Source organism: Actinomadura flavalba DSM 45200 (assembly GCF_000374305.1).
GTDB classification, from domain to species: domain Bacteria; phylum Actinomycetota; class Actinomycetes; order Streptosporangiales; family Streptosporangiaceae; genus Spirillospora; species Spirillospora flavalba.
In genome coordinates this window covers 228,034-285,704 of the sequence record NZ_KB894095.1, presented here as the reverse complement: position 1 = coordinate 285,704, position 57,671 = coordinate 228,034, and the positions used below count along the sequence as shown (strand labels likewise).

General features: G+C 73.0%; 50 protein-coding genes and 1 pseudogene (1 of these 51 running past the window's edge). 39 read left to right on the top strand and 12 right to left on the bottom strand.

What is annotated here, in order from left to right; all coding sequences use genetic code 11:
- Positions 1-221, bottom strand: partial view of a DUF6542 domain-containing protein gene (locus C229_RS0114480; RefSeq protein WP_240487261.1) — the 5' end (the start) only. It extends 328 nt beyond the left edge of the window; the window shows 221 of its 549 coding nt (coding positions 1-221); it begins with the start codon at positions 219-221; its stop codon lies off the left edge, out of view.
- Positions 218-1,537 (bottom strand): DNA recombination protein RmuC, encoded by a 1,320-nt coding sequence (locus tag C229_RS30605; protein ID WP_018655796.1) that lies wholly within the window; start codon positions 1,535-1,537, stop codon positions 218-220. The genes C229_RS0114480 and C229_RS30605 overlap by 4 nt, the downstream gene beginning before the upstream one ends.
- A 109-nt stretch (positions 1,538-1,646) precedes the next feature.
- On the opposite strand from C229_RS30605, the gene C229_RS0114470 reads away from it, so the two are divergent.
- The 6 genes and pseudogenes from C229_RS0114470 (at position 1,647) to C229_RS34980 (ending at position 6,602) form a co-directional block, all read left to right on the top strand.
- The gene (locus C229_RS0114470; RefSeq protein ID WP_018655795.1) at positions 1,647-2,660 is read left to right on the top strand and encodes an alpha/beta hydrolase fold domain-containing protein; all 1,014 of its coding nucleotides are present in this window, start codon (positions 1,647-1,649) and stop codon (positions 2,658-2,660) included.
- A gap of 46 nt (positions 2,661-2,706) precedes the next feature.
- Positions 2,707-3,798, top strand: a complete 1,092-nt coding sequence (gene ychF / locus C229_RS0114465) for a redox-regulated ATPase YchF (protein WP_018655794.1) — start codon at positions 2,707-2,709, stop codon at positions 3,796-3,798.
- 230 nt (positions 3,799-4,028) lie between these two features.
- Positions 4,029-5,153, top strand: coding sequence for a helix-turn-helix domain-containing protein (locus tag C229_RS0114460; RefSeq protein ID WP_018655793.1), 1,125 nt, complete (start codon positions 4,029-4,031; stop codon positions 5,151-5,153).
- A gap of 157 nt (positions 5,154-5,310) precedes the next feature.
- Positions 5,311-5,499, top strand: a complete 189-nt coding sequence (locus C229_RS0114455; protein ID WP_033424356.1) for a hypothetical protein — start codon at positions 5,311-5,313, stop codon at positions 5,497-5,499.
- 57 nt (positions 5,500-5,556) lie between these two features.
- Positions 5,557-6,411, top strand: a pseudogene (gene hemC, locus C229_RS35380) (hydroxymethylbilane synthase).
- Positions 6,372-6,602, top strand: a complete 231-nt coding sequence (locus tag C229_RS34980; protein ID WP_205624484.1) for a hypothetical protein — start codon at positions 6,372-6,374, stop codon at positions 6,600-6,602. The pseudogene hemC and the gene C229_RS34980 overlap by 40 nt, the downstream one beginning before the upstream one ends.
- A 79-nt stretch (positions 6,603-6,681) precedes the next feature.
- Here C229_RS34980 and C229_RS0114445 read toward each other — a convergent pair whose 3' ends face one another.
- Complete coding sequence (locus C229_RS0114445; RefSeq protein ID WP_018655789.1) at positions 6,682-7,503, bottom strand: alpha/beta fold hydrolase; 822 nt, start codon at positions 7,501-7,503, stop codon at positions 6,682-6,684.
- Between the two features lie 532 nt (positions 7,504-8,035).
- Here C229_RS0114445 and C229_RS0114440 point away from each other — a divergent pair.
- The 8 genes from C229_RS0114440 to C229_RS0114400 all read left to right on the top strand — a co-directional run bounded on the left by C229_RS0114440 (position 8,036) and on the right by C229_RS0114400 (position 21,949).
- On the top strand, positions 8,036-9,079 hold the full coding sequence (locus C229_RS0114440; protein WP_155884837.1) for a conjugal transfer protein: 1,044 nt from the start codon (positions 8,036-8,038) through the stop codon (positions 9,077-9,079).
- A 60-nt stretch (positions 9,080-9,139) separates the two neighbouring features.
- Complete coding sequence (locus C229_RS0114435; RefSeq protein ID WP_018655787.1) at positions 9,140-9,424, top strand: hypothetical protein; 285 nt, start codon at positions 9,140-9,142, stop codon at positions 9,422-9,424.
- 72 nt (positions 9,425-9,496) lie between these two features.
- The gene (locus tag C229_RS33625) at positions 9,497-14,617 is read left to right on the top strand and encodes a TcpE family conjugal transfer membrane protein (RefSeq protein WP_081639878.1); all 5,121 of its coding nucleotides are present in this window, start codon (positions 9,497-9,499) and stop codon (positions 14,615-14,617) included.
- Between the two features lie 130 nt (positions 14,618-14,747).
- Positions 14,748-17,249, top strand: coding sequence for an ATP-binding protein (locus C229_RS0114420; RefSeq protein ID WP_018655784.1), 2,502 nt, complete (start codon positions 14,748-14,750; stop codon positions 17,247-17,249).
- The gene (locus C229_RS35780) at positions 17,246-19,720 is read left to right on the top strand and encodes a type IV secretion system protein (RefSeq protein WP_081639877.1); all 2,475 of its coding nucleotides are present in this window, start codon (positions 17,246-17,248) and stop codon (positions 19,718-19,720) included. The genes C229_RS0114420 and C229_RS35780 overlap by 4 nt, the downstream gene beginning before the upstream one ends.
- Entirely contained in the window at positions 19,720-20,355 is a 636-nt protein-coding gene (locus C229_RS0114410) for a hypothetical protein (protein ID WP_018655783.1), read from the top strand. Before C229_RS35780 ends, C229_RS0114410 begins: the two co-directional genes overlap by 1 nt.
- Positions 20,352-21,398, top strand: a complete 1,047-nt coding sequence (locus C229_RS0114405) for a C40 family peptidase (RefSeq protein WP_018655782.1) — start codon at positions 20,352-20,354, stop codon at positions 21,396-21,398. Before C229_RS0114410 ends, C229_RS0114405 begins: the two co-directional genes overlap by 4 nt.
- Positions 21,399-21,565: 167 nt before the next feature.
- On the top strand, positions 21,566-21,949 hold the full coding sequence (locus tag C229_RS0114400) for a (deoxy)nucleoside triphosphate pyrophosphohydrolase (RefSeq protein ID WP_018655781.1): 384 nt from the start codon (positions 21,566-21,568) through the stop codon (positions 21,947-21,949).
- A gap of 53 nt (positions 21,950-22,002) precedes the next feature.
- On the opposite strand, the gene C229_RS0114395 is transcribed toward C229_RS0114400, so the two are convergent.
- Together C229_RS0114395 and C229_RS0114390 are read right to left on the bottom strand one after the other, a co-directional pair.
- Complete coding sequence (locus tag C229_RS0114395) at positions 22,003-22,425, bottom strand: hypothetical protein (protein WP_018655780.1); 423 nt, start codon at positions 22,423-22,425, stop codon at positions 22,003-22,005.
- 115 nt (positions 22,426-22,540) lie between these two features.
- A complete protein-coding gene (locus tag C229_RS0114390; RefSeq protein WP_018655779.1) occupies positions 22,541-23,536 on the bottom strand; it encodes a C40 family peptidase in 996 nt (331 codons plus the stop codon).
- 180 nt (positions 23,537-23,716) lie between these two features.
- On the opposite strand from C229_RS0114390, the gene typA reads away from it, so the two are divergent.
- On the top strand, positions 23,717-25,570 hold the full coding sequence (gene typA, locus C229_RS0114385) for a translational GTPase TypA (RefSeq protein ID WP_018655778.1): 1,854 nt from the start codon (positions 23,717-23,719) through the stop codon (positions 25,568-25,570).
- Between the two features lie 54 nt (positions 25,571-25,624).
- On the opposite strand, the gene C229_RS32895 is transcribed toward typA, so the two are convergent.
- Genes C229_RS32895 through C229_RS0114355 form a run of 6 tightly spaced genes read right to left on the bottom strand, consistent with a single transcriptional unit; the run spans position 25,625 to position 33,643 of the window.
- Positions 25,625-26,908: an FHA domain-containing protein gene (locus C229_RS32895; protein WP_018655777.1), complete on the bottom strand. Its 1,284-nt coding sequence runs from the start codon at positions 26,906-26,908 to the stop codon at positions 25,625-25,627.
- On the bottom strand, positions 26,896-27,603 hold the full coding sequence (locus tag C229_RS0114375) for a 4Fe-4S single cluster domain-containing protein (RefSeq protein ID WP_018655776.1): 708 nt from the start codon (positions 27,601-27,603) through the stop codon (positions 26,896-26,898). The genes C229_RS32895 and C229_RS0114375 overlap by 13 nt, the downstream gene beginning before the upstream one ends.
- Positions 27,600-29,489: an AAA family ATPase gene (locus C229_RS0114370; RefSeq protein ID WP_018655775.1), complete on the bottom strand. Its 1,890-nt coding sequence runs from the start codon at positions 29,487-29,489 to the stop codon at positions 27,600-27,602. Before C229_RS0114370 ends, C229_RS0114375 begins: the two co-directional genes overlap by 4 nt.
- A gap of 30 nt (positions 29,490-29,519) precedes the next feature.
- Positions 29,520-30,638 carry a hypothetical protein gene (locus tag C229_RS0114365; protein WP_018655774.1) on the bottom strand — a complete coding sequence of 373 codons (1,119 nt, stop codon included), beginning with the start codon at positions 30,636-30,638 and terminating at the stop codon, positions 29,520-29,522.
- Entirely contained in the window at positions 30,635-33,235 is a 2,601-nt protein-coding gene (locus C229_RS35365; RefSeq protein ID WP_018655773.1) for a protein kinase domain-containing protein, read from the bottom strand. The genes C229_RS0114365 and C229_RS35365 overlap by 4 nt, the downstream gene beginning before the upstream one ends.
- A gap of 54 nt (positions 33,236-33,289) precedes the next feature.
- Positions 33,290-33,643, bottom strand: coding sequence for a DUF4282 domain-containing protein (locus tag C229_RS0114355; RefSeq protein ID WP_018655772.1), 354 nt, complete (start codon positions 33,641-33,643; stop codon positions 33,290-33,292).
- A gap of 729 nt (positions 33,644-34,372) precedes the next feature.
- Between C229_RS0114355 and C229_RS32890 the strand changes: the two genes are divergently transcribed.
- The 22 genes from C229_RS32890 to C229_RS0114245 all read left to right on the top strand — a co-directional run bounded on the left by C229_RS32890 (position 34,373) and on the right by C229_RS0114245 (position 55,189).
- Positions 34,373-35,449 carry a hypothetical protein gene (locus C229_RS32890; protein WP_018655771.1) on the top strand — a complete coding sequence of 359 codons (1,077 nt, stop codon included), beginning with the start codon at positions 34,373-34,375 and terminating at the stop codon, positions 35,447-35,449.
- 31 nt (positions 35,450-35,480) lie between these two features.
- On the top strand, positions 35,481-36,188 hold the full coding sequence (gene cpaB / locus C229_RS30575) for a Flp pilus assembly protein CpaB (RefSeq protein WP_018655770.1): 708 nt from the start codon (positions 35,481-35,483) through the stop codon (positions 36,186-36,188).
- A gap of 4 nt (positions 36,189-36,192) precedes the next feature.
- The gene (locus tag C229_RS0114340) at positions 36,193-37,731 is read left to right on the top strand and encodes a CpaE/TadZ family protein (protein WP_018655769.1); all 1,539 of its coding nucleotides are present in this window, start codon (positions 36,193-36,195) and stop codon (positions 37,729-37,731) included.
- Positions 37,728-38,099 (top strand): TadE/TadG family type IV pilus assembly protein, encoded by a 372-nt coding sequence (locus tag C229_RS30570; protein ID WP_018655768.1) that lies wholly within the window; start codon positions 37,728-37,730, stop codon positions 38,097-38,099. Before C229_RS0114340 ends, C229_RS30570 begins: the two co-directional genes overlap by 4 nt.
- Positions 38,100-38,107: 8 nt before the next feature.
- Positions 38,108-39,424, top strand: a complete 1,317-nt coding sequence (locus C229_RS0114330; protein ID WP_018655767.1) for a TadA family conjugal transfer-associated ATPase — start codon at positions 38,108-38,110, stop codon at positions 39,422-39,424.
- On the top strand, positions 39,421-40,350 hold the full coding sequence (locus C229_RS0114325; RefSeq protein WP_018655766.1) for a type II secretion system F family protein: 930 nt from the start codon (positions 39,421-39,423) through the stop codon (positions 40,348-40,350). Before C229_RS0114330 ends, C229_RS0114325 begins: the two co-directional genes overlap by 4 nt.
- A gap of 9 nt (positions 40,351-40,359) precedes the next feature.
- Positions 40,360-41,247, top strand: a complete 888-nt coding sequence (locus tag C229_RS0114320) for a type II secretion system F family protein (RefSeq protein ID WP_018655765.1) — start codon at positions 40,360-40,362, stop codon at positions 41,245-41,247.
- A complete protein-coding gene (locus C229_RS30565) occupies positions 41,231-42,439 on the top strand; it encodes a sensor histidine kinase (protein WP_018655764.1) in 1,209 nt (402 codons plus the stop codon). The genes C229_RS0114320 and C229_RS30565 overlap by 17 nt, the downstream gene beginning before the upstream one ends.
- Positions 42,439-43,128, top strand: a complete 690-nt coding sequence (locus C229_RS0114310) for a response regulator (protein WP_018655763.1) — start codon at positions 42,439-42,441, stop codon at positions 43,126-43,128. The genes C229_RS30565 and C229_RS0114310 overlap by 1 nt, the downstream gene beginning before the upstream one ends.
- A gap of 156 nt (positions 43,129-43,284) precedes the next feature.
- Complete coding sequence (locus tag C229_RS0114305) at positions 43,285-43,500, top strand: Flp family type IVb pilin (protein WP_018655762.1); 216 nt, start codon at positions 43,285-43,287, stop codon at positions 43,498-43,500.
- 111 nt (positions 43,501-43,611) lie between these two features.
- Positions 43,612-45,117, top strand: a complete 1,506-nt coding sequence (locus C229_RS34975; RefSeq protein ID WP_018655761.1) for an OmpA family protein — start codon at positions 43,612-43,614, stop codon at positions 45,115-45,117.
- A gap of 53 nt (positions 45,118-45,170) precedes the next feature.
- Positions 45,171-45,590: a hypothetical protein gene (locus tag C229_RS30555; RefSeq protein WP_155884835.1), complete on the top strand. Its 420-nt coding sequence runs from the start codon at positions 45,171-45,173 to the stop codon at positions 45,588-45,590.
- A 62-nt stretch (positions 45,591-45,652) separates the two neighbouring features.
- On the top strand, positions 45,653-46,876 hold the full coding sequence (locus C229_RS32885; protein ID WP_155884834.1) for a C40 family peptidase: 1,224 nt from the start codon (positions 45,653-45,655) through the stop codon (positions 46,874-46,876).
- A 4-nt stretch (positions 46,877-46,880) separates the two neighbouring features.
- Complete coding sequence (locus C229_RS30545; protein WP_018655758.1) at positions 46,881-47,501, top strand: prepilin peptidase; 621 nt, start codon at positions 46,881-46,883, stop codon at positions 47,499-47,501.
- A 121-nt stretch (positions 47,502-47,622) separates the two neighbouring features.
- Positions 47,623-49,062, top strand: a complete 1,440-nt coding sequence (locus C229_RS0114280) for a hypothetical protein (protein WP_018655757.1) — start codon at positions 47,623-47,625, stop codon at positions 49,060-49,062.
- A gap of 24 nt (positions 49,063-49,086) precedes the next feature.
- Positions 49,087-49,485, top strand: a complete 399-nt coding sequence (locus C229_RS0114275; protein WP_018655756.1) for a DUF3592 domain-containing protein — start codon at positions 49,087-49,089, stop codon at positions 49,483-49,485.
- A 77-nt stretch (positions 49,486-49,562) separates the two neighbouring features.
- On the top strand, positions 49,563-50,078 hold the full coding sequence (locus C229_RS0114270) for a hypothetical protein (protein WP_155884833.1): 516 nt from the start codon (positions 49,563-49,565) through the stop codon (positions 50,076-50,078).
- A 23-nt stretch (positions 50,079-50,101) separates the two neighbouring features.
- Positions 50,102-50,509 (top strand): hypothetical protein, encoded by a 408-nt coding sequence (locus C229_RS0114265; protein ID WP_033424354.1) that lies wholly within the window; start codon positions 50,102-50,104, stop codon positions 50,507-50,509.
- A gap of 227 nt (positions 50,510-50,736) precedes the next feature.
- A complete protein-coding gene (locus tag C229_RS0114260) occupies positions 50,737-51,567 on the top strand; it encodes a hypothetical protein (protein WP_018655753.1) in 831 nt (276 codons plus the stop codon).
- A gap of 11 nt (positions 51,568-51,578) precedes the next feature.
- Positions 51,579-53,552, top strand: coding sequence for a fumarate reductase/succinate dehydrogenase flavoprotein subunit (locus C229_RS0114255; protein WP_018655752.1), 1,974 nt, complete (start codon positions 51,579-51,581; stop codon positions 53,550-53,552).
- Entirely contained in the window at positions 53,549-54,319 is a 771-nt protein-coding gene (locus C229_RS0114250; protein WP_018655751.1) for a succinate dehydrogenase/fumarate reductase iron-sulfur subunit, read from the top strand. The genes C229_RS0114255 and C229_RS0114250 overlap by 4 nt, the downstream gene beginning before the upstream one ends.
- Positions 54,320-54,508: 189 nt before the next feature.
- The gene (locus tag C229_RS0114245) at positions 54,509-55,189 is read left to right on the top strand and encodes a Crp/Fnr family transcriptional regulator (protein WP_018655750.1); all 681 of its coding nucleotides are present in this window, start codon (positions 54,509-54,511) and stop codon (positions 55,187-55,189) included.
- Between the two features lie 40 nt (positions 55,190-55,229).
- Here the strand turns inward: C229_RS0114245 and C229_RS0114240 are convergent, their stop codons facing one another.
- Positions 55,230-56,000 (bottom strand): hypothetical protein, encoded by a 771-nt coding sequence (locus C229_RS0114240; protein WP_018655749.1) that lies wholly within the window; start codon positions 55,998-56,000, stop codon positions 55,230-55,232.
- Positions 56,001-56,215: 215 nt separating this feature from the next.
- On the opposite strand from C229_RS0114240, the gene C229_RS0114235 reads away from it, so the two are divergent.
- Both C229_RS0114235 and C229_RS0114230 read left to right on the top strand, forming a co-directional pair.
- Positions 56,216-57,244, top strand: a complete 1,029-nt coding sequence (locus tag C229_RS0114235) for a LysR family transcriptional regulator (protein ID WP_026313792.1) — start codon at positions 56,216-56,218, stop codon at positions 57,242-57,244.
- A gap of 10 nt (positions 57,245-57,254) precedes the next feature.
- The gene (locus C229_RS0114230; protein WP_018655747.1) at positions 57,255-57,626 is read left to right on the top strand and encodes a VOC family protein; all 372 of its coding nucleotides are present in this window, start codon (positions 57,255-57,257) and stop codon (positions 57,624-57,626) included.
- The last annotated feature ends 45 nt before the right edge of the window (positions 57,627-57,671 follow it).

Sequence of the window (57,671 nt, the reverse complement as noted above, 5' to 3'; positions counted from 1 at the left end):
GCGACGCAGCCGAGCACGAACCCGGCGGCCGCAAGCGGCGTGAAACCCGTCCAGCCCGTCAGCAGCGCGCCGGCCAGCGTCGCGCCGAACAGCAGCACGATCCCGCCCCGGCCGGTCAGCGCCGGCCCGGCCTGCCGCCGCCGGGCGGCACCGCCCCGCTGCCCTGCCACGCGTCCTCCCGGAGGCGGCGCCGCCGCGCGGTCCACCGTCGGTGTGCTCATGAGTCCTCCCGCCGATCACGATGATCAGTGCCGGCGCGTGCGCCGAAACCTACCCGTTCGGCCGCCGGTTCGGGGCGCGGCCGGGCGGGCAGACGCGTCGCGTCGCCGGTGAGCTCCGCCGCCGTGAGCGGACGCGGGGCGTCCTCCACCGGCGCGGGCCCGTCGAGGGGGGCGTCGGTCACGCCGAGGTCGTTGAGGCGGCGGGCGCTGACCAGCACCCGCGACTCCAGCGAACCGACCGTTCGGTTGTAGGACGCGATCGCGCCGGTGAGGGCGCGGCCCAGCTCGTCGACGTGGCCGCCCATCGTGCCCAGCCGCTCGTACAGCTCGCGGCCGAGGTCGAACACGGCGCGGGCGTTGTGCGACAGCGCCTCCTGCTGCCACGCGTACGACGCCGTCCGCAGCATCGTGATGAGCGTCGTCGGCGTCGCGATGTGGACGCGGCGGCGCATCGCATGCTCCAGCAGGTCCGGGTCGCGGTCGAGGGCGGGGGCCAGGAACGCCTCGCCGGGGATGAACAGCACGACGAACTCGGGCGTGGCGGCGAACGCCTGCCAGTACGACTTGGCGGCCAGCCGGTCGACGTGGTCGCGCAGGTGGCGGGCGTGCGCGGCGAGCCGGTCGCGTTCGGCGGCGGCGTCGTCGGACGCGGCGGCGTCCAGGTAGGCGGCCAGCGAGACCTTGGAGTCGACGATGATGTTCTTGCCGCCGCTCAGCCGCACGACCATGTCGGGCCGGACCGTGCCGTCGAGCGTGACGGCGGTGGCCTGCTCGTCGAAGTCGCAGTGGTGCGTCATGCCCGCCAGCTCCACGACGCGGCGCAGTTGCAGCTCGCCCCAGCGGCCGCGCGCCTCGGGCCGCTGCAACGCCCGCACCAGCGTGCGGGTCTCGCCGCGCAACTGCTCGGAGCTCTGCCGGACGAAGTCGACCTGCTTGGCCAGCATGGCGTGCGACTCGCGGCGTCCGGTCTCGACCTCGCGCAACTGCTCCTCGACCTTGGCCAGCGTCTCGCGCAGCGGCGTCACCAGGTGCTCGACGGCCTGGCGCCGCCGCTCCAGCTCGCCCGCCGCCTCGACCCCGGCCGCCTTCAGCCTGGTGTCGGCCAGTTCCAGGAACCGCTGGTTGCTGGCGTCGAGCGCCTTGGCGGACAGGTTCTCGAAGTGCTCGGCCATGCGGGTCTCGGCGTAGGCGAGCTTCTCCTCCGCCGCGCGGGCGCGTGCGATCAGCGCGCCCTGGCGGCCCTGCGCGACCGCGTAGCCGACGACGGCGCCGAGCGCGACCCCGACGAGCAGCGCGGCGAACAGCGCGAGATCCATCCCATCATCGTGACAGCGGGCCGGGAGAGTACCGCTCCGACGCGCCGAGGAGGATAATGAGACTAATCGTCTAATTGTTCGCTTCTGGACCGTTTGCAAGGAGTTCGCCGTGGCCCTACGCGCGCCCGCCGCCCCCCTCCGGCCCGTCGCCACGACGCCCGTCCAGCGCCGGATCGTCCGCGCCCTCGCGCACGAGCCCGGACAGCCGCCGAGCACGCGCGCCCGCGTCGCCGGGCGCGTCATCCGGGTGCTGCTGCGGTCCGCGTGGGAGTTCGGTCCCGACAGCGACGCCGGGCTCGTCCGCATCCAGCGGGCCACCGACCTCGCCGGACGGTTCCAGCTCGTCCCGCGCGGCACCGACATCACCCCGCAGGAGCTCGCGCACGGGCACAGCGAGTGGGTGCGCGCGGGCGCCGTGGACGAGTCCAAGGCGCTGCTCTACCTGCACGGCGGCGGCTACTTCTTCGGCAGCCCCCGGCTGTACCGGCCGTTCGCGTGGCGGCTGTCGGCGGCGACGGCGCGTCCCGTCCTCATGGTCGACTACCGGCTCGCGCCCCGGCACACGCCCGCCGACGCCCTCGACGACGCGCTCGCCGCCTACGACCTCCTGATCGCGCGCGGCCACGACCCGTCGCAGATCGTCGTCGGCGGCGACTCGGCGGGCGGGCACCTCGCGCTCGCCCTGCTGCTGGCGCTCAAGGAGCGCGGCGCGGCACTGCCCGCCGCCGCGCTGCTCCTGTCGCCCTGGGTCGACCTGCTCTGCGAGGCCGAGTCGCACACCGCCAACGCCCGCACCGACTTCCTCATCCCGGCCGGGAAGCTCGCCCGGCTCGGCCGCGCCTACTGCGAGGCCGAGGGCCAGGTCGAGGACAGCGCGCTGCTGCGTCCCCGCAGCGCCGACCTGTCCGGGCTGCCGCCGTCGCTGTTCGTCGCGACCGGCGGCGAGATCCTGCGCGACGACGCCCGCTCCACCGCCGAGCGCGCGCGGGCGGCCGGGGTGGACGCCGAGTACCAGGAGTGGCCCGGCCAGGTGCACGTCTTCCCCGTCTTCGCTGACTACATCCCCGAGGGCAAGGCGCTCTTCCGGCACCTGGCCGACTTCCTGCGCCGCGCCGGCGCCTGAGCGCGACGTACGCCGGGGGTCGCGGCGGCTCGTAAACTTGGCTGCCGTGAGCCTCTCCATCGGAATCGTCGGACTGCCCAACGTCGGCAAGTCCACGCTGTTCAACGCGCTGACCAAGAACGACGCGCTGGCCGCGAACTACCCGTTCGCGACCATCGAGCCCAACGTCGGCGTGGTCGGCGTGCCCGACCCCCGGCTGGACGGCCTGGCGAAGATCTTCGGCTCGCAGAAGATCATTCCGGCGACGATGGAGTTCGTGGACATCGCGGGCATCGTCAAGGGCGCGTCGGAGGGGCAGGGGCTCGGCAACAAGTTCCTCGCCAACATCCGCGAGACCAGCGCGATCTGCCAGGTCATCCGCGCCTTCGAGGACTCCGACGTCACCCACGTCGACGGTGACGTCTCGCCCTCGCGCGACATCGAGACGATCAACACCGAGCTGATCCTCGCCGACCTCCAGACGATCGAGAAGGCCCTGCCGCGCCTGGAGAAGGAGGCGCGCACCAAGAAGGACAAGGACCAGCTCGCCGTCGTCGAGGCCGTCACGAATGCCCAGAAGGTGCTCGACTCGGGCACCACGCTGTTCGCGGGCGCCGCGTCCGCCGGCATCGACCTGGCGCTGCTGCGCGAACTGCACCTGCTGACGGCCAAGCCGTTCCTGTACGTCTTCAACCTCGACGAGGACGAGCTGTCGGACGAGTCCCTGCGCGCCCGCCTGCGCGACCTCGTCGCCCCCGCCGAGGCGATCTTCCTCGACGCCAAGATCGAGGCCGAGCTGATCGAACTCCCCGACGACGAGGCCCTGGAACTCCTCCAGGGCCTAGGCCAGGACGAATCGGGCCTCTCCCAGCTCGTCCGCGTGGGCTTCGACACCCTCGGCCTCCAGACGTACCTGACCGCAGGCCCCAAGGAATCCCGCGCCTGGACCATCCGCAAGGGCGCCACCGCCCCCGAGGCGGCAGGCGTCATCCACACCGACTTCCAACGCGGCTTCATCAAGGCCGAGATCGTCTCCTACGACGACCTGCTGGAAGCAGGCTCCATGCCCACCGCCCGCACAGCGGGCAAGGTCCGCATGGAGGGCAAGGACTACGTCATGCGAGACGGAGACGTAGTCGAATTCCGCTTCAACGTCTGACCCCACCAGGCCAAGCACTTATCGGCTCACGTCTGCAGGCGCAAACAAGCTGGTCAGTCGCCTAACGGCCCGGATGCTTTTCGGAGTGTTCCGGGCCGTTTCGGGCTGTTCCGGGCCCCCGTGGTGACCTGGTGCGGACTCCCGAACGGTCGATCGGGCACAGGTCGTCAGGGATCCGGCTACTGCCGTGGCCACCCCGATGGCCACTACCCAGGGGCCAGAATGAGGGCATGGCACTCGGACCGCTGATCCGTGATCTCCGTACGTCTCTGGGGTACTCACAAAGTCGGTTGGCCGACGTACTGTGCGAGTCGTCCAGCCGGGCGACCGTGACGCGTGAGGACGTGTCCCGGCGGGAGAGCGGGAAGCGTACGCCGGGGCCGTTCTGGCTTCGCCACCTGGCATCGGCCCTCGAAGTGCCGTTGGAAGTTCTAGAGGGCGCCAAGTTGCAGAGACGCCAGTTCCTGACGAACGCCGCCGCTACGGCGATAGCTCCCATCGTTGCTTCTGACCTGCTCCGTTCAGGTTTCTCCGCCGCCCTCGCGACGGATGCTCCTTCCCTTGAGTACTGGAAGGACAAGCTGGTCATCTATGGGAGGGACTACATGTCCCTGGGTGCCGCCGAGATCCAAAAGCGCCTGTCTCATGACCTCCTCGTGCTTCAGCAGCAGTTGGAGACGCCGGGCGCGTGGGGAATAGCGGCCAAACTCATGACTCTGTACGGGAAGACGTTTCCGGGCTCTGACGGGGCCAAAGCCGCCAACTGGTACCGCCTGGCGGCACAGGCCGCCGATCGTTCACGCGACCTTGATGCCCGTGTGTGGGTCCGAGGCAGGGCCGCTATCGCCCTGGGTTATGAGGGGGCCTCTCTGGGGCTGGCCGACGCCTTCGCGGACCAGGCGATGGACATCGACGACAGGCCGTCCTTGGGACGGCTGAACGCCGTCATGGGCAAGGCCCACGCGGCAGCCATCCGGGGGAACGACGAACAGGCTTGGCGGCTGGCGCGGGAGGGTCGAAGGATCTTCGACTCCGTGGGCTCCGAGGATCAGACATCGGATTATGCCGTTCCCTTCTGGAGAATGAACGTCTTCTTGTCTCTTCTCGCTGCTCGCCTCGGCAATGAGAATGAGGCCATGCGGGCACAGGACGCCGCGCTCGGGGAGCTGCCCGAAAGTCTGCCGCGATTCAAGACGCACCTTGAGATGCATCGTGGTCTGATGCTGGCGCGATCGGGCGATGAAACCGGCGGGGTGGCTTATGCCCGATCTGCGCTGGATCGCCTTCCGCCAGAGAAGCACTCACTGACCCTCCGTCTTCTGATGGAGGAGGTCCGATCGGGAAATGGCCACTAGCAAGGCCACTGTGTCCGGATGATCCCGCTCCTACCGTCGTCGCTATGAATTTCGACGGACCGAGCCGCGCGAGGGGGTTCGCGGCCGGGGCCTTGTTCGGTCTGGCGGTAGGGCCGGACCTGGTCGCGTGGGGTCGGCGCTTCCTTCGGAGGTTGTGGTGAGCGTCCACGCGCCGCCGACGTCGGCCGACCTGGCGCGAGCGCTGGAGATGGCCAGGGCCGCCTGCCACGAGGCGATGGGCCGGGCCGGGATGCTGCGCGGCAAGGTCGACGAGGTCCATACCTACGCCGAGACGTTGCTTTCTTCTCTGGATCAGGAGGACGACGCCGACGGCGTCGGTTCCTGAGTCGTGATCTCCTCCGGGCGGGTGGCCGGTCAGCCACTGAAGTTCCCGCGTGGTCCGATGATCGACCGGATCGCGCCCGCCCGGAGGGCTGTAACGACCCCGGACCGTTCTGGGGCACGGGGAAGCCGAGGCGGTCCGGGTACCACGCATGACCACACGAAGGGCGTTGAGGTGAACGACGGTCAGTCGTTGAACGGCTCGGCTAAGGTCTCGGCCGTGGCGGAACTCGTGCCGAGTCTGAATGCGGAGATCGAAACCGGCTTCTCCTGGTCGGGCGGGGGCGGCGTTCTCCGTTTGGGTACCCGCACGTCACCGCTGGCGATCGTGCAGGCCCGGTATGTGGCCTCGCGTCTGGAGGAGCTGGCGGACCTGCGGGTCGAGGTCGTGGGTATCCAGACTTCGGGGGACCTGCACAAGGGTGACCTGTCGGAGTAGGGCGGCAAGGGTGCGTTCATGCGGGAGATCGACCGCGCGTTGCTCACCGGCCGTGTGGACGTGGCCGTCCACTGCCTCAAGGACGTTCCCGGTGGCGTGCCCCGGCCGAAGGGGCTGGCGTTCGCCGCGTACCTGGATCGTGAGGACACCGCCGACGTCATGCTGTTCCCGATGGCCTCGCCCGTCCAGGCGATGGCCGATCTGCCGCCCGGCGCACGGGTGGGCACCTCGGCGGTGCGGCGGCGGGCGCAGCTCCAGCAGATCCGGCCCGATCTGCGCGTGACCTACTTGCGCGGCAACGTCAACTCCCGGCTCGGGCGGCTGGACGCCGGGGAGGAGTTCGACGCGATCGTCCTGGCCCGCGTCAGTCTCACCCGCCTGGGTCTGGACCGGCCCGGCGAAGCGCTCGACATCAGTGCGTCACCGCCGAACGCACGATGCTTCACGCCCTGCGTGGCCACTGCAACAGTCCTATAGCCGGGCACGCCCGCTTCGAACGCGACGGGCAGCTCAGCCTGCGCGGCATGGTCTTCACCCGCGACGGCTCCCAGTTCGCCCACTCCCACGAATGGTCCGCGCCCGGCAAGGGCGCCGACCTCGGCGCCTACGTCGCCGGAGACCTCCTCCGCAAAGGCGCCCGCGACCTCATCGACGGCATCCCCCACTAAGCCGGTGCCGCGATTCCGATGGTCTCTGGCCAGACGAGCCGGGAACGAGCAGAACAGTCGAGTGGCCGGTGGGTACGGCCTAGGCCGTGTGGAAGTCCGCGGTCAGCAGAGCCAGTAGCTGGGCCGGTGCGTCTTCCTGGAGGAGGTGGCCGGCGTCTTCGATCCAGTGCAGTTCGGCGTGTGGGATGCGCTCGTGCAGCCATTCGGCGTACTCGGGCGGGAGGATGCGGTCCTCGCGGCCCCAGGCGATTCGCACTGGAAGCGTCAGATCGCTCAGCAGGTGCTCGTACGCGGCAGTGTCCGTCTGCCTGATCTGGCGGTATTGGCGGTAGAAGGCGGCCTGCCCCGCGCTGCCCCGCCAAGGTGCGAGGTGGGCGTCGAGGACGCCCGGCCGGAAGCCGGTGTACGTGGCGTGTCGTAAGTGGGCGGCGACCAGCGCTTCGTGCGCGTAGCCGGGGAGGCTCTCGAAGACCTCCGTGTGCTCCAGGAAGAGCCGGAAGAGTCCGCGCTCCCACGCGCCCCCGCTCACCGCGTCGAACAGGGTCAGGTCCCGGTAGGTCCTCTTCTCCAGCAGCAGGGTCCGCAGCGCGACCGCCCCGCCGATGTCGTGGGCGACGACGCTGGGACGCGACAGGCCCCAGTGATCGAGGAGCCGGGCGAAGTTTCGCGCGTGCGCCGCCAGGGTGAGGTCCTGGCCCTCGCGCCGGTCCGACCGGCCGAAGCCGAGGTGGTCGAACACGTAGACCTGACGGGTGCGGGCCAGCGCCGGGGCGATGTCCCGCCAGAGGAAGGAGGAATACGGTGTGCCGTGCACCAGCACGACCGGGTCACCGCCGCCGAGGGTCCTCCACCGCACCGCTCCCTCGGATGTCTCGAACTCCTCGTCGAGTGTCCAGTCCATCACCGGTCTCCTCCCGCCCCGTGACACATGACCTGTGCTGGGAACATGCCCGCCACCTCGTCGGATATAGGCCGCCGCCGCGTCGGTGTGACGAGCGCACCGCGCTGCCTTCGTCCCGAGACGTACGAACATGATCTTGGGCGGGCCTGTCGAACTCCCGACCACTGCCGTTTATGTCGCTTTATGTCCGGGTGGCGCATTTCACGGAGGTGATCTCCGGTGCGGACCGTCAGGCTGTGGGTAACCGCCCTGGTGCTCCGGGGTGCTCGTGTGGGGCGTGGTCGGGCGCGTTGTTCGGCGGTGGGGGTAGGGGATCGTCACCGTTTGGAAATCTGCGCTGGTCAGGGTGGTGTTGAATACGTTATCCACAACCGCGCGGCGGGGCTGTGCTTTGGTCCGATGCGCTGGAACAATTGGCGCTCGTGGTTAGTCTGGCCCGAGATGGGTCGGACGAACCGTTCCAACCCGCAGACAGGCAGACACAGGTACCCAAGACGCGCGGAGCCGGAGGCGAGGCGCGAGCGGAGGCAGGATGGCTCGCAGGTCGGCCGTGCGCAGCGGCCGGGAGACCGCCGACGTCGAGGAGGCGCAGGCGCCAGGCCGCGACGCGGCCTTCGACGCCGACCCCTGGGAGCCGCCGCGCGCCGGACGCAAGGGACGCCGGCCGGGCGACGACGACGGTGGTGGCGGCGGCGTCCAGGGCGGGCGCTACCGCGGCTCCGGTGGACGCTGGTGGGTCTGGGTCGGGCGCGCCATCCTCTGGGCGCTCATCATCGTCATCCTCGTCAACGGCATCCGTGCTCCTTTCGAGCGCTTCACCGCGTCCGAGGAGCCCGGCGGCACCGGCGGCGCCCCCGCGTCCGGGCGTCCCGGCGGGTACCCCGTCAGCGCGGCGGGCGCCTTCGCGCTCCAGTTCGCCGACGTCTACTTCAACTACGACCAGGCGTCCGCGCCCGCCCGCGAGGCGCGGCTGCGCGCCTTCCTGCCCGAGGGCGCCGACGCGCAGTTCGGATGGAACGGCGTCGGCAAGCTCGCCGTGCAGTCCGTCCAGGTCGCCGGAGTCGAGCCGCACGGCGGCGGCAACGCCACCGTCATGCTGCTGGCCCGCAGCGACGACCGCTGGCTCCGGCTCGCCGTCCCGGTCTTCGAGCGCGGCGGGTCCTTCGTCGTCGCCGGGCGGCCCGCGCTGCTGCCGCCGCCCGCCAAGGCGGCCCTGCCGCAGCGCGGCGTCGCCGACCGCGACGGCGCCCTCGAAGGCGAGCTGACCCCCGTCCTCGGCACGTTCTTCAAGGCGTACGGCGAAGGCGACGCGGCCTCGCTCGCGCGCTTCTCGGCGGGCTCGCCGATCACCGGGCTCAACCGCACCGTGAACCTCGTCCAGGTCCGCAGCGTCATCGCGCCGCGCGGCTCGGACGACGCCCGGGTCGTCACCTCGACCGTGGCCTGGCAGATTCCCTCGGCCGGGTCCGGGACGGGCGGCGAACTGGAGCAGGAGTACCGGCTCTCGCTCACCAAGAAGGGCGGAACCTGGTACGTCAAGGACATCCGGGGCATCACCGAGCCGAGCACACCATGATCCCACCCACCCGGGGACGCGTCCCCCACACCCCCGGCGACCCAGAAAGGTAGGCAGTCGATGCTGCATCACATCATGGCGTCGATTCCCCATGAGGTTCTGGCGACGCCGAACGACGACCTGCGCACCGACCAGCTCGCGGACTGGCTCCGCTCGATCTTCGGCCCGCTCTTCCTCGTCATCGTCTCGATCGTCGCGATCTTCTTCCTCTTCACCCGAGAGATCACCCGCTTCGTCCAGTTCATCCTGCTGGCGATCGGCATCGGCGTGGTCTTCTACGTGCCGAACATCATCGAGACCACGGCCCGCGCCATCGCCAAGGCCCTGGGGGTAGATCTGAGCTGACCTGGTTCGACGGTCCCGGGGCGGGGCCGGCAAGGGCGACACCGCGCGGCGCGCGGTAAAGGGGAGCACGGCGTGGACCTGCCCACGTACACGAACATCTGGCGCATCGAGAAGCGGCTCTACAAGCTCTACGACCTGCGGCTTCCGATGCCGTTGCCGCTCGTGCAGATCGGCGTCTTCGTCGGCGTGTTCGTGCCGTGGATCGTGCTGCTGACCCTCGTCGGCATCCCGTTCAAGTCGCCCTGGCACGTGCTGTACATCGTGCCGCCCGGCGTGCTGACGTGGCTCGCGACCCGGCCCGTCATCGAGGGCAAGCGGCTCACCGAACTGCTGCTGTCGCACGGGCGCTACCTGTCCGAGCCCCGCACCTGGTGCCGCCTCACCCCGATCCGCGAGCCGCGCGAGGTCGTCGTCGTGGCCCTCGTCTGGCGCCGTCCCGAGGCGCCCGCGCGCTCGACGGCCCCCGAACGCGCGGCCGTCAAGGAACGCCGCCGCGCGCGCCGCCGCACCCGCGCCCTCACCCCGGAGACCGCCCCCGCAACGCTCGCCGCCCTTGAGCCGACGCCTTCCGTCGCATCGGCGCCCCGTCCCCTGGCGGATGTCGCGGCCGACCGCGCTCTGGCCGGTGACCTCGGCTTCGAGGCCGGTTCGGGCGGCCGTGACGTGGTGACCGGCGCGGGATCGGCGTCGTCCGCCAGAGGGGTGGACTCCGGGAACGGGCCGTCTTTCGCTGATGAGCCGGAGGCACGGACGTTCGCGCACGGCGGGCGTTCGGTTGACGTCAGGGCGTCTGGTCCGGGGCTCGCTGACGGCACGGCCGGAACCGGTTCGCGGACGTTCGCCGCCGGTTCGGCGGACGCGAGTCGGCGTGGCGCGGCCGAGGTGCGGGTCGGTGACGGCGCGTCCGAAGCCGGTTCGCGGACGTTCGCCGCCGGGGCGTCGGGCGAAGGTCGGCGTGCGGTGTTCGAGCAGGCGTCGGGGGCGGTCGGCCCGGGCGAGCCCGCGCGCGTGGGGGAAGCGCCCGGCAAGGGCGAGGCCGCCTTTACTGAAGGGACGGGCGCCGGAGCGGGCGAGCCGTCCGGCGCGAGGTCGCGCCGGGGCGGACGCGTTCCGGCGGCCCGGCCGTGGCGCCGCGCGTCCCGCGACATCTCCCACGAGGACGACGCTCCCATCGAGGTCGAGCGCCCGCCGGCCACCCCCGCCCTGGAGGTGGCCCCGGTCCGCGAGCGCGCCGTCGAGGGTGCCGCGCCGTCCACCCCGCCGCGCCCCGGCTCCGGCAAGCGCGCCTTCGCCTCGGGCGTGCGCCGCCCTGGCGGGCACCCGGAGTTCTGGAAGGCCGTCCCGGCGCCTCACGAGACGCCTGCGGCGGAACGGCCCGCCGACCCGCAGGCGCACGGCCCGTCCCACCCGGACCAGCTCCGAGCCGCCGCGACGTCGAGCCCCGACGAGCACGCGGCATCACCCGGCCATGCGGAGAAGACGGCGGAGACCGAGTCCGTCGGCCGTGGTGCTGGCGCTTCGGACGGGCCGCAGAAGACGCCGGAAGAGGGGCCCGTCTCCGAGAGCACCGCCGCCGCGGAGTCCGTCGGCCACGCGCCTGGCGCTCCGGACCAGGCGGCCGAGTCCGCGGCGTCCGTCCGCGCGAGCGCCATGTCCTCGGCGCCCGGCGACCGCGAGCCCAGTACGGCGGATCGCGAGGCGGAGGCGCCCAGCGGCACGCTCGAGCGGCCGAAGGCCACCCGGGAGGGCGGCGAGGACGCGACCACCGCGCCGACGTCGGCCGCAGGCCGGGGTAAGACGGCGTCCGCTGAGACGGCGGGCGCCGACCGGCGCGAGGAGGGCGCTACCGCGCCGAGGCAGCGTGACGAGCCGGACGGCCCGGAGGCGCCGGATGCTGGGGCGGCTGAGCGCGCTGTGGCACGCCCGGCGCCCGCCAAGGCACCGGAGACGCAGGACGCCGGAGCGCCCGGTGCGGGTGCGCCTGCGGCAGGCGACGAGCCGGAGGCTCGGGCCGCCGGGTCGAGTGGTGCCGCTGAGCCGGAGGGTTCCGAGGCGCGAGAGCCCACGGGGTCTGAAGCCGAGAGCGGCGCAGGCGCGCCGCAGGGTGTGACGTCTTCCGGCGCCGAGAGCGGCACCGGCGGGCCCTCGGCGGACGCGCCGCGTGAGGGGAACGAGGAGGCGGACGGACGGGGTCGTGCGCCGTGGGTGCGTCCCGCGCCCGCCACCCGGCCGGACGTTCCGGTGCAGCGGGCGGGCGTCGAGGACGGCGGGCCCGCCTTCAACGGAGAGCCCGGGGACGTGATCGTCGCGGGCCGCCGGGTGCCCGGCTCGGGCCGTCGGCTGCCGCCCGCGACGCGGCCGGACATTCCGCGCGTCGTACGCCCTCCGCAGCCGACCCGACCGGACATCCCGCAGATCCCAGGCGCTTTCGGAGCCGGTGGCGCACACCCCATGCCCGCCCAGAAGGGCCCGTACCCCGCGACCCCACCCCCCGGCCCCCCTCCGGCGCGCACCGGCCACGACGCGGCCAGGCCCCCGCGCCGAAACGAGGACCAAGACGCCGGTATCTCGGCCACGAGCCGGGAGCCACAGGGCGCCACGCCGGTCGGCGAACAGGCAGGCCGGCAGGACGGCGCACACGATCAGCGCCACGGCGCCGAGCGAGAGGACTCCGCACGGCGCCCCGCCACTCCCGGCGAAGCCCCCACGAACACGGAGCGACCCCCCGGGACGGGCGGGCCGCAGGGTCGCGGTGAGGACGCCGCACGGTCCCGCGAGCCCGGCCGCGACGAAGGCGTGGGACGGGGAAGCGCCGGGGCAGGTGGGCCGCAGGTTCGCGGTGAGGGCGTCGCGCGGTCTCACCAGTCCGGCCTGGACGAGGGCGCGGCGAGCGGAAGCGGCGTGGCGGGCGGGCCGCAGGGTCGCAGTCAGGACGTCGCGCGTTCTCACGAGCCCGGTCAGAACGAGGGCGCGGGGCAGGGAAGCGGCGTGGCGGGCGGGCCGCAGGGTCGTGGTGAGGGCGTTGCGCGGTCTCGCGAGGCTGGGCGGGACGAGGGTGTGGGGCAGGGGAGTGATGTGGTGGGCGGCCGTCCGGGTGGTCTGCCGCTCACCTGGCGGCAGGCCGGGCGGGGGAACGGGCCTACCGGGGCGCCGCGCCCGTGGTCCGAGGAACTGGCCCATCCGCGGCGGGACGACGACGCGCGTGTGTGGCCACCGTCCGGGACGGGTGGGCCGGACCGTGGCACGCGGGGGCGGTCGGACGCGCCGCTGTGGCGAGACCGGAGTGAGACGGGCACCGGCGGACGTTCCGGACGTGCTGGCGAATCCCCGTGGAGCGACGCCGCCGCCCACGGCCCGTCCGGAGGCGCGACGCCCGCCGGGGCTCCCGAGGACGCACCCGTCGGCTGGCCCGCGCCCCAGGCATGGGCCGGTCACGGCGACGACTCCGCGTCCGGCGCGGACAGCCCCGGTCACCTCGCGACAGGCTGGCCCACCGCCGACGAGACGGACCAGAACGAGGGGGCCACGTCCGGCCGCGCGACGCCCGGCCAGGCACCCCCGGACCACGCACGGCCCGGCCGCGTAGACCCGGCCCAGACGGCCCCGGGCCACGCAGCGCCCGGCCACGCTGCGCCGGGCCACGCCGGGCCGGGTCATGCAGCGCCGGGTCATGCAGGTTCGGGCCACGCCGGGCCGGGTCATGCAGCGCCGGGTCATGCAGGTTCGGGCCACGCCGGGCCGGGTCATGCAGCGCCCGGTCACGCGGGTCCGGGCCACGTCGCCCCCGGCCACGCCGGGCCGGGTCACGCCGGACCGGATCACGCCGGGCCGGGTCACGCCGGGCCGGGTCACGCCGGGCCAGGTCACGCCGGACCAAATCACGCCGGGCCGGGTCACGCAGCTCCGGGCCACGCGGCTCCGGGCCACGACGTGCCCGGTCGCGAGGCGCCTGGGCGCGGAGTGCCGGGGCAGGCGGCCCGCGGGTCGGTGGCGCCGGGGCATGTGGTTCCCGGGCAAGCCGTGCCGGGGCAGGACGCGCGCGGGCGGGCGGGCGGCGGGTACGCGCTGCCCGGGGAGGGGACGGCCGGAGCGGACGGTCCCGGATACGCGCTGCCCGGACAGGGCCGCACCGGGCAGGAGGCGCACGGGTACGCGCTGCCGGGCCACGACGGCGCGGACGTCCCGGACGCCGACGAGGTGCCGCCGCGCGAGGGCCGGTCGGGACCGGCGTCGCCGGTGCGGGCGCGGCCGTTGCCGCCGCCGCCGGAGCCGCCGCCGTCCGAGCCGGCGATCACGCCGCCGGGCCCCGAGCACGAGGTCACCGCCGGCGGGCTGCGCAGGCTCATGCAGGCCGTGGGCGGCGGGCACGGGCAGTCCGACGCCGAGTACGAGGTGCGCATCCAGCAGCCGTTCCAGGGCACCCGGCACATCGTCGTGCTGGGCTGCACCGGCGGCGCCGGGCAGACCGTCACGTCGCTGATGCTCGGCCACACGTTCGCGCAGCACAACGGCGAGCCCGTCGTCGCCGTGGACGTCAACCCGGGCCCCGGCGCGCTGGCCCGCCGCACCCGCAGCGAGACCAACGAGACGCTGACGAGCCTCATCACCCACGCCGACCAGGTCGGCAGCCTCACCGCGATGCGCCGCTACACCTCGCAGGCCAGATCCGGCCTGGACGTCATCGCGTCCGGCAAGAACCCGTTGCAGGCCCTCGACGACCGCGACTACGCCGTCGCCATGCGCACCATCGACCGGTTCTATTCGGTCACGCTGCTGGACGCGGCGGCGGCCGTCGTCGCCCGCGTCCTGCCGTACGCCGACCAGGTCGTGCTCGTCGCCCCGGCCAGCGCCGACGCGCCGCGCGCCGTCGCGATGACGTTCGAGTGGCTCGACGGCCACGGCTACGCCGAACTGCGCTCGCGCGCCGTCACGGTGATCAACGGGGTGAGCCGCCGCAGCATGGACGACGTCGAACACGCCGAAGCGGTGGCGCGCGGGAGGTGCCGCGCCCTCGTCCGCATCCCGTGGGACGATCATCTGAGCATGGACCGCGCGCCGCGCAACGAACTGAAGTCGTTGCGCGCACCGACCCGCCGTGCCTATCTTGCCCTCGCCGGTGTGGTCGCCGGTGGGTTCAGCGTCGTGCCCGAGCGTTACCAGGAGCTGCATCAGGAGCAGGAGGCCAGCCGATGAGCGCCCCCACACGCCCGTCGCGCCACGTGCGCGGCGGCCCCCCGGACGGGATACGGCGCGCGAGGTTCGCGTCGCGTCCCGGGCAGGGGAATGTGGCGCCCGTGGACACCCACCCCGCCGGGACGACCCGGTGAGCCGGGCGTCCAAAGCCCGGTCGAGCCGCCTCGCGGTCCGCTACTTCGACGACCGGGTCCTGCTCACCGACACGACCGCCTGGGCGTACTTCCGCCTGCCGACCGTGTCCTACGAGTTCACGACGGGCGAGGAACGCGAGGCCCTCGCCACCAACATCACGATCGCGCTCGCGGGCATCCGCATGCAGGACGCCGAGGTGCACCTGCGCATCGCGCACCGCACCTACCCGGCCGCCGACTGGGCGCTCGCGCTGGACCGCACGTCCGACGGCGGGGCGGGCTGGCGCGAGTACCTGGAGGAGACCTACGCCCACGTGTGGGCCAAGGACTTCTGGACCAAGGAGGTCTACCTCGGCGTCCGGCTGGGTCCGCGCGGTGTCGGCGCGCAGCTCGGCAACGGCGTGCTGGCGCAGCTCCTCGGGTCGTACAAGCGGAGCGAGAGCGTCCTCGGCATCGACGACGACGCGATCGACAAGCGCGAGATCGCCCGCTGGACCGACCAGGCCGAACGCGTCGGCCGGGCGCTCGGCGGCTCGGCGCTGTACGCGCGGCACGCGGGGTCCGGCGAGGTCGCGTGGCTGTTCCAGCACGCGGTGACGGCGTCGCTCGCGGACCCGCCGCCGTCGGCGGTGCCGCGCCGCACCTGGGGCAAGGGGGAGATCGAGTCGCTGGTCGAGGGCGCGATCCACAACGGGCGGTCCTACCTGCGGGTCGAGCAGCCGAACTTCTCCGGCAACGGCGGCGGCGCCACGGCCCAGTCGTACGTGGCGTACCTGTCGTTCGCGCGCTTCCCGGACACGATGCCGTTCCCCGACGGCGAGCCGTGGTTCCACTACGCGGACGCGCTGCCGTTCCCGGTGGAGATCTCGTCGCGGATGAAGCTGATCCCGCCGGCGAAGGCGTCCAAGGACGTGCAGCGCAGGCTGGCGCACGCCCGCGACATGGACCAGCACATCCGGGAGGCGGGCGCGGAGGCGCCGATCGCGCTGGCCGAGCAGATCGACGCGGCCCGGATGCTGGAGCACGGCATCACCAAGGAGCGGCTGCCGTTCGTGTACGGGTGGCACCGGCTGATCGTCGCGGCCCCCACCGAGGACCTGCTGGCGCAGCGGGTCGACGCGGTCGTCGAGCACTACCGCGACATCGGCATCGACGTGGTCAACTCCACCGGCGACCAGTTCTCGCTGTTCTGCGAGTCGCTGCCGGGCGACCGCATCCGGCTGAACGCGTACGCGCAGCGGCAGCCGCTGCGCACGATCGCGGGCGGGATGCCGGTCGCGACCGTCGACCTCGGTGACCGTCCCGACCAGGAGGCCGAGGGCTGGGTCGGCCCGTACGTGGGGGAGACGCTGGGCCGGGCCCGGTCGATCGTCCACTTCGACCCGCTCGTCGCGGCGGCGCGCAACCGCCCCACGGCCGTCGCGATCACCGGTGAGCCGGGCGGCGGCAAGACGACGCTGGCGCTGCTGCTGCTCTACCAGATGGCGCTGCGGGGCGTGACGATCGCCGCGATCGACCCCAAGGGCGACGCCGAGGCGCTGGTCGAACTGCTCCAGGCGCGGGGCCGCAAGGCGCGCATCATGCCGCTGGGCGCGGCGGCGCCGGGCCTGCTCGACCCGTTCTCGTTCGGTGACGACCTCGCCGAGATGAAGACGATGGCGACCGAGACGCTGCGGCTGCTGCTGCCGCGGATGTCGGAGGAGCGCGAGTCCGCGATGATCCAGGCGGTCGGCGCGGTCGCCAACGCCGAGCGGCCGTCGCTGGGCAAGGTCGTCGACCATCTGGAGGCCGCGGGGGACGCGGCGTCCAAGAACCTCGGCGCGGTGCTGCGGTCGATGTCGGAGATGCGGCTGGCGCGGCTGTGCTTCGACCCGTCCGGCGGCGAGCGCATCGACACGGCGGGCTGGACGACGGTCTTCACGCTCGGCGGCCTGACCCTGCCGGACGTCACGATCTCCCGCGAGGACTACTCCTACGAGCAGCGCCTGTCGGTGGCGCTGATGTACCTGGTGTCCCAGTTCGCGCGGCGGCTGATGCACGGGCTCGACCGCCGCATGCCGAAGGCCATCTTCCTGGACGAGGCGTGGGCCATCACCTCGACACCCGAGGGCGCCAAACTGGTGCCGGAAGTGTCGCGGATGGGGCGTTCTCGCAACACTGCGTTGATCCTGGTCTCACAGAACGCCGGAGACCTCTTGAATGAACAGGTGACCAACTGCCTGTCTTCGGTGTTCTCCTTCCGCTCCTCCGAGCGGGTGGAGGTCGGCAACGTGATGTCTCTGCTGGGGGTGGAGGCGTCCGACGAGCACAAGGCCGTGCTGCGCAACCTCGGGAACGGCGAGTGCGTGTTCCGCGACCTGGACGGCCGGGCGGGCCGGATCGGCGTGGACCTCATCTCGCAGGACCTCCAGCGCTGGCTCGACACCAACCCGACCCGGTCCCGGCCGGGCGCGGGCGATCTGACCACGGCGGGGGCCGAACCCGAGGAGGTCCGATGACCCGGCCCCGCCCCGCGTCGCACGGCGCGGTGCTGAGCCGCGCGCGCCGTGCGGCCCGCGCGCTGGCCCCGCCGGACGGCCGTCCGCGCCTCCAGCGGAGCCCGTCCGACGGGCTGGACCGCCGCAAGGTCACCGCGACGCGGCGTGTCGCCAAGCCCCGCAGGCGCGGTCGCCGGACGGGCGTCGCGCTCCTCTTCACGATGGTGCTGGCGTTGTTCACGGGCGTCCTGTCGCCGATGGCGGCGGCCGGCCCGTTCGGCAGCGACCCCTGCGCGCCCGCCGACAGCCCGGCCCCCGAGCAGTACGGCTCCGGTACCGACGGCCTCATCAAGCCCCCGGACTACCCGAACGAGAAGCTGCGCAAGACCGCCCCCGAAGATCTCACCTACTACGATCGCTACGGCACCGCCGGGCAGTCGTGGTACGCGGTCGACATGGGCTGCGCGGACGCGATGGCGATGATGGGCAACGCCCTCGCGAACACCACGTTCACGCTCGTCCGCGCGATCGACCGCACGACGATCAGCGTCTACCAGGCGGCGGCGTCGGAGTCGCTGCTCGGCTGGCTGAAGAGCACGGTGGACGGCGTCATCAGCGGCGTCGGCGAGACGTTCAACGCCCGCTACTGGTCGTGGGTCGTGATCCTCGGCGCGATGTGGCTGGCGTGGTGGGGCCTGGTCCGCAAACGGGCCAGCAAGGTCACCGAGGGCGTCGTGTGGATGGTCGTGGCGATGGTCGCGCTGATCTGGCTGGTGGCGCGGCCCGCCGACTTCACCACGCTCGGCACGAAGGTGTCGGAGGCGACGAGCGCGGCGTTCAACGCGGCGTTGCCGCAGAGCGACGCCAAGGGCAGCACGTGCATTCCGCCGCCGGAGGGCCAGCGTCCGCCGGGCGCCGCCGCGCAGCAGGTGGACGCGACCACCCGCAACGCCAACGGCTTGTGGGTCGCGCTGGTGTGCAAGCCGTGGCTGATGGGGCAGTTCGGCACGACCGACCCCAACGCCAAGATCGTCAAGGACAACGCGGACAAGCTGCTGTGGTCGCAGGCGGTGGACCTCCCGGAGACCTACGGCGGCCAGCGCGTCGACCTGGCGAAGAAGGCCGACGCGTACAAGGAGGTCGCGGCCAACGTCAAGCAGGAGCACGCGGGCGTCTACCCGCTGTTCCAGGGCAAGAGCTGGACGAACCGGCTGGCGGTGGCCTTCGGCGGCCTGTTCGCGGCGCTGGTGGCGGGGCTGCTGATCCTCGTGATCGCGATCGCGCTGATCATCGTGAAGATCGCGTTCCTGCTGCTGCTGGTGGCGGGGCCGATCTTCCTCGGGATCGGCATCCATCCGGGCATCGGGCGGGTGATCGCGATCCGGTGGCTGGAGCTGCTGCTGTCGATGCTGCTGAAACAGGCGGCGCTGATCGGTGTGCTGTCGCTGCTGCTGTGGGCGTACGGGCTGATCCTCGGCGAGACGCTGCCGTGGGGCCTGCAGATTCTGCTGATCGCGCTGGTGACGGGTGCGGCGTTCGTGTACCGCAAGCCGTTCCAGCACCTGTTCTCGGCGGTCGGGTACTCGGCGGTCGGGGCGCGGGACAAGAGCGAGGCGCAGCTCGACAAGTCCGTCCTGGAGGCCCGCAAGAACACGGCGGGGCTCGCGACGGCGGTGGTGCCGGGCGCGGCCGGGTACCGGCTCGCGCGGGCCGGGCAGACGGGCGACGGCACGGACGCGACGACCGCGGGCACCGGCACCGACCGGCGCGCGGGCGTGGCGGCGGCGGGCACCGGCGACGGGCAGTCGCCGGACGCGGCGCCCGTCCTGGCGGCCAAGCCGAAGGCGGGCGCGGCCACCGGGCCGGGCCGGTCCCGGCGCGGAGCGCCGCCGCTCAACCTGCCGTCCCGTGCGGCGGGCGGCGGCGGAGCCGACGCGGCCGCCGGTGACGCGGCGGCCCGGACGGGCGGCGCGGGCGGTCTCGCGGGCGTCGTGGCCGGACGGTCCGGCGGCGCGGGCCGCTCGGGGACCGGCTCGGGCGGTTCCGGGTCCGGTGGCGGCTCGGGGTCGGGCGGTGGTTCGGGCTCCGGCGGTAAGAACGGTTCGAGCGGTTCCGGCGGCGGCACGCCGCGTCCCATGTCATGGGGCCGGGGCGGCGGCTCGTCCGGTAAGGGCTCGTCCGGTGGTTCGTCGGGCAAGGGCTCGTCCGGCGGCTCGGCGCCCTCGCGGGGCGGCGGCTCGTCGCGCAAGGGCGGCGGTTCGGCCCCCTCGCGCGGCGGCGGCGGTTCCGGGTCCGGCGGTGGGAACGCGCCGGTGCCGCAGGCGCGCGGCGGCGCGACCGGCGGCTCCGGTGCCGGGCCGGGCGGACGGACCGCGCCCCCGCCGCTGTGGAGCGGCCGGGGCGGCGGCGGTGCCGGGCAGGGCGGCAGCCCGCCGATCCCGTTCTGGCTGCGGCCGGTCGACCCTCCGGGTGAGGGCGGGCGCGAGTCCTGATGAATCCGACCGACCGGCAGCGCAAGCTCCTGTTCGCGGGGCTGGTGGTGGCCCTGGCCGGCATCGGCGTCTACCTGACGATCGGGCCCCCCGCCCCCGGCGAGGACGACGCGTCCCCGCGCCCCTCGGTGTCGGCGGGCCCGCCGGGCCCGGCGTCGCCGCCGCCCGGCATCGCCGGGTCGGTGGGCACGGGCTCGTTCGACATCTACCGGCTGCTGCCGTTCTCGCAGCGTGAGTTCGCCTCGGCCGCCGCGCTCGCGCAGAACTTCATCGCCGCGTACAGCACGCACCGGTTCGACGAGGAACCGGCGGCCTACATGGCGCGGCTGAACGGGTTCGTCACCGCCGACCTGCGCGGCGAACTGCAACGCGCGTCGGCGACACCGGGCCTGCTGGAGAAGCGCCGGGAGGACCGCGAGGTCGCGCAGGGCGGCGCCACCCTCGACCGGGTCCGCGACGTCGAGGACAACTCGATCATCTTCCTCGTCACCGCCAAGCAGCAGATCACCCGCGCGCGCGGCGCCAGTCAGGGCAGCGAGCAGTACGTGGTGACGGTCGCCCGCGACGGCGGCTCGCTCAAGGTGTACGCGTTCGAGCCGTCGGACGTCGGCCAGCCCGGCGGTGACCCGGGATGACGCGCCGCAACGTGCTGCTCGCCGCCGCGCTCGGCGCCGTGGCGCTGCTGTTCGCCGCGCTGCTGTTCGTCCCGGTGCTGTTCGGCGCGAGCCAGTTCCTGTTCGGTGGCGGCGGCGCGGGCGGCGACAACGCGCGCTGCGTGGACGTGTCGCGCGCCGGTGCCCAGCCGGGGGAGGCGAGCAGCGCCCGCGCGATCCCGGCGGACTTCCTGGCGCTGTACAAGAAGGCCGGCGGCGACTTCGGCATCCCGTGGAACGTGCTGGCGGGCATCGGCAAGGTCGAGACGGGCCACGGCACGTCGCAGTTGCCGGGCGTCTCGTCGGGGGAGAACTACGCGGGCGCGGGCGGCCCGATGCAGTTCCTCCAGGCGACGTTCGACGCGTTCGCGGTGGACGGGAACAAGGACGGCAAGAAGTCCCGGTACGACCCGGCGGACGCCATCCCGTCCGCCGCCCGCTACCTCAAGCACAACGGGGCGCCCGAGCGCACCCGCACGGCGCTGTTCATGTACAACCACTCGTGGGACTACGTGAACCTCGTCCTGGACTGGGCGAAGAAGTACGCGGCGGGGGAGTTCACCCCGGTGCAGACCAAGGGCGTCGAGTGCGAGGACAACGAGCTGCCCGTGGAGGCGGGCGGCGTCGTGCAGCGCATCATCGCGTTCGCGATGGCGCAGCGCGGCAAGCGCTACATCTTCGGCGCCAACGGCCCGGACGCCTGGGACTGCTCCAGCCTGCTCCAGGCCGCCTACCGGACGGTCGGGCTGAACCTGCCGCGCACGACGTTCCAGCAGTGGCCGTTCGGGGTGAAGATCCCCAAGGGCGAGGAGCAGCCGGGCGATCTGGTGTTCTTCAACACCGGCCCGGGAACGTCGCTGAACAATCCGGGGCACGTCGGCATGGTGATCGGCAACGGCAAGATGGTCGTGGCGAGCTGCTCGACGTGCGTGCCGAACATCGGCGTGAAGTCGTACAAGACGTCCAAGTGGATCGGGACGACCCGTCCGCTGGCCCGCGACGACTTCAAGCGCAAGATCTCGTAGCACCCGGAGAACCGCTCGCGGCGGCGTACCACGCTGGCGACCTGGAGGCCATCGTCCGCGCGGCCCGCCGCCCGGGCCTGACGGGACCTCGTCCACGGGGCGTGCTCCTCGGTCCGGTCGGTACGGCGTGCCGGGGGTCCGGCATGATGGGCGCGGAGGAAGGGCGGGTGAGGGCGATCATCGTGGTGGGTGCGGCGATCATCGAGGACGGGCGGCTGCTGGCGGCGCAGCGGGCCGAGCCGGCGGAGCTGGCCGGGGGATGGGAGTTCCCGGGCGGGAAGGTCGATCCGGGGGAGAGCGACGAGGCGGCGCTCGTGCGGGAGTGCGCCGAGGAGCTCGGGGTCGAGGTCGAGCTGGGGGTGCGGATCGGCGGCGACTGGCCGCTGGCGATGAGCGGCGTGCTGCGCGTGTGGACGGCGCGCGTGCTGGACGGCGAGCCGCAGGCGCTGGAGCATCGGGCGCTGCGCTGGCTGACCGCCGGCGAGCTGTACGACGTGGACTGGCTGCCCGGCGACCTTCCGCTCGTCCCGGAGATCGCCGCCTACCTGTGAGAACGCGCGGAAGGCCCCGACCCACCCGGGTCGGGGCCTTCCACATGCACGGGTCAGCGCGTGCCGAGGGCCGTCGGGGCCAGGGCGACGAAGAGGGCCTGGGGCTGGGTGAGGCCGTCGTCGAGCTGGGCGCGCAGCGCGTTCTGCTGCGGAAGCTGGATCGGGAGGAGCTTGAGGAGGTCGAGCAGCTTGGCGCTGATCGCCTGGAGCTGCGCGGGCGTCAGGGCGAGGACGTTGGTGAGCAGGCTGCTGAGCGCCGAGTAGTCGCCCGCCAGGAGCTTCTGCACGTCCGCCTGGATGTTCGCCGGGAACGCGGCGAGCACGAGCTTGATCAGCTCTTCCTGGCCCGGCAGCGACGGCTCGGCGGCGAGCGCGGCGGGGCGCTCGGCGGCGTGCGCGGGCGTGATCGTGGCGGCGACCGGCAGGAGCGCCGTCGCGGCGGTCGCCGCGGCGAGAGCGGTCTTGCGGAACTTCACGGCAACTCCTTGGGGCGGGAGGGAACGCCGGGCCGACGTTCGCGATCTGCGCCGGGAGAGTACCGGCGCGGATCTTCGCACGGTCCGAAATGGCCGCTACTGGCCAGTACGGGTGTTACGAGATGCGGTTCGCGCCCGCGTAGTCCGACCGGTCCGACAGCTTGGAGATCTTGACGACGTCGCCGGTGCGCGGCGCGTGCAGGTACAGCCCGTTGCTGAGGTAGATCCCCATGTGGTGCAGGCTGCCGCCGAAGTAGACGAGGTCGCCCGAGCGCAGCGAGCCCCGGCCGACCTTCTCACCGAGCGCGTACAGCGACCCGGTGTAGTGCGGCAGGCCCTTCTTGCCGACCTGCGCGTACGCCCAGACGACCAGGCCCGAGCAGTCGAAGGAGTTCGGCCCGGCCGCCGCCCACACGTACGGGCTGCCCATCTTCGCCATGGCCTTGCGCGTCATCTTCGCGGGCAGGCCGGTGCCGCGCACCGTCGCCGTCAGCCCCGAGCCCGGGTCCTTGACCTTGGTCGTGGAGACCTTGTCGAGCTGCTTCTGCACGTCGGCCACCTTGGCCTTGGCGGCGGCGCGCGCCTTCGCGGAGCCGTCGGCGGCGCGCTGCACCTGCGCAGTGCGCGCGTCGGCGGCGCGCTTGGCGGCGTTGGCCTTGTCGATCTCGGCCTGCGCGACCGCGACGGTCCGCGCCTGCTGGTGCGCCAGGTAGGCGTTCTCGGTCAGGCCCTCCCGGCCCCCGGCGCCGAACAGGGTGTCCGGGCCGCCGCCCATGTAGTTCGCGGCGGCGAGCCCGGCCAGCCGCTCGCGGGCGGGCGCGGCCTGCGCCTCCAGGAGGGCGGCGTGCTCGGCGGCGGCGCGCTGCGCCTTGCGCGCGGCGTCCAGGTCGACGCGGGTCTTGTTGTACTTCTCCGTGGCGATCTCGGCCTCGGTGTGCAGCTTGTCCAGCCGCTTCTCCAGCTCGCTCGCGCTGGGCGTCGGCTCGGCCGCCGCCGGACGGGCGCCCGGGACGACGCCGGGAACGGCGACGCCGAGCGCGACGAGCGCCGCCAGGGTCAGCGCGGGCGCGGTGCGGCGCCGGGACGGGGTGGTGGAAGCGGTCGAGGGCAAGCCTGCTCCTTCTCCTGACTGGACCCGAGGGAGCGTACAAAGAGACGGCAAAATGGCCAAACGCAGGGTTCGGGAACGGGTGTGACGCAGCAGGCGACGGGGTAAGGCGCTCGGCCAAGTAGACTGGGGCTGCCGCGTGTCTGCGGTCATCCTGATCTCTCACACCCAAGGCGAGCCCGCATGCCCTTCTCCACGCGTGACGACCTGCGTAACGTCGCCATCGTCGCCCACGTCGACCACGGCAAGACGACGCTGGTCGACGCCATGCTCTGGCAGTCCGGCGCGTTCCGCGACAACCAGGACGTGGACGACCGCGTCATGGACTCCGATGACCTTGAGCGCGAGAAGGGCATCACGATCCTGGCCAAGAACACGGCCGTCCGCCACAACGGGATGACGATCAACATCATCGACACCCCGGGCCACGCCGACTTCGGCGGCGAGGTCGAGCGCGGCCTGTCCATGGTCGACGGCGTCGTCCTGCTGGTGGACGCCAGCGAGGGCCCGCTGCCGCAGACGCGGTTCGTGCTCCGCAAGGCCCTGGAGGCCAAGCTGCCGGTGATCCTGGTCGTCAACAAGACCGACCGGCCGGACGCCCGCATCGACGAGGTCGTCGACGAGACCTACGAGCTGTTCATGGACCTCGACGCCGCCGAGGACCAGATCGAGTTCCCGATCGTCTACGCCTCGGGCCGCGCCGGCCGCGCGTCGCTGGCCAAGCCCGGCGACGGCCAGATGCCCGACTCCGAAGACCTGGAGCCGCTGTTCCAGGTCATCACCGAGACGATCCCGGCGCCTGCGTTCGACCCCGACGCGCCGCTCCAGGCGCACGTCACCAACCTGGACGCCTCCAGCTACCTCGGCCGGATCGCGCTGTGCCGCGTGCACGCGGGCACGATCAAGAAGGGCCAGCAGGTCGCCTGGTGCCGCCAGGACGGCAGCGTCGAGAAGGTCAAGATCACCGAGTTGCTGATGACCGAGGCGCTCACCCGCAAGCCCGCCGACGAGGCGGGCCCCGGCGACATCATCGCCATCGCGGGCATCGGCGACATCATGATCGGCGACACCATCGCCGACCCGGACGACCCGCGCCCGCTGCCGCTCATCACGGTGGACGAGCCCGCCATCTCGATGACGATCGGCACCAACACCGGCCCGATGGCCGGCCGTGAGAAGGGCACCAAGGTCACGGCCCGCATGGTCAAGGACCGGATCGACCGCGAGCTGATCGGCAACGTGTCGATCAAGGTGCTGCCGACCGAGCGTCCCGACGCCTGGGAGGTGCAGGGCCGCGGCGAGCTGGCGCTGGCCATCCTGGTCGAGAACATGCGCCGCGAGGGCTACGAACTGACGGTCGGCAAGCCGCAGGTCGTCGCCCGCGAGATCGACGGCAAGAAGCACGAGCCCGTCGAGCGGCTGACCGTCGACATCCCCGAGGAGCACCTGGGCGCCGTCACGCAGCTCATGGCCGTCCGCAAGGGCCGCATGGAGCAGATGACGAACCACGGCACCGGCTGGATCCGGATGGAGTTCCTGGTCCCGGCGCGCGGCCTCATCGGCTTCCGCACCGAGTTCATGACCGAGACGCGCGGCACCGGCATGGCGCACCACGTCTTCGAGCGGTACGAGCCCTGGTTCGGCGAGCTGCGCATGCGGGCCGCGGGCTCGCTCGTCGCGGACCGCCCCGGCGCCGCCACCGCCTACGCGATCACGAACCTCCAGGAGCGCGGCACGTTCTTCGTGGGCCCGACCACCGAGGTGTACGAGGGCATGATCGTCGGCGTGAACTCCCGCGCCGACGACATGGACGTCAACATCACCAAGGAGAAGAAGCTCACGAACATGCGGTCGTCCACCGGCGACGAGCTGGAGCGGCTGACCCCGCCGAAGATCCTCTCGCTGGAGGAGGCGCTGGAGTTCTGCCGCGAGGACGAGTGCGTCGAGGTCACCCCGGCGGCCGTCCGCATCCGCAAGGTCGTCCTGGACTCCAAGGAGCGCGAGCGCACCCGCGCCCGCTCCAAGCGGGCCGGCTAGCACGCACGACGAAGGGGCCGTCCCGATCGGGACGGCCCCTTCGTCGTGCGCGGCCTAACTGAGCTGGACGGTGCCGGTGACGTCGGCGGCCAGCCGGAGTTGGTCGCCGTTGTGCAGCGGGGACTCCACGCCGCGCGGCAGCCGTTCGCCGTTGACGAAGGTGCCGTTGGTGGAGCCCTCGTCGCGGACCCAGGCGGTGCCGGACGGGTCGAGCCAGACCGTCGAGTGGCGGCGGGACACGTTGTCGTACTGGGTGAAGGTGTTCGCGACCGGGGACTGCCCGGCGTCGCGGCCGAGCACCAGGTGCTGGCCGACCGAGACCTTCAGCTCACCGCCGGGGAACTGGACGCGCAGCACCGGCGTGCCGGACTTGCCCGGCAGCGGACGCAGGCACGAATCGCACTGGGCCGCGCTCGGGTTGCTCAGCACCGCCTCGCAGTACGGGCACATGAACGCCGTGCTGTCGGGCGTGCCGCGTCCCTGCTGGTGCTCGGGCGGCAGCAGCGTGGCCTCGCGGCCGTGCTGCGGCGGCATGGCGCGCTGGTCGTGGTGCGGCGCCTGCTGCTGGTTCTGCTGGGGCGCGCCCCACGGGTCCTGCGGCTGGCCGTGCTGGGGCTGGTGCGGCTGCCCGTGCTGCGGCTGCCCGTGCTGGGACGGCTGGCCGTGCTGGGACGGCTGGCCGTGCTGCGGCGGCGGGGCGCCCCACGGGTCCTGCTGCTGGGGCGGCTGCTCGTAGGGGGACGGGGGCTGCTGCCCGTGCCGTCCCTGCTGCTGCGGCGGCGCGCCCCACTGGTCCTGCGCGGGCTGCTGCTGTTGCGGCGCGCCCCACGGGTCCTGCTGGGGCGGGGACTGCCGCTGCGAGGACTGCTGCGGCGCGCCCCAGGGGTCTTGCTGCTGGTTCTGCTGCTGCGGCGGTGCGCCCCACTGATCCTGCTGGGGCGGCGGCGCCTGCTGCTGGGGGGCGCCCCACGGGTCCTGCTGCTGCTGTTGCGGCGCGCCCCACTGGTCCTGGGACGGCGCCTGCTGCTGCGGCGGCGGCGGCGCTCCCCAGGGGTCCTGCTGCTGCCCGTGCTGCGGCTGCTGCTGCGGCGGCGCGCCGTACGGCTGCTGACCGCCCTGCTGGCCACCCTGCTGACCGCCGTAGGGCTGCTGCCCGTACGGCGACGGCGGGCCGCCCTGCTGCTGCGGACGGCCGTGCTGGGGCGGGCCCTGCTCGGGGCCGCCCGGCCGCCGTCCGGCGCCGCCGCCCGCGCGCGCCAGGTTGGCGCCGCAGCTCAGGCACAGGACGTCACCCGGCTGGAACGGTTCGTCACAGACGGGACAGTTCAAGGTCGCCATGACACATCCCCCGCACGCACCCCGGCGCGATCGAGCGTCTCCGAGAGGTGCTCCATGTCACCCCTCCGCGGGATACCGATGTAGTACACCCGCCTTCCTTCCGGCCCCTCGTCCACGGACACCTGCATTCGGGGCCCCGCTTCCTGCGTGTCGTTCCCGGCCGCCGGCCCGTAGCGCTCCGCCCCGAGCGGGGAGAGCGGCACGACCCGCTGGTTGGCCGACCCCCTCCAGAGTAGGGAACCCCGGCCGGTGTGTCCGCCCGCCGGGTTCAGCCGGTCGACGTACGGCCCCGCGATCACGGCGTCGCACGCCTCCAGGATCTCCCGCGACTCGGCCGAGCGCGAGAGACGACTGTAGACATATCCGCTGTAGACCAGAATGTCCAACGGCATCGTCTCACGCGGGCGGCCGTCCCGCCATGCGCGGATGCCGCGCACGAGCGCCAGCAGCGCCGTCGGCTGCTGGAACGGCTCACCCCCCGAGATCGTCACGCCGTGCAGCGGTTCCGGCAGCGACGCGAGCCACCCCAGCACCGCCTCCACCGGCACCTCCTTGGCCGGATCGGCGTCCCAGGTGTCCCGGGAGAGGCAGCCGTGGCAGTGCAGCGTGCAGCCCTGCGTCCAGATCCCGGCGCGGACGCCCGGACCGAGCGCGGTGACGGGGAAGTGCGCCTTGGCGAGCAGTAGGCCGGTCACGCCAGGTCCACGTGGACGATCCCGCCCTCCCGGCGCAGCGCGGTCACGGTGATCCGCTCGTCCGGGGCGAGGTCGCGGTCGAACAGCGCGCGGGCGAGCGGGTTCACGAAGTGCGACTCCAGCGCCATCCCGATGCCGCGCCCGCCCTTGGCCAGCTCGGACGTGCACCAGGACCGCAGCGTCGACATCGCGTCGCCCCGGACGGTCAGCACCAGCCGGTGCTCGTCGGCGACCCGGCGGCAGATGTTCGCGAACTGGAGGTCGAAGATGCGGTCGGCGGCCTCGGCGCCGATGAAGTCGAACACGACGATGTTGTCACCGAACCGGTTGAGCAGCTCGGGCCGGTTCAGCACGGTCGTGAAGTGGTCCGCGACGGCGCCCTTGATCCGCGCCTCGACGTCCTCGTAGGCCATGCCGGGGTGGATGTTCTGCACCCGGCCGCCGTCGGCGCCCGGCAGCGCGGGGACGAACATGCCGAGGTTGGAGGTGAAGATCAGGATGGACTCGGAGAAGTGCACGGTGTTGCCGCGCCCGTCGGTGAGCCGCCCGTCCTCCAGGATCTGGAGGAACTTGTCGAGGATGCGGGGATGGCCCTTCTCGATCTCGTCGAAGAGGATCACCCGGAACGGGTCCTCGCGGACGGCGTTGGTCAGCTCGCCGCCCGCCTCGTGCCCGACGTAGCCGGGCGGCGCGCCGATGAGCCGGTCGCCCGACCCCTCGCCGGAGAACTCCGACATGTCGAACCGCAGGTAGGCGGACTCGTCGCCGAAGACGAGCTGGGTGATCGCCTTGGCCAGCTCGGTCTTGCCGGTGCCGGTCGGCCCCGCGAAGAACAGCACGCCGCGCGGGCGGCTGCCCGACCGCGTCGCCTGCGCGCCGGACAGCCCGAGCACGGCGCGCTTGAGGATGTCGAGCGTCTTGGTGACGGCCTGCGGCTGCCCGATGACCCGCTCGGGGACGCGCTTCTCGCCCTCCAGCACGCGGCGGCGCAGATGCCCCCGGCTCCACGGGTTGTCGAGCACGCCGAGCTTGTAGGTGCGGACGGCGTCGGGCAGGTCGGCCAGGTCGACGCCGCGCTCCTTGGCCAGCCGGGTGACCTCGATCATCGCCTGGAGCGTCAGCCCGTCGGCCTGCTCGGCGAACGCGTCGCACGCCGCGGCGGCGGCCGGGTCGGACTCGGCGTCGGTGACGCCGAACGCGCGGGCCAGCAGCCGCGCCGTCTCCTGCCGGTCGCCCAGATGCGGCCGGGGGATCGTGATCTCCCGGATGGTCTCGTTGTCCTTGGTGAGCCACGGCGGCAGGTCGCCGGGCCGCTCCACCAGCCACAGCACCGGGTTGTACAGCGGCTTGGGGCGCGGGCCGTCCACCCGGACGGGCAGCGCGGAGCGCGACAGCTTCGCGCAGAACCGGAAGAAGTCGCGCTCGGCGGGCTCCATCTCGGTCGGCGTGCGGGCGATCCGCGACGCCGAGTCGATGACGATCGCCGCCCGCACCTTCTCCGCCGGCCGCGCCACCGCCGCGAGATGCTTGGTCAGCCCCTCCAGCGACGGCTTCTCGTTCTTCTTCAGCTTGCCCAGCAGGCTCTCGGCGGCTTGTTGCGCCGCGTCGCCGATCTCGTCGCCCGCCTCGGGCAGCACCTGCACGCCGTCCACCGGGTCGTACACGATCATGCAGGAGAACCCGCTGGTGCGCAGCGACTCCCAGAGCAGGTCGCGCAGCGGCAGCAGCCGCGCGGTGCCGCCCACGCCGTCGGCCGGGGCGAGGAAGCTGTCGTGCAGGTTGCCCGACAGGACGTACTGCGAGTGCACCGACAGCGTCGCGTCGAGTTCCCGCACGAACGGAGGCCACCCCGTGAGGCGTCCGCTCAGCGTCGGTGAGTCAGCCATGCCCGGTCCCGTCCACTGCGTCGCCCCCGTCTAGAGTTCGCGTTCCCGGCCGCGCTCACGCCGCGCGGCCCGCCCCCCAGTCTGCCGGTCCTGCGCCGATACCGGCAGTTCCTGCACCCCGGGGTCGAGCCGCCAGGTCACGTCCGAGCGGACGCCCGCGGCGGCGAGACGCTCCCTGGCCTGCTCGAACGCCGTGCACCACTCCTGCTCGCGCTCGGCGTCGAGGCGGCGGTCGTCCTCGCTCTCGGCGGGACGGTCGCGCACCATCGCGGCGCGGACGCGGCCCGCGTCCTCCACGCGCATCTTCACGCTGTGGTCGGGCCAGTCGCCGCGCGTCAGCAGCAGCGAGCCGTCGTCGGCGGTCACGGTCTCGAAACCGCTCCGGACGTCGTATCCGAGGTCTTCGAAGGCCGTGGTGACAGTGTCCAGGACGTAGCGGCGCTCAGCCTCGGCCTGTTCGGCGGCGTCGGCCTCGGCGGCGCGGCGGCGCTCGGCGGCGCGGCGGTCGCGGGTGCGGGCGTTGGCGTCCTGCACGCGCAGCCGCACCTCGGTCAGCGCGGTCTCGGCGTCGGCGGGGGCGGCGGCGTTCGCGAGCAGCCCGGCCGCCTGGGCGACGGCGCGGCGGTCGGCGTCGGACGCGTCGGGCAGCAGCCGGGTCAGCACGCGTTCCAGCGCGGCGACCTCCAGCGCGGGCGGCGGGGCCGGGGTGCCGCCGAGGTCGGCGCCGAGGCTCGCGGGCGGCGCGAAGATCCGTGCACCGACCTGTTCGGCCAGGTGCTCGGCCAGGCGGCGTTCGGCGTCGTCCAGGGCGCGGTCGGCCTCGGCGCACCAGGCCGTCAGCTCCGCCGCCGACTCGTCCGACGGCCGGAGCGGCGGGGGGATCGCGACGTCCGCGCCGATGTCGTCGCGGGTCTTGGCGAGCCCCTCGGCGCGGGCGTTGCGGGCCACGACCTCGCGGAGCGCGCGCTCGTGCGTCTCGGCCTCGGCCAGCGCCTCCGCGCGCGCCTCGGCGCGGCCCTCGGCCAGCGCCGCGAGCGCGTCGGCGGCGCGCCCGGCGGCGCCCGCGCCCCGGCCGAGGACGCGGTTCATCCCCAGGCTGAGGACGACCGCCGCGTCCAGCACGATGTCGGCCTCGACGCCGCTGCTCATCGGGTTCCTCCGTTCGTCGCCGCACGTTCCTCGTCCGCGTGCGCCTGCCGCCACCGGTGCAGCCGCACGCCCGCGCCGACCGCGTGCGCCACCGGGACGGCGACGAGCGCGAACAGCCACAGCAGGCCCGCGACCGGTGTCACCGCCGACAGCAGCAGGAACACGATCAGCAGCGGGACGACGCCCAGCAACAGCAGCATCCCGCAGCCGCGCCGTCCCGTCCGCCGCGCGGCGCCCGACACCGTCTGCGACGCCTTGGACAGCCCGCGTCCACCGGCGCCGAGCAGCCTGGACAGCCACGACCACGGGCCGAACGGCAGGTAGGCGGCGCCCTGGGCGCGCGCGACCAGGACCTCGGCGCCGCACTGCACCGCCCACGCCAGCACCGAGAACACGGCCAGCGTCGCGAACGGGATGCCCGCGCTGCGCTGGAAGCCGCCGACCGCGCTGGTGCCGGACGGCTCGCCGCCGCCGGACAGTCCCGCGACGAGCGCGCTGACGGCCAGCCACAGCGCCAGGATCGGCAGCGACCAGGCGACCGCGCGGCCGACGGCGGCGCCGCGTCCGGCGAGCCGGGCGCGTTCGCGGTCGTCCCAGCGTTCGCGCAGCCCGGCGGCCTGCCGCTGCGCGGCGTGCCGTTCGCGGGCCCGCGCCTCCACCTCCAGCACCGCTTCGGGCGCGGCCCGGACGACGGCGAGCTGCCGCAACGGATCGTCACCCGCCCCGTCGGCGACCCAGTCGAACCACGGCACGGACTCGCGCACGGACGCACGGGCGCGTCCGGTGGCGGCGGCCAGGTCGGCGCGGGTGGCGCCGGGCTGCGCCGCCAGCGCGAGCAGCGTGAGCAGCACGACCGGCGGATCATCGGCCGGAACACGACCGTGCCCCGCACGGCCCCCGCCGCCCGCGAAGGACGACGGCACGTCGCCACCGCGCCCGCCGTGCGGCCGCCCGGCGTGCGTCGCCGGGGTGCCCTCGTGTGCGGCGCCCGTGTCGTGGGGCCGCCCGGTGTGTGTTGCTGGGACGCCGCCGGTGTCGTGCGGCCGTCCGGTGTGCGGTGCCGGGGCGGCGCCCGTGGCGTGGGCCCGTCCGGCGGGTGTGGTGCCCGCGTCGGGGAGGCGTCCGGACAGGGACGCCGGGACGGCGTCGTGGGTGCGCAGCCAGCGGGCGAGGTCGTTCCATGCCGTGACGTGGGCAGACCACTGTCGCTGGACCGACACCAGATCGTGGCCGTCGCGGAAGCCCGCCAGGACGGGCAGCAGCTCCCGCTCCCAGAGTTCGCGGCCCAGCAGGCAGGCCGTGCGGTGGTCGGGATGGGCGGGATCGGCGGCCAGCGCGGCCAGGGCGGGCAGGTCGCCGGAGCGGACGGCGCGGCCGAGGTAGTGCGGCGGCAGCTCCGGGTCGAGCCAGCGGACGAGGTGCAGCAGCTTGACGTCCGGCGCGAGATCGGCCGTGAGGTAGCGGTCGGTCAGCTCGATGCTGCCGTCGTCGGGCAGCGCCGCGAGCCAGCCGCGCAGCGCCCGCCACGCCTCCCCGGCCTCGCCCCGCCCGAAGAAGTACACGGCGGCGCGGTCCCACTGCGCGACCAGCGCGCGCGCCAGCTCGCGGCGGTCGTCGTACCGGGCGCCGTCGAAGGGGACGCCGGGACCGGACGGCGTCGCGGCGGCCGGTTCGGCGGCGACGGCGGGGTTCTCGCCCGCGAGCCAGCCGGCGACCTGCTCGCCGGTCCAGCGGGCGCGGGGATCGCGGGTGAGCAGGCCGCGCACGAGCAGCCGCAGCCGGGGATCGGTCACCTCGTCGGCGGGCACGCCCCGGGTTGCGAGATGGTCGACGACGGCCGTCTCGCTGAGCCCCGCGAACGGGGGCCGCCCCGTCGCCAGCTCCCGCGCGATCATGCCGAGCGACCACCAGTCGCGCGCCGGGCTGACCTGCCCGGACAGGCTCTCGGGCGCGGCGTAGGCGAGCGTCCGCGACGACGACGCGAACACGACGCTCTGCTCCAGCACCCGGCTCAGCCCGAAGTCGGCGATGACGACGCGGACCGGATCGGCGCCGGTGACCAGCACGTTCTCCGGCTTGAGGTCGCGGTGCACGATGCCCGCGCGGTGCAGCGCGGCGAGACCGTCCGCGAGCTGCCCGACGACGGCCGCGACGGCGTCCGGCGCGAGCGGGCCGTCCATCAGCGACCGCAGGTTGCCGCCGGGCGCGTACGCCGACACCTCGAAGTCGCGGCCGTCGGCGGTGCCGGTCTCCAGGATGCGCAGCACGTGCGCCGACTCCAGCTCGGGCAGCTTCGCCCACACGTCGCGGTCGGCGTGGTAGCCGCGCCGGAACAGCTTGACGACGAACTCGCCGCCCCGCTCGTCGCGCACCAGCAGCAGATCGGACTCGGCGCCCTGCACCGGCAGCTCGGCCACCAGCCGGTACCGCCCGGCCAGCTCCCCGGGCAGCCGCAGCAGCGCCTCGCCCGGCGCGGACGGCCCGTCCCGCCGGGTGTCGGCGGGCCCGCGCGGCCCCGGCACACCGCCCTCGCGCCGGGTGGCCCCGGCGTCCCGGCGCGTCCCGCCCGCCGGCGCGTCACCCTCGAACTCGGCCACCCTGCACGCCCCGTCCCGTCCCGCCGCGAACGCCGCCGAGCCTAACGCCCACCGTCAGATCTTGTCCTTGATGACCCGCAGGTACTCGACGCCCTTGAACCGCACGATCACGGCCTCCATGAGGATTCGCACCATGATCAGCTCGAACAGCCAGACGACGGGCGAGGTCAGCACGAGGATGACGCCCCACGCCCAGAAGTCGTCCCATGTCGCGATCCACACGCCGAACCCGAACACCACCAGGCACTGCACGGTGATCAGCACGAGCGCGAGGACGTACCAGACCTTGATCAGCTTCGGCGTCACGAGGTGGTCGAAGTTCGCGTCCAGCAGCGCTCCGACGAGCCCCTTCTGCGTACGCGGCGGCGGCTCCCAGCCGGGTTGCGGGGCCGGTGGCCGCCCACCCACCGGATGACCGCCGGTGCCGCTGGGCCCCGGAGGCGGCCCCTGGCGCGGCGGTCCCTGCTCGTTCGCGGGCGGGGACCGGCGCGGTGGCGGGGGGCCGTAGTGTCCGCCCGGGTCACCGGTGCCCGGTCGACGTCCCTGTTCCGGAGACTGATGCATCGCCACTCCCTGTGCGCGCCCACGCTCGATCCGCCTTTGACCTTAGAGCTTTCGGCCCGGTTTCGCGGAGAACGCCGGAGACCCAGGTCAAGGGTGGAGCGATCCCGGTCGGGGGTTGCGGGCGGCCGTTACCGGAACGGGGAGGGCGCGGACGTCAAGGGCCCAGGGGCCCTTCTCATGTCCGACAGCGGCCAGTGAGGATTCACCGGCCAATATTCGGTACCGAATCGAAGTCGACGCGAACTCATCCGCGCCGTCGGGCGTCAACATGTTCGGGAACCCCTTCGGGTTTCGCGCGGTCGGTCGGCCGGTCGCCCCGCCAATTGCGTTACAGGAGAGAAAACACCCAGGTCACCGCCGATGTCGATTGTGCGATGTTTCCGTGGGTAGCTGATTCCGTGCAGTCCTGGCACCTTCGGTAATCCCATTCGGAGGGCAGATCGCGGCATTTGTCGGTATGTTGACCTCACATGATCGAGACTGTTAGCGTCAGCGCCCGGAATGGCGGTTGAGGCCACTTCACAGGCGCGTTCGGGACGGGCTCCCCCAGCCGTCCCAGAAGGAGGTGTGCCCGTGACGACCGTGATGCTTCTCGGCGAGTTCCCCGCGACGGGGCTCCTCGGCGCGACGACGGCGACGCGTGCCCCCGCCGCGGCCGGATCCGGACCCGCGGCCGACTTCATCGAAACGGTCGCGAGCGCGCTCGGCCGCCGCGGCGCGGTCGTCGTCGTCCGCCCCGCCTGGCCGGACGGGTCCGGCGACCGCCTCGTCCGGCTGGCCCGCGCCGCGCTGCTCACCGACCGCATCGCCGACCTTCCGCTCGACCTCCCGCCGCTCGCGCTGTCGCTCGTCGCCGACCAGCTCGCCTTCCTGGCGCCCTACACGCGGCCCGGCCTCCTGGCCGGGGCGGCGCACCGGCTCGCGGCGACGGTCGTGCCGGGCGCGTGGCTCTCCAGCGTCGCCGGACTGGGCCACATCCACACCGGCCTCAGCGCCCACCTGGCGTCCTACCTGCCGGGGACGGGCTTCTCCGTGCTGGCCGGACGGCAGGCGGGCGTCCACCGCGTGACGTCCGCCGCCCCCGTGCAGCGGATCGAGCACCGGCCCCGCGACCCCGTGCTCGTCCTGTCCGGCGCGGCCAACGGTGACACCGCCTGGGTGCGTGAGCACCTGGGCCCCGCCCTCGGCGCCGCCCGGATCACCGACGTCGATCCGGCGCCCGGCGGCGCGGCCTACTGGGGGACGAAGAAGTTCGCGGAGTTCGTCGCGTTCAGCGGGCACCCCGACGACATGACCCTCATCCTGCGCGACCTGCCGGACGGCACGTGCCGCTGGTGCGGCGAGGCGCTCACGCTCCCCGCCTGCCCGTTCTGCGAGATGGACGCCCGCCACGCCGTCGCGACCGTCGCGACGCCGCCGTCGCCCGCCCCCGAACCTCCGTCCGCTTCCGATCCTCCCGCCGCGCCGCCGCGCAGGCCGTCCGCGCAGGAGGAGATGGAGACCGCCGTCACCGTCCGCGACGGCGGCGCCCGCCGCCGGTCCCCGGACGGCCCGCCGCCCGCGCGCGACCCCGATCCACGCCCCGCCGCCGACGGAGACGAGGCCGGCCGCACCGGCACGGTCGCGTTCGGCCCGGTACGCGGCACCTAGCTCCCCGACCGCAAGGACAGAGTGAGGACTCATGAACCCCCGCCAGCGACGCGGCGCCCTGCTGATGATCCTCGCCGCGCTCGGCTCGATCGTCGTGTTCGTCAGCGTCATCGGGTACGTCGGCTCGGTCCGCGCCGAGGTCGGCGTGAAGACCGACGTACTGCGGTTCAAACAACCCGTCGCGGCGTTCACCCAGGTGACGGAGGCGAACGTCGAGCGCGTCCGGGTGCCGCGCCGCTGGTCGCCCGACACGATGATCAGCAACCTGGCCGAGCTGGAGGGCAAGGTCGCCGCGGCCGACATCCCGGCCGGGGCCTATCTCCAGCGCGGCATGGTCGTCCCGGGCCCGGCGCTGGCCCCCGGCCAGCGTGAGATCGCCATCATGATCGACGCGGAGACCGGCGTGGCCGGCAAGGTCCACAAGGGGATGCTGGTGGACATCTACGCCACCTACCAGAAGCAGGTCGGGCAGTCCCAGCAGTCCTGCGCGGCGCGGATCGTCAAGGGCGCGCGCGTCATCCAGATCGGCGACATGACGAAGGTCCCCAACGCCAGGAACACGAACCTGAGCGAGTCCGTCGTCCCGATGACGTTCGCGCTCAGCGCAGCCGACAGCCTGAAGCTCACCCGTGAGGAGAGCTTCGCGAGCAAGATCAGGCTGGCGCTGATCGGCGGCACCGGCCGGGCGGCGGACGGCGTCAAGCTTCCGCCGGTGTGCGAAACCGTTCCGGCGAGGTGACGCGATGAGCATCAGGGTCCTGCTCGGCACGGACGACGACGACCTGGCGAACCGCCTCACCGGGCTGTTCCGGGAGATCGCCGACATCGAGGTCTTCGCCGTCGAGAAACGCTCCGACCACGTCGCGGGGACGGTGGCGGTCACGCCCGACCTCGACGTCGTGCTCGTCCACCAGGGCCTCGGCCCGCTTCCGGCGCTGGACCTCGTCCGCGACCTGGTGGGGCGGCACCCGGAGCTCGCTGTCGTGATCGTCGCGGTGGACGCGGGCGCGGAGCTGTACGCGGCGGCGATGGCCGTCGGCGCGCGTGGCGTCGTCAGCGCCGACCCGACGCTGGCGGAACTCCAGGCGGGGGTCCGGCAGGCCGCGGAGTGGTCGCGGACGATGCGGCGGCACCTGACGCCGTCGCCGGACGCGCCGCCGGTGGGCGGGGCGGGCCGTCTGGTCACGCTGTTCGGCGCCAAGGGCGGCACGGGCACCACGACGCTCGCGGTGCACCTCGCGCTGGCCGCGACGGACGCGGGCCGCAGCGTGTGCCTGGTCGACCTCGACCTGCAGAGCGGCGACATGGCCGGATATCTGGACGTCCAGCACCGGCACAGCATCGCCGACCTCGCCCAGACCGCGGACCTGGACGGCGCGGTCGTCGCCGAGGCGCTCTTCGTCCACCGGCTCGGGCCGCACCTGCTGCTGTCGCCCGATCGCGGCGAGGACGCCGAGGAGATCTCGGCCCGCGCGACGCGCCGCATCCTGACCCTCGTCCGGGCCCGCTACGACCTAGTGATCGTGGACGCGGGCGCGCACGTCGGCGACGCCAACGCGATCGCGGTCGAGCTGGCCGACGACGTCGTGGTGACCGCGACGCCGGACGTCCCGGCGCTGCGGGCGGCTCGCCGTCTCACCCGGTTGTGGGAGCGGCTCGCGATCCGGCGCGAGGACGAGGTCTCGGTCGTCCTCACCCGCCAGGACCGCCGCAACGAGATCCAGCCCGACCTGGCCCGCAAGATGGTCGCCTCGCCGGTGCGCGAGGTGCAGATCCCGGCCGCGTTCCGCGCCCTGGAGGAGGCCGCGAACACCGGTGCGCCGCGCGCGGTGAAGAACGCCGACTTCCGCAAGGCGGTGGGCAGGCTGGCGCGGGACCTGGGCGCGCTCGAACCGTCCCGCGACGCCGAGCCGGGCGGCGGCGACCGGGGCGCGACCGCGATCCAGTTCGCGGCGATCTTCCCGCTCGTCCTGCTGGTCGGCCTGCTGGTGTGGCAGGTGGTGCTGGTCGGGACGGCGTCGATGTACGCCTCGCACGCGGCGAACGAGGCGGCGCGGGCGGCGGCCGTCGTCGGCTACACGACGCCGCAGAGCCGCGCGGAGGTCCGGGGCCGGGCGGTGAAACGCATCGAACCGCCGTGGAGTGATTCCGACCGGCTGCGCGTGGACGTGCGCGGCGAGTACGCGGTGGTCGCGGTGGACATCCCGGCGCCGATCGCGGGCTGGCGGGTCTGGCAGATCACCGCGAAGGCGCGGATCGTGGACGAGGGGGCGGCACGGTGAGGGGCGTCCGCGAGGACCGGGGCGCGGCGGCGATCGAGTTCGCCGCGATCCTGCCGACCGCGCTGCTGGTCATCCTCGTCTGCTACCAGGCGTACGTGGCGTCGACGACGGTCGAGCGGGTCGAGAACGCCGCGCGCTCGGGCGCGCGGGTGGCGTCGCAGCGCTACGACCCGGCCCTGTGCCGCCCGTACGCCGAGCGCGCGCTGCCGAAGGAGTGGCTGACCGCCTACCGGGTGGAGGGCGGGGCCACGACGGTGGGCGGCGACGCGGCCGTGAGCTGCCGGGTCGAGGCGAAGCTGCCGCTGCTGTTCAAGGGCTTGCCCGTCGACTTCACGGTGCGGCGCACCGTCACGATGGCGTTGGGGTGAGGTGACCGATGGCTCTCAAGGACCGGCTGGAGGCCGACCGGTCGGCACACGATCGGATGAGCCGCGACACCGTCGGGCACTGGCGGTCCCGGCTGCTGGATGAGATCAACCTCGACGAACTGGCGCTGCTGACGCTGGAGCAGCGGCGTGCCCGCCTGGAGAAGGTCACGGGACTGCTCGTCGCCCGCGAGGGCCCGGTGCTGGCCGCCGCCGAGCGGGCGAACCTGATCCGCCGGGTGGTGGACGAGGCGCTGGGGCTCGGCGTGCTGGAGCCGCTGCTCGCCGACCCGACCGTCACCGAGATCATGGTCAACGGCCCCGACTCGATCTTCGTGGAGCGCGCCGGGGTGGTGTCGCGGCTGGACGGCGGCTTCGCCAGCGAGGAGCAGCTCTACCAGACGATCGACCGGATCGTGGCGCAGGTCAACCGGCGCGTGGACGAGTCGAGCCCGATGGTGGACGCCCGGCTGCCGACCGGCGAGCGCGTCAACGTCATCGTGCCGCCGCTGTCGCTGATCGGCCCGATCCTGACGATCCGCCGTTTCCCCCGCGCCTACACCATCGACGAGCTGATCGGGCTCGGCGCGATGGACGCCGCGACCGGGGGCGTGCTCGCCGCCCTGGTCCGCGCGCGGGTCAACATCGTCATCTCCGGCGGCACCGGCACCGGCAAGACCACGATGCTGAACGCGCTGTCGGCGTTCGTCCCGGCGGCCGAGCGGATCGTCACGATCGAGGACTCGGCGGAGCTTCAGCTCAAGCAGGAGCACGTGATCCCGCTGGAGTCCCGTCCGGCCAACATCGAGGGCAAGGGCGCGGTCAGCATCCGCGACCTGGTCCGCAACGCGCTGCGGATGCGGCCCGACCGCATCATCGTCGGCGAGGTCCGTGGCGGTGAGACGCTCGACATGCTCCAAGCGATGAACACCGGCCACGACGGTTCGCTGGTGACCGTCCACGCGAACTCGGCGCGGGACGCGCTGCACCGCATCCAGACGCTGGCGAGCATGAGCGACGTCAAGCTGCCCTTCGAGGCGATCCGCGCGCAGATCGCGAGCGCGATCGACGTCGTCGTCCAGCTCGGCCGGGGCGCCGACGGTTCGCGTCGCATCGTGGAGATCGCGGCGGCGGGGTCGGGCGAGGACGGCGAGCCCGACCTGCTCCCGCTGCTGACCTTCAAGGCCGAGCCGGTCGGCGCCGACCGCGTGACCCGCGGCGTGTTCCGGCACCATCCACTGCCGCCCGTGCTGGCCACCCGGCTGGAGCACGCGGGCGAGGCGGTGCCGGAGCGGTTCCGTCCCGACCCCGAGCAGGAGGAACGATGAGCCTTCCGCTGCCCGCCATCCTCGCCACGCTCGCGGCGACCCTGGCCCTGGCGACCTGGGGCGCGGCCGACCTGCTGGCGGGCTGGAGCCGTCGCCGCCGCCTCCTCGCGCGGTCGGTGGCGTCGGCGGACGGATCGGGCACGGGCCTGGCGGACCGGCTCGACCGGGCGCTGCGCGGCACGGTGCTCGGCAAGGCGCTGGCGCGGCGGCTCGCCGCCGCCGGGATGCGCTGGCGCGTGTCGACGCTGCTGCTGACGCTGGTCGGCGGCGCGACCGCGGCCGTCGTCCTGGTCGGGACGTGGGTGGCGCCGCTGTTCGGGGTCGTCGCCGCCGTGGGCGTTGTCATGGGTGTGCTGTCGTTCGTGCGGCGCCGCGAACGCCGCCGCAACGAGGAGTTCATCGCTCAGCTCCCCGAGCTTGCCCGGGTCCTGTCCAACGCGACGCACGCGGGCCTGGTCATGCGGACGGCGCTGCAGATCGCGGCGGACGAGCTGGCCGACCCGGCGGGGGAGGAACTGCGCAAGACGTCCGACGCGCTGCGGCTCGGCCAGCCGGTCGAGGCGGCCCTGCGCGACCTCGGCGACCGGCTGCCGTCGCGGGAGCTGGGCGTGCTGGTGAGCACGTTGGTCGTCTCGGCCCGCGCGGGCGGTTCGCTGGTGACGGCGCTGCGCACGATCGCCGGGACGCTGGAGGAGCGCAAGGAGACCCGCCGCGAGGTCCGCACGATCATGGGCGAGGCCGTCGTGACGAACTGGGCGATCGGCATCCTCAGCGTCGCCGGGGTCGCGCTCATCAACTTCATGCAGCCCGGGGCGCTGCGGACGATGAGCGAACGGCTCCCCGGTCAGATCATCCTCGCGATCGCCGCCGGCCTGTTCGTCGTCGGCCTCGTCATCATCGGCCGCATCACCCGGATCGACGTGTGAGGTGCCTGAATGCTCCCGATTCTGTTCATGGGCGCCGGAGCGGCGCTGTGCGTCCTGGCGGGGGTGTGGGGCGTCGCTCTGCTCACCGGCGGTGACCGCGTCGCCGCCGAGGCGGTGCTCGCCCCACCCGCCAAGACACGCGACGAGCGCTTCCTGCTCGACCGCGTCGCCGACGTCGCGGGCCGTCCGTTCACCGGGCCGGTGATGGACCTGATCGGCGGCCGCCGCGCGACGATCCGCCGCCGCATCGACGCGGCGGGCCGCCCGGACGGGCTGACCGTCGAAGGCTACGCGCGGCGGACGGCGGGCTACGCCGTCATCTTCGCCCTCGTCGGCCTGCTGGTGATCCTCAACGGCCATCCGCTGCTCGGCGTGCTGTGCTTCGTCGGCTGCTTCCAGTTCGAGCTGATGCTGTTCGGCAAGCGCGTCAGCCGCCAGGACGACATCCAGCGTTCGATGCCCGACTTCCTGGACGTCCTCGCCGTCACCGTCAGCGCCGGGCTCAGCTTCCGCATGGCGCTGGCCCGCGTCGCCGAGAGCATGCCCGGCGCCCTGTCCGAGGAGTTCCTCGTGGCGCTGCGCCAGATGGAGCTGGGCACGCCGCGCCGCGAGGCGTTCGACGAGCTGCGCGAACGCAACAACTCCGAGGCGGTGAACCAGTTCGTCACGGCGCTGCTCCAGGCCGAGGAGCTCGGCGCGCCGCTCGGCACGGCGCTGGTCGACATCAGCGACGACATGCGGCGCGAGTCGGCGCAGTGGGCCAAACGGAAGGCGCAGCGCGCCAACCCGAAGATCACAGCGATCACGATGGCGATGACGCTTCCGGCGCTCATGCTGGTCGTCCTCGGCGCCCTGTACTTCGGGTCGGGAGTGAGCAGCAGTGGCCTCCTGGGCTGAGCCGGGCGAGCCCCGCGAGGTCCTGCCCGAGGGCGTGGTGGGCGCCTTCCGCCTGTTGATGAAGCTGCGCCTGCTCATGGCGCTGATGACCCTGCTGCTGTTGCCCGACCGGCTCGCCGACCCACTGTCGTTCGCGCTGGTCCTCGGCGTCGCCGCGCTGTCGGGCATCCTCGTCCGGGGGTCGGGGGCCATCGCGCCCCGGGTGGCCCGGCATCCGCTGCTGTTCGGCCTGGACATGGTCGGCTCGTTCGCCGTGCTGGGCATCGGCGGGACGTCCGGCCCCTACCTGCTGGCGACGGTCGCGACGGCGGCGCTGGCGGGGCTGCTCTACCGGTGGGCCGGGATGCTCGCCGTCGCCACCCTCCAGATCGCCTGCTACGGCGCGGTCCTCGGCCTCACCGGCGGCGGGGGCGACTTCCAGAGCGTCATCGGGCAGCCGATGCTGTACCTGCTGGCCGGTTTCGCGGGCGTCGCGCTGCGGACGCTGCTGGACGAGCAGCAGGAGACCCAGCGGGCCCGCCGCGCCGCCGAGGTGGTCACCGCCGCCGCGCTGGAGCGTGCCCGGCTCGCCCGCGAACTGCACGACTCGCTCGCCAAGACCCTGCGCGGGATCGCGCTCGCGGCGGCGGCGCTGCCGCTGTGGGTCCGCAATGATCCGGACCGGGCCGTGACCGAGGCCGAGACGATCGCCGCCGCGACCGAGATCGCCTCGCGGGAGGCGCGCTCGCTGCTGGCCGAACTGCGCGACGACGACCCCGGCCGCTCGCTCGCACAGGTGCTCGGCGCGGTCGTCGACCGCTTCGAGCGGACGTCCGGGATCGTCGTGCTGGGACGTCCCGAGCCGGGCATCGAGCTGGCGCCCGACGCCCGGCACGAACTCGTCGCGATCCTCGGCGAGCTGCTGACCAACGTCGAGCGCCACGCCCGAGCCGGTTCGGCCCGGTTGTGTTTCACGAGTGAGGGTGATGCCGCCGTGCTGACGGTCGAGGACGACGGGGTGGGCTTCGAGCCGCGCCCGCTGGACGAACTGGCGCGCGAGGGCCATTACGGCATGGTCGGGCTGGCCGAGCGCGCCGCGCGCGGCGGCGGCACGGTCCGGGTCCGGTCCGAGCGCGGCGCGGGCACGACGGTCGAGGTGCGCTTCCCGGCGCTGCGGCCCGACGCGGCCGCCGTGCCGCACGGAGCGCGGTGATGGGCGCCCCCCGGCTGCTCGTCGTGGACGACAACGTCGTGGTGCGGTCGGGTCTGGTCTCGCTGCTGGAGGCGGCGGGGCTGGAGGTCGTCGGCGTCGCCGGCGACGGGCACAGCGCGATCCTGCTCGCGCGGGAGACCCGACCCGACCTGGTGCTGCTCGATGTGCAGATGCCGCTGATGGGCGGGATCGAGGCGCTGGCGGTGCTGAGCCGTGCCACCCCGGTCATCATGCTGACCTACACCGACGATCCGCGCATCGTGCGCGAGGCCGTCGGCAACGGCGCGATCGGGTACCTCGTGCACGGGTCGTTCACGCCCGAGGAGCTGACCGCGGCCGTGTACGACGCGGTGCGCGGCGCCACCCCGTTCTCGGAGTCGGCGGTGACGGCGCTCGTGCAGGCGGTCCGGGACGAGCCCCGGACGCCGCCCGTCCCCGCGCCGGGACGGGCCCGCGAGCCCGTTCCGTCCCGCGCGCCCCGCGACCGGTTCGGGCTGTCCGAGCGGGAGGCCGAGGTGATGGAGCTGATCGTGCGCGGGCACGCCAACGGCGAGATCGCCGGACGGCTGTTCCTCGCCGAGAAGACCGTCAAGAACCACGTCAACCGGATCTACACCAAGCTGGCGGTGACCTCCCGCGCCGCCGCCATCGCGGAATGGCTCGGCACCCGGGGAGAGGACCCCCGGTGAGCAGTGCGGAAACGCTTCGGCTGGGCCCAGGGGCCCGCGCCACCGCGTCAGCGGAAAGGGCCCGGTATTGGGCCGCCGGACCCTGGGGGAACGGCCGCGCCATTCCTAGTCTCCTGGCAACGCGGAAAGCTGGCCGAGAAACGCCGGGAGGCGAGCATGAACCCGATGATCCCCCTCTACGTGACGTTGCAGACGTTCGTGCACGGACGTGTCGAGGCGATCAAGGAACGGCAGGAGCGCGGAGCGAGCGCGATCGAGTACGCGGCGCTGATCCTGGTCGCGGGAGTGATCATCGTCGCGCTGATCGCGGCGGCCAAGGACACCGTCGTCCCCCGGGTCGAGGCCGCCATCAAGAAGATGTTCCCGGAGTAGTGGGAACGACGGCACTACCCGCCCTGCCCGGCAGGGAGTACCGTCCCGGACCGGAGGAACCCCGCGGTTCCTCCGGTCCGTTTGTCGTATTCCGCTGAAGAAAGGCAGGCCATGGCCCGCTCCGCGCGGTACGGATTCCGGATTCTGGGTGGTGGAGCGCTGTGCGTCGCGCTGGTCGCCGCCGGTTGCTCCGGCGACCCCGAGCCCTCGAAGTCACCGTCGGCGGCGCCGACGAGCGGCGGGGGAGGGGGCGGCGGAGACGGCGCGCCGCTGGCCGTCGCGAAGCTGGCGCACCGGGACGGGCCCGGACGTGTCGAACTGCGCGCGCTGAGCCGGACGTCCGACAAGGCCGTGACGGGCACCTTCCGCGTCGTCAACGAGGGGCAGGCGCCGCTGCGCCTGGAGCTCGCGTTCTTCGAGACCGACGCGGCCGTCAGCGGCTCGTCCCTCCGGCTCAGCGGCGCCGGGCTGCTCGACGGGCCCGGCGGGAAGCTCTACCGCCCGCTGCGGACCAAGGACGGGACGTGCCTGTGCTCGGACACCACGGGCCGCACCGTCGCGCCCGGCCAGGCGACCGACCTGTACGCGGCGTTCCCCGCCCCGCCCGCCGACGTGTCGCGGGTGACGGTCGAGCTGCCGCTGACGGTCCCGTTCGCCGACGTGCCGCTCGGCAACGGCCCCGTCGCGCGTCCCGCCGACCAGAAGGTCGACGCGGCCACCGCCGATCTCGCGGCGCCCCGCGTCCTGCCGGTCGAGACGGTCGTCGAGGGCGACGAGCAGGACATCGCCGACGAGGGCGACGAACGCGCCGTGCGGCTCTCGGCCGACGTGCTGTTCGCGCTGAACAAGGCCGACCTGACCCCGCGCGCGGACGGCGTCCTGCGCGGCGTCGCCGGGCAGATCGACGCGTCCCAGGGCACCGACGTGCGCGTGGACGGCTACACCGACTCGTCCGGCAACGACGCCATCAACCGGCCGCTCTCCGAACGCCGCGCGGCGACCGTCGCGAACCGTCTCAAGACCCTCGTGACGCGGCAGGGCGTGACGTTCACGCCCGCCGGGCACGGCTCGGCCGACCCCGTCGCGTCCAACGCCGACGACCGGGGCCGCCGCAAGAACCGCCGGGTCACCGTGACGTTCCCGCGCCCGCGCCCGCCCGCGCCGCCGTCGCCCGCCGCGTCGCCGCGGCCGTCCGGCGGCGCGCTCGGCAAGGCGACGTTCCGCGCCGCCGACGCCAAGGGCCTGGAGGCCACGGTGGACGCGCTGAACCGCGCCGCCGACGGCACCACCGTCGTGACGTGGACGCTGCGCAACACCTCCTCGGCGGCGATCGACGTCCGCAACGCCTTCGAGACCCAGGCCGGGCTGTCCGACACCGGCTCGGTCGTGCTCGCCGACCCCGCCGGGAAGCTGCGCTACCTCCCGGCGCGGACGAGCATCACGCACTGCCTCTGCACCAGCATGAACCGCCCGGCGGCCCGGCAGAGCCTGGCGCCGGGCGCGACCGTCACGTTCGGCGGTGTCTACAAGCTCCAGGAGAACACCGCCGAGGTCGAGCTGCGCATCCCGTGGAAGGAGAAGGAGGGGGCGACGATCGCCGGTCTGCGGGTCCGCTGACCTGGGACCGCGGGCCCTTCACCCCCGGCGCCCGCGCCGCCTACGATCCCGGCATGCGTGCGGCTCTCTCGGTGTGGACGGCGGCGGCGATCCTCGCGGTCCTCGCGCTGCTCACCCTCAAGGTCCTGGCCGTCGGCCCCGGAACCGACGACTACGCCGAGGTGCTGCGCGGCCACCTGCCGTGGCTCGTCGCGTGCGTGTTCATGGGCCTGGCGGCGGGGGCGCCGCTGGGCGAGCCCCGGACGCTGGCGTGGTCGCTGGCGGTGTCGGCGCCGGTGCCGCTGATCGCCCTCGTGCTGCGGCTGCGGCTCGCCATTCCCGGCGAGCCGGGGCCGCGCATCGCGGTCGTCGCGGCCATCGAGGCGGCTTTCGGGATCGTGCTCGGACTCGCGGTCATCTCGTTCTTCGTGGAACGGCGCGGCGGGCGCCGCCGTTCGGCCGAAGGCGAGATCTGGCGTGAATCACGCGGCTGACGGAATTGGGTCCGCGGGCCCTGTCGGCGCCGATTCCCTTTCACTACCGTCACGGTGACGCTATGGCTGAGGGAAGGGCGCGGATGCTGGTTCGGCTGCGCGGCGGGAAACGGCCCCGGGGCGACGCGGGCATCGCGACGTCCACGCTCGTCATGACGATGGCGCTGCTGCTCGCCGGCGGCCTTCTCGTGTTCGGCCGCATCGCCAACGCCAGCGACATGCGGCACCGCACGCAGGTCGGGGCGGACGCGGCGGCGATCGGCACGCTGGCCCCGCTGCGCGACCAGGCCGTCACCATGGTGATGGCGGGCCTGGAACCGGACGCCGCCGGGTACTGGGGCGTCGGGGCGCCGCCCGAGGCGGCGGCGAAACGGCACGCCGAACGCAACGACACCTCCGTCACCGAGGTGCGTCTCAGCGGCATGACCGGCGGTACCGCGCGCGTCGACGCCCGTTCCCAGGAGTGCCAGCTCAAGAGCGAGGGCGAGCTGACCGAGCGGGAGAGGCAGGACCTGGCCGAGCGGCGGAACCTGTGCAAGGACGGGTCCGGCGACGAGGGCATCGGCCGGTTCGCGACCGCCCGCGCCATCGCCGAGCTGAAGTTGCCGCACTGCGTGTTCGTCCGGGCGAACGCCGCCGCGGGCGCCACCGGCGTCGGACCGGTCGTGTCGGGCACGTGCGACGGCGTGCAGGTGTACCCGAGCGTCGACCGCGCCCGCGTCACACGGCTGTTCAAGATCCGCCTGGTGGACCGCGAGGACCCGTTCGCCTACACCGGCGCGCCCGCGATGGCGGGCGTCACCGCCGCGGGCGGCGCGGCGGTCGTCAACGAGTGCGCCAAGGACGGGAAGACGCCGCCGGAGGACCTGTCCTTCGGCGCGGCGGTCGTCGCGTGGGCACTGTGCTGGCAGGGCACGCCCTACTCGTGGGGCGGCGGCAACTACAGCGGCCCGACCGCCGGGATCTGCTGTTCACCGGGCGGTCACGACGGCCGCATCCAGGTCGGCTTCGACTGTAGCGGGCTGACGTTGTACGCCGTCTACCAGGCGTCGCGCGGCAGGATCGCGCTCGGCCACTTCACCGGCAACCAGCTCGACGACCCGCGCGGGCGCGCGGTGCCGCTGAACGCGCTGCAACCGGGCGATCTCGTCTTCTTCGGATCGCGACCGACCCGTCATGTCGCGATCTACTACGGCGACGGCAAGATGGTGGAGGCGCCGCAGACCGGCGACGTCGTGAAGATCTCGCCGCTGCGGCAGCCCTCGTTCGCGCGCCGTTTCGGCTGACGGAATGCTCGTTCCCGCCGTCGCGGCGGCCTGCGGCGCCCTCGCCGCCTGGTGCGCGCTGACCCTCGCCACGCCCTACAGCGGTCCGCCCGGACGTTCCGCGCGGATCGCCGGGGCGCTCCTGGCGGCGCTCCTGTGCGGCGCGTTCGGCGCGCGGCATCCGGGCCCCGTGCTCCCGGCGCTGCTGTATCTCGCCGTGCTGGCGGTGCTGCTCGGCCACGTGGACCTGGCGGTGAAGCGGCTGCCGGACCGGTTCACGCTGCCGTCCTACGGGATCGCCGGGGTGCTGCTCGCCGTCGCGGTCCCGTTCGCCGACGACGGCGCGGCGCGGCTGCTCGGCGCGCTCGCCGGGATGGCCGCGCTCTTCCTCGTGTACGGCGTGCAGATCGTGCTGGTCCCGAGCGGCATCGGTTTCGGCGACGTGAAGCTGTCGGGCGTCCTCGGCCTGTACCTCGGCTGGTTCGGGCTGCGCGCCTGGACGACGGGGCTGCTGCTCACCTACCTCGTCGGCGGGCTCGTCGCGGTCGGGCTGCTGATCGTCCGCCGGACGCGCGAGGGCGAGTTCCCATTCGGCCCGTACATGCTCGCCGGGACCGTCGCCGCCGTGCTCGCGGCGTCGCCCTGAGCGGACGGGCGGGCCCAAGCGGACGGGACCTGTTTTGGGCCTCTGTGCCCTGTCAGCCCGATGCGCCCGGCGATACGTTCACCGCACCTGCCGAGCAATTCCCGGAAAGGCGGACAGGGCGATGCGCACGCGACCGAGAAGTCCCGACGCGGGCGCGAGCGCGATCCACTACGCGGCCTTGCTGCTGGTGGGCGCGATCGTTCTCACCTTTCTCGCGATGATCATTCCGTCGCGGGTGGTCGACGACGTCCGGTACGAGATCTGCCGCATCTTCAACGGCGGTGACGCGAGCAAGTGCGAGCGCGCCGCGGACGTGGCGCTGAAGCCGCCGTGCACGAGCAAGGTGTCGAGCGACTCCTACGGAGGCACGGTCGACGTCGCGATCTTCCGGGTGGGCCGCGACTACGGCTTCATGCGCACGACGACGATCGGCCCGGACGGCAAGAAGACCGTCACCGTCACGGCGGTGAAGGGCCTGACCGGCGGCGTCGGCACCGGCGTCGGCATCGGCGTGAACTGGAAGGCCGTGAACGCGGGCGCGGACGCCAGCGCGGACGCCAAGCTGCGCATCGGCGTCGGCGACGGCTGGACCTTCGACGGCCCCGACGCGGAGCAGAAGGCCGACGCCTTCATGAAGCAGATCCGCAAGCAGTACGCCATCGACGGGGTGAAGGAGAACGGCGGCATCATCGGCCGCATCGGCGGCGAGGTGTACGACGCCGTCGCCGGTCCCGACATCCCGTCGTCGGACATCCGCCGCTGGGAGGGCGAGCTGGACCTGAGCGGCTCGCTCAGCGCCGGGCTCGGCCTCGGCCCGGCCGACCCCAAGGGAAAGCACCGCAAGCCCGACCGGCACACGTCGCCCGAGGGGCCCGACGAGAAGTCGTGGAAGGACAAGGTGCCCGACGGCCGGGGCAGCGACGCGGTCAGCCCGAACGCCAAGGCGTACGTCGGAGTCAACGGCAACGAGAAGGCCGTCTTCGAAGAGAACAAGAAGACCGGCGACCTGTCGGTGACGTTCATCCTCAAGGGCGAGGCGAACTACGGCGCGAACGCGCTCGTGTCCGGTCCTCAGGGACGCCGCAACGCGACCGGGGCGCTCACGGTCACCCGCGACAAGAACGGCAAGCTCAGCAAGGTCACCTTCGCGCAGACGCACATCGTCGACGGCACCGCCACCGTCGTCACCACCGAACTTCCGCTCACCACCGACCAGGAGCGGGCGGACGTCATGTCGTACCTGATCAATCCGGTGCAGTCCGGCGGCCCGGGTCTCCAGACGCTCGCCCTGACCTGGGACGACATGGCGCCGCAGCAGGATCCGGGGCCGAACGCCAGTCCGCTCCAGCGCCTGCTGTACGAGAAGGGAAAGTCGTCGAAGGTCAACTACGCCTACGATCAGACGGACGACAACTATGGCGCGAGCGTGAAACTGGGCCTGAAACTCGGAGGGAACCTCGCCATCTCCAACTCGACGCGGCAGGTGAGCGACGCCCAATACCTGGGTGCGCCCGGAACGGACGGGAAGCGACGTTATCTGACCCACCGGGAATGCCGGTGAGCCGGTCGTGACCAAGGAGGCGGCGTGATCGAGCACGTCATCGCGGCGGCGCTGGGCGCCGCGCTGTTCCTGTGGGCGACGTTCTCGCTCGTCAAGGACGCGCTGGCGCACCGGCGCCTGGTCCGGACGCGGGGCGTGTTCGTCGGCCGGACCGACGCGGCGGGCACCAGGCCGGGAGTCGCGGCGCGTTCCGGACGTTTCCGCTTCACCACCGAACAGGGGCGCACGGTCGAGGCGACGAGCCGTTTCTACTCCTTTCCGGGCCCGCGTCCGGGACGCCCGGTGACGGTGATCTACGACCCGGCGCGGCCGGAGGCCACCGCGGAGCGGCTGGGCGTCCACTGGGCGCTGCTCCTGGTGTTCGGTCCGGCGGTGGCGGCGGTCGGCGTCGCCATGATGACGCTCGGTCTGCGAGGTCTGTGATGGGTCGGGGCATGTGGAGCCGAGCCGCCTGCGTGGCGGTCCTGTTCCTTTCGGCGGGCTGCGGAGAGGGCGGCGAGGTGACGGAGCGCGACACGGGACGCCCGGCCGCTGGGCGGACCCCGGGGACGCCCGCGGGGTTCACGGCGCAGCAGGCGGGTCCGGTGCGGCTCGCGCATCCGGTGGCGTGGAAGTCCGTCAAGCCGCCCGAGGGCTGGGCGTACGTGGCGCTGCTCGGCGGCTCGGAGGCCGCCGCCCGCGCGCGCGTCGGTGTGATCACCGACGTCCCGCAGGCGCCGAGCGCCCGGATGGTGTCGGCGGCGGCCATCACCGTCGTGGAGGTGCGGACGCCCGGCGTGCGGCGCGGTCCCGACCGCCGGATCCGCGTCGCGGGGGCCGCCGAGGCCGTGCGCGTCGACTACACCTACCGCGACGTCGTCGACGGCGAGCCGGTCGGCGACCCGATCCGCGCGACGGACGTCGCCGTCGTCACTCCGGCGCGGAAGGCGTTCGTCGTCCGCGTCAACGGCTGGGAGGACGATCTGCCGCCCGCCGTCATCGACCAGATCGTGGCGTCGCTCGCGGCGACCGTGTGACCGGCCGGAACGAAGGAGGGCCCGTGGGGTTGTGGAAGCCGTGGCTCGCGTCCACGGGCACGTTCGTCGTCGGCAGCGTCGTCGCGGTGATCGTCCTGGTGGCGTTCGCCGAGGACGCGTCCGGGGGATCGGCGGACGGCTCGGTGTTCTGGAACGCCGTGGCGACCGGGGCGGTCTTCGCGCTCGGCACGGTCGCCGCGGGGCTGCTGACGCCGTCCCGGGTGCGGGGACGCCGCCGTCATCTGGCGATCCTCGCCGTCCCGGTCGCCATGCTCGTCCTGAACCTCCTGTCCTCGGCGTTCACCGCCGCGCCCGCGGTCACGGCCGCCACCTCGATCACGGCGGCGGTCGCCGTCGCCGCGGCCTGGTGGCCCTTCCATCTGGCGGGCCGCTCGCGCGCGCGGGCCACTGTCGGCGACGGGTACTTCTGACCCCGGCGGCCGACGGCGCGGGGGCGTTCATGCTGATTTGTGCTTGTCTGCATAGACAGGGGCCATAGGGCGAGGTTATGGCCGGAGGTCGGTCGTGCCGGGGTTGAGGTGATTCACTGCCTGTGGTCAGGATCACAGGCGACGCGTGCTGTTACGTATGTCACAGCAGGTGGAAGCGGGCGTAGGGTCGCAGCGCCGCCACCCACCCCTAGCTCAGGGAGCGATCAATGAGCACACTGGAGGCGCCGGACCGGTCGCGCGCCAGAATCCGGGAGCGGACGCTCCGCAAGGACAACTGGCGGGCCTACCCGCTGTTCACCCTGACGATCTTCACGGCGTGGGTGGTCTACGCGACCGTCCGGGCGTTCTGGGGGGCGGCGTTCTACGTCCCCGAGTACCACTACCTGACGCCGTTCTACTCGCCGTGCTTCAACGAGATCTGCAACGACGTCACCGTCAACGGCGTCACCGGCAGCGCCGCCGAGTTCGGCACGTTCCTGCCGAGCTGGACGCGCGGCTGGATTCCGTTCGCCGTGATCTCACTGCCGTTCCTGCTGCTGTTCCGGCTGACCTGCTACTACTACCGCAAGGCGTACTACCGCGCGTACTGGCTCTCCCCGCCCGCGTGCGGCGTCGCCGAGCCGCACAGCAAGTACACCGGCGAGCGGCGCTTCCCCCTCATCGGCCAGAACCTGCACCGCTACTTCTGGGCGGCGGCCGCGCTCATCTCGGTCATCAACACGATCGACGCGATCCGCGCCTTCCACGGCAAGGACGGCGGGTTCGGCATCGGCCTCGGCACGATCATCCTCGTCGTCAACGTGATCCTGCTGTGGGGCTACACGCTCTCGTGCCACACCTGCCGGCACGTCGTCGGGGGACGGCTCAAGCACTTCTCCAAGCACCCTGTCCGGTACTGGATGTGGGGCCGGATCAGCAAGCTCAACGAACGGCACGGCATGTTCGCGCTGATCACGCTCGCGTCGCTCGTCGTCGCGGACGCCTACGTCGCGCTGGTCGCCAGCGAGACCATCCAAGACCTGCGGCTGTTCAACTAGAAGGGGCTCTCGTGGAGATCGAAAGGCACAGCTACGACGTCGTGGTGATCGGTGCCGGCGGAGCCGGGCTGCGGGCGGCGATCGAGGCGCGCACGCAGGGCAAGCGGACGGCGGTCATCTCCAAGTCGCTGTTCGGCAAGGCGCACACGGTCATGGCCGAGGGCGGCGCCGCCGCTGCGATGGGCAACGTCAACCCCAACGACAACTGGAAGGTCCACTTCCGCGACACGATGCGCGGCGGGAAGTTCCTCAACAACTGGCGGATGGCCGAGCTGCACGCCAAGGAGGCCCCCGACCGCGTCTGGGAGCTGGAGAACTGGGGCGCGCTGTTCGACCGCACCAAGGACGGCAAGATCAGCCAGCGCAACTTCGGCGGGCACGAGTACCCGCGCCTCGCGCACGTCGGCGACCGCACCGGCCTGGAGCTGATCCGCACCGCGCAGCAGCGCGTCGTCGCCCTCCAGCAGCAGGACCACCGCGACCACGGCGACTACGAGGCCCGGCTGAAGGTCTGGTCGGAGACGACCGTGACGCGGCTGCTGCTCGACGGCGACCGCATCGCGGGCGTGTTCGCCTACGTCCGCGAGACCGGCCGGTTCGTGGTGTTCGAGGCCCCGGCCGTCATCCTCGCGACGGGCGGCATCGGCAAGGCGTTCAAGGTGACGTCGAACTCGTGGGAGTACACCGGCGACGGGCACGCGCTGGCGCTGTTGGCGGGTGCGTCGCTGCTGAACATGGAGTTCGTCCAGTTCCACCCGACGGGCATGGTCTGGCCGCCGTCGGTGAAGGGCATCCTCGTCACCGAGTCGGTCCGCGGCGACCGGGGCGTCCTGAAGAACTCCGACGACAAGCGGTTCATGTTCGACTACATCCCCGAGGTGTTCAAGTCGCAGTACGCGACCACCGAGGAGGAGGCCGACCGCTGGTACGACGACCCGGACAACAACCGCCGTCCCCCCGAGCTGCTGCCGCGCGACGAGGTCGCCCGCGCCATCAACGCCGAGGTGAAGGCGGGCCGGGGGTCGCCGCACGGCGGCGTGTTCCTCACGGTCGTCGGCCGGATGCCGGGCGGCGCCGAGGAGATCCGCCGCCGGCTTCCCGCGATGCACCACCAGTTCAAGGAGCTGGCGGACGTCGACATCACCGCCGAGGCGATGGAGGTCGGCCCGACCTGCCACTACGTGATGGGCGGCGTCGAGGTCGATCCCGACAGCGGCGCGGCGCTCGTCCCGGGCCTGTTCGCGGCGGGGGAGTGCTCGGGCGGCATGCACGGCTCGAACCGGCTCGGCGGCAACTCGCTGACCGACCTGCTGGTGTTCGGCCGCCGCTGCGGGCTGGGCGCCGCGCGGTACATCGACGGGCTCGACGCGCGTCCGGCGCTGCCGGAGGAGGAGATCGAGCGGGCGACGGCCGAGGCGATGGCGCCGTTCGAGCGGGCCGACGGCGAGAACCCGTACGCGGTGCACGCCGAACTCCAGGCGACGATGAACGAGCTGGTCGGCATCATCCGCAAGGAGGGCGAGCTCCAGCAGGCGCTGGCCTCGCTCGACAAGCTGCGCGAGCGCGTCGCGAACGTGTCGGTGGCGCCGGTCGCGGTGAACGACGGCCGCGGCTACCACCCGGGCTGGCACCTGGCGCTCGACCTGCGCAACATGCTGCTGGTCTCGGAGGCCATCGCCAAGTCGGCGCTGGAGCGCGAGGAGAGCCGCGGCGGCCACACCCGCGACGACCATCCGGACATGTCGCCCGAGTGGCGCAAGGTGAACCTGGTCTGCCGTCTCTCCGGCGACCCGGACGTCCCCCGCATCGAGCTGCGGCGGCAGCCGATGGAACCGATGCCGCCCGAACTGCTCGACCTGTTCAAGCGCGACGAACTGTCCAAGTACCTCACGCCGGGCGAGCTCGGCCAGGACGAGAACCCCGCGGGCGGGGCCGGTCTGACGAAGGCCACGCCGGACGGGACGGCGGAAGGGAGCGAGGCGTGAGCTACGAGGCGAAGTTCAAGGTCTGGCGCGGCGACGACGGCGACGGCGAACTGGTCGACTACCGGGTCGAGGTGAACGAGGGCGAGGTCGTCCTCGACATCATCCACCGGCTCCAGGCCACCCAGGCGCCCGACCTGGCGGTCCGCTGGAACTGCAAGGCGGGCAAGTGCGGCTCGTGCTCGGCGGAGATCAACGGCATGCCGCGGCTGCTGTGCATGACGCGGATGTCCACGTTCACCGAGGACGAGACCATCACCGTGACGCCGGTGCGGACGTTCCCCGTCGTCCGCGACCTGGTGACCGACGTGTCGTACAACTACGAGAAGGCCCGGCAGATCCCGTCGTTCGACCCCGGCGACGTCGGCCTGGGCGAGTTGCGGATGCAGCAGCGCGACGTGGAGCGCTCGCAGGAGTTCCGCAAGTGCATCGAGTGCTTCCTGTGCAACAACGTCTGCCACGTGATCCGCGACCATGAGGAGAACAAGCCGAAGTTCGCGGGCCCCCGGTTCCTCATGCGGATCGCGGAGCTGGAGATGCACCCGGCCGACGTCGCGGACCGGCGCAACATCGCCCAGGACGACCACGGTCTCGGTTTCTGCAACATCACCAAGTGCTGCACCGAGGTCTGCCCCGAGCACATCAAGATCACCGACAACGCGCTGATCCCGATGAAGGAGCGCGTCGCGGGCCGCCGCTACGACCCGCTGGTCTGGCTCGGCAGCAAGCTCGGCATCGTCCGCAAGGGCGAGGACACGCCGTCCGCGTGAGCCCCCGCACGGGCGGCGTGCCCCCGCGCCGCCGCCCGTGGGGCGGTCCCGCCGTTCCCGGGCGGGCGCGTGCCGGGCACGCCGGATTCACTCTCGCGGAGGGGTTGAGCGGCAAGTAGGGAAAACGCCACAGAACGCGTGACGGTTTCGTGATGGCCGGGATCGCGGCGTCCCTCTAGCGTGGAGGGCATGACCGCCTACGAGCCGGGTTCCTTCCTCGCCGAACTGACCCCGGGCGACCGGGCGGACCTGGAGCGGATCGGCACCGCGCGCGACTTCCGGCGCCACGAGATCATCTTCCGCGAGGGGGAGTGCTCGATCTGGGTCGCGGTGCTGACGCGCGGCCGGGTCAAGGCGTCCTCCGACCGCGAGCAGGGCGGCGAGGCGCTGCTGGACGTGCGCGGCCCGGGCGCGCTGCTGGGCGAGCTGGCCGCGATCGACGGGCTGCCCCGGTCAGCGACGGTGACGGCGCTGGAGCCGGTACGGGCGCTGACGTTCCCCGGCGAGACGTTCATGGAGTTCCTGCGCACGCACGGCGGCGCGTCCGTCCTCATCATGCGGACGCTCAGCGCCCGCTTCCGCGACGCCGACCGCAAGCGCGCCGAGTTCGGCGCGTTCGACGCGACGGGCCGTCTCACCCACCGTCTCGTCGAGCTGGCGGAGCGCTTCGGCGAGGTCGACGAGGACGCCTCGGGCAGCGTCCGCATCACCCTCTCCCTCTCCCAGGAGGAGCTGGCGGGCTGGGTCGGCGCCTCCCGCGAGGCCGTCAGCAAGGCGCTCGGCAACATGCGCCGCGACGGCCTGGTCGAGACGGGCCGCCGCAGCCTCGTCGTCCACGACCTGGCCGCCCTCCGCCGCCTCCTGCACTGATCCAACGTGCGGCTCGCCTCGCGGCGAGCCGCACGCTTCCTCAGCGGATGCCCTGCTCCTTGGCGAAGGACTGGGTGTTGTCGCCGAAGGCGTAGTTCTTCACGCGGATGACGGTGTTGAGGTCGGTGCTGTTCTTGCCCGCCGCGCTGGGCAGCTTGACGAGCGGGTTGAGGACGCCGGTGAGCAGGCCGCAGCCCGTCGCGGCGGGCACCGCGAAGGTGTCGTCGGTGATCGTCGTCTTGATGACGACCTTGCCGTCCTGGGAGCCGAGGCCGAGGTTCCCGAGGTTCGGCCTGATCGAGATCGGCTCCTTGTCCGAGCCGATGGAGCACTGGTCGGCGAACAGCCAGTGGTCCAGGCCGATCTTCAGCGGCAGCGCGTCCGGAATGATCATCTTGCCGGGCGTGACGGGCCCGGCCTGCGCGACGCGCGCCTTGATGCCGTCGATGGGCAGCGGCAGCCGCTCCTTCGGCACGTCGATGGGATCGCTGCGGAACCCGCCCTCGGGCGTCCGGAGCTGGATCTTCCAGTCGTGCAGGCCGACCGCGACGGGGATCGTGATGGGCTTGGTGATGTCCTGGGTGAGGCCGCCGAGCTTCATCTGCCCGTCGGTGATGACGATGGCGAGGCAGTTCCACAGCAGCGGCTGCGCCCCGGCGGGCAGCGCCGGGCAGTCCTTGAAGTCGGCCGGGGTCGGCGCGTAGGACGTGGCGGCCTGCGCGGCGGACGCGGGGCCGGTGGCGAGCAGGCCGGCGGCGAGGGCGGCGGCGCCGAGCCCGGCGGTGATCCGGGCGCGGTGGCGTCGTGTCATGCGTGCTCCAGGTGCGGGGTGGGGGAAAGGGCACCACCGTAATAAGTGCCTGACGTCGTCCTCTAGCGCGAAAAGTGAACGAACCTCATGGTCGTCGACCGTGGGATTCATCCGTCGGTGACAAGATTTGCCGGGGCCTGTCGTGCCGTAGTGACAGAAGGTGCCCCCGGGGTGCGGTGCGCGGGTGCGCATCCCGCCGCCGTACGCTGTCGGATGTGCAGTTGCAGCAGCTCGCGTACTTCGTCGCGGTCGCCGAAGTCCGGCACTTCACCCAGGCCGCGGAGCTGCTGCACGTCGCCCAGCCGTCGCTGTCCAAGCAGATCCGCGCGCTGGAGGCCGACCTCGGCGCGTCCCTGTTCAGCCGCGCGCGCGGCAACATCACGCTGACCCCGGCGGGCGAGGCGCTGCTGCCGCTCGCGCAGCGCATCCTCGCCGACGTCGACACCGCCCGGCACGAGGTGCAGGAGCTGGCGGGCCTGCGCCGGGGCCGCGTGCGCCTCGGCGCGACGCCGTCGCTGTGCGCGGGCCTGCTAGGCGACGTGCTGCGCCGCTTCCACGACGCCTATCCGGGCATCCGCATCCTCGTCGAGGAGGGCGGCTCCCGCGACCTGGTCCGCGCGCTGACCCGCGGCGAACTCGACCTCGCGCTGGTCATCCTGCCGCTGCACGGCGACCCGCCGCTGGAGACGGCCCCGATCCTGCGCGAGCGCCTGGTCGTGGCGTCCCCGGCCGAGCCGGAGGCCCGTCCGGCGCCGCACCCGTCCGGCGGGCGGATGCCGCCGCGTCCGGCGCAGGTCCCGCGCCGCCCGCACCTGCGCATCTCCGACCTGCGCAACCGCCCGATGGTCATGTTCCGCTCCGGCTACGACCTGCGCGAGGCGACGATCAACGCCTGCCGCGCCGAGGGTTTCGAGCCGCGCTTCGCCGTCGAGGGCGGCGAGATGGACGCGGTGCTGCGCTTCGTCGAGGCGGGTCTCGGCATCGCTGTGGTGCCGAGCATGGTGCTGGCGGGCCGACCGGGACTGCACGGCACTCCGCTCGTCCTGTCCGACGACGAGACCCGCGACCACCGGCGCGGCCAGCCGTCCCCGGGCCTGCTCCGCACCATCGCCCTCGCGCACCGCAAGGACGTCGACCTCACCCACGCCGCCCGCGCCTTCCAGTCCACCCTGGAGACGTTCCTGGTCGAGGCCGCCCTGTCCGGCAGCCTCCCGGCGGGCGTGGAGACCCTGCTGGACGGGTAGGGACGCCGGCATGGCCTGCAAGATCACCGAATTCGTCCTGGACTGCCGGGACGCTGAACGCCTCGCCGCCTTCTGGTGCGACATCCTCGGCTGGAGCGTGCTGGGCCGCGAGGAGTCGGACGGCTCCATCGAGATCGGCCCGCCCGGCGGCGACCCCTTCACGATCGTGCTGTCCCCGGCGCCCGAGCCCAAGACGTCCAAGCTCCGCCTCCACCTGGACGTCAGCCCCACCGACCGCGACCAGCCCGCCGAACTGGAACGCCTCCTGGCCGCCGGCGCCCGCCCCGCCGACGTCGGCCAGACGGGCGAGGAGTCCTGGCACGTCCTCCAGGACCCCGAAGGCAACGAATTCTGCCTCCTGCGCACCCGCGTCCCGTCCTGACGACGAAGGGCCGGGCACGTCGGTGCCCGGCCCCCTTCGCGTGCG

What these genes read in the sequence shown, in the direction of transcription:
- C229_RS0114230 (WP_018655747.1), top strand. Translation starts at nt 57,255, where the DNA reads ATGGCCTGCAAGATCACCGAATTCGTCCTGGACTGCCGGGACGCTGAA.
- cpaB (WP_018655770.1), top strand. Translation starts at nt 35,481, where the DNA reads ATGAACCCCCGCCAGCGACGCGGCGCCCTGCTGATGATCCTCGCCGCG.
- C229_RS0114445 (WP_018655789.1), bottom strand. Translation starts at nt 7,503, where the DNA reads ATGGACTGGACACTCGACGAGGAGTTCGAGACATCCGAGGGAGCGGTG.
- C229_RS32885 (WP_155884834.1), top strand. Translation starts at nt 45,653, where the DNA reads ATGGCTGAGGGAAGGGCGCGGATGCTGGTTCGGCTGCGCGGCGGGAAA.
- C229_RS0114365 (WP_018655774.1), bottom strand. Translation starts at nt 30,638, where the DNA reads ATGAGCAGCGGCGTCGAGGCCGACATCGTGCTGGACGCGGCGGTCGTC.
- C229_RS0114245 (WP_018655750.1), top strand. Translation starts at nt 54,509, where the DNA reads ATGACCGCCTACGAGCCGGGTTCCTTCCTCGCCGAACTGACCCCGGGC.
- C229_RS0114340 (WP_018655769.1), top strand. Translation starts at nt 36,193, where the DNA reads ATGAGCATCAGGGTCCTGCTCGGCACGGACGACGACGACCTGGCGAAC.
- C229_RS35780 (WP_081639877.1), top strand. Translation starts at nt 17,246, where the DNA reads ATGACCCGGCCCCGCCCCGCGTCGCACGGCGCGGTGCTGAGCCGCGCG.
- C229_RS34980 (WP_205624484.1), top strand. Translation starts at nt 6,372, where the DNA reads ATGCTTCACGCCCTGCGTGGCCACTGCAACAGTCCTATAGCCGGGCAC.
- C229_RS0114405 (WP_018655782.1), top strand. Translation starts at nt 20,352, where the DNA reads ATGACGCGCCGCAACGTGCTGCTCGCCGCCGCGCTCGGCGCCGTGGCG.
- C229_RS0114310 (WP_018655763.1), top strand. Translation starts at nt 42,439, where the DNA reads ATGGGCGCCCCCCGGCTGCTCGTCGTGGACGACAACGTCGTGGTGCGG.
- C229_RS30555 (WP_155884835.1), top strand. Translation starts at nt 45,171, where the DNA reads ATGCGTGCGGCTCTCTCGGTGTGGACGGCGGCGGCGATCCTCGCGGTC.
- C229_RS0114280 (WP_018655757.1), top strand. Translation starts at nt 47,623, where the DNA reads ATGCGCACGCGACCGAGAAGTCCCGACGCGGGCGCGAGCGCGATCCAC.
- C229_RS0114440 (WP_155884837.1), top strand. Translation starts at nt 8,036, where the DNA reads ATGGCTCGCAGGTCGGCCGTGCGCAGCGGCCGGGAGACCGCCGACGTC.
- C229_RS0114320 (WP_018655765.1), top strand. Translation starts at nt 40,360, where the DNA reads ATGCTCCCGATTCTGTTCATGGGCGCCGGAGCGGCGCTGTGCGTCCTG.
- C229_RS0114240 (WP_018655749.1), bottom strand. Translation starts at nt 56,000, where the DNA reads ATGACACGACGCCACCGCGCCCGGATCACCGCCGGGCTCGGCGCCGCC.
- C229_RS30605 (WP_018655796.1), bottom strand. Translation starts at nt 1,537, where the DNA reads ATGGATCTCGCGCTGTTCGCCGCGCTGCTCGTCGGGGTCGCGCTCGGC.
- C229_RS0114370 (WP_018655775.1), bottom strand. Translation starts at nt 29,489, where the DNA reads ATGGCTGACTCACCGACGCTGAGCGGACGCCTCACGGGGTGGCCTCCG.
- C229_RS0114460 (WP_018655793.1), top strand. Translation starts at nt 4,029, where the DNA reads ATGGCACTCGGACCGCTGATCCGTGATCTCCGTACGTCTCTGGGGTAC.
- C229_RS30545 (WP_018655758.1), top strand. Translation starts at nt 46,881, where the DNA reads ATGCTCGTTCCCGCCGTCGCGGCGGCCTGCGGCGCCCTCGCCGCCTGG.
- C229_RS0114260 (WP_018655753.1), top strand. Translation starts at nt 50,737, where the DNA reads ATGAGCACACTGGAGGCGCCGGACCGGTCGCGCGCCAGAATCCGGGAG.
- typA (WP_018655778.1), top strand. Translation starts at nt 23,717, where the DNA reads ATGCCCTTCTCCACGCGTGACGACCTGCGTAACGTCGCCATCGTCGCC.
- C229_RS0114410 (WP_018655783.1), top strand. Translation starts at nt 19,720, where the DNA reads ATGAATCCGACCGACCGGCAGCGCAAGCTCCTGTTCGCGGGGCTGGTG.
- C229_RS0114330 (WP_018655767.1), top strand. Translation starts at nt 38,108, where the DNA reads ATGGCTCTCAAGGACCGGCTGGAGGCCGACCGGTCGGCACACGATCGG.
- C229_RS0114325 (WP_018655766.1), top strand. Translation starts at nt 39,421, where the DNA reads ATGAGCCTTCCGCTGCCCGCCATCCTCGCCACGCTCGCGGCGACCCTG.
- C229_RS0114305 (WP_018655762.1), top strand. Translation starts at nt 43,285, where the DNA reads ATGAACCCGATGATCCCCCTCTACGTGACGTTGCAGACGTTCGTGCAC.
- C229_RS32895 (WP_018655777.1), bottom strand. Translation starts at nt 26,908, where the DNA reads ATGGCGACCTTGAACTGTCCCGTCTGTGACGAACCGTTCCAGCCGGGT.
- C229_RS0114435 (WP_018655787.1), top strand. Translation starts at nt 9,140, where the DNA reads ATGCTGCATCACATCATGGCGTCGATTCCCCATGAGGTTCTGGCGACG.
- C229_RS34975 (WP_018655761.1), top strand. Translation starts at nt 43,612, where the DNA reads ATGGCCCGCTCCGCGCGGTACGGATTCCGGATTCTGGGTGGTGGAGCG.